This window comes from Actinoplanes sp. NPDC026623 (assembly GCF_040638275.1).
Taxonomy (GTDB): Bacteria; Actinomycetota; Actinomycetes; order Mycobacteriales; family Micromonosporaceae; genus Actinoplanes.
Genome location: NZ_JBEZXZ010000066.1, coordinates 1 through 40,981, shown reverse-complemented (window position 1 = coordinate 40,981; position 40,981 = coordinate 1). Strand labels below are relative to the sequence as shown.

The 40,981-nt window shown below is 72.3% G+C and carries 34 protein-coding genes and 1 pseudogene; 19 read left to right on the top strand and 16 right to left on the bottom strand.

The window, feature by feature from the left end; genetic code table 11:
* Positions 1-185: 185 nt before the first annotated feature.
* A complete protein-coding gene (locus AB0F10_RS20820; protein WP_360627245.1) occupies positions 186-674 on the bottom strand; it encodes a hypothetical protein in 489 nt (162 codons plus the stop codon).
* Between the two features lie 254 nt (positions 675-928).
* Here AB0F10_RS20820 and AB0F10_RS20815 point away from each other — a divergent pair, with 254 nt between their 5' ends.
* The 6 genes from AB0F10_RS20815 to manD are packed head-to-tail and all read left to right on the top strand — an operon-like array spanning position 929 to position 7,175.
* Positions 929-1,918, top strand: coding sequence for a LacI family DNA-binding transcriptional regulator (locus AB0F10_RS20815; RefSeq protein WP_360627242.1), 990 nt, complete (start codon positions 929-931; stop codon positions 1,916-1,918).
* 27 nt (positions 1,919-1,945) lie between these two features.
* Entirely contained in the window at positions 1,946-3,160 is a 1,215-nt protein-coding gene (locus AB0F10_RS20810; protein WP_360627239.1) for an extracellular solute-binding protein, read from the top strand.
* Positions 3,157-4,230, top strand: coding sequence for an ABC transporter ATP-binding protein (locus AB0F10_RS20805; RefSeq protein ID WP_360627236.1), 1,074 nt, complete (start codon positions 3,157-3,159; stop codon positions 4,228-4,230). Before AB0F10_RS20810 ends, AB0F10_RS20805 begins: the two co-directional genes overlap by 4 nt.
* Positions 4,227-5,126, top strand: a complete 900-nt coding sequence (locus tag AB0F10_RS20800) for a sugar ABC transporter permease (protein ID WP_360627233.1) — start codon at positions 4,227-4,229, stop codon at positions 5,124-5,126. Before AB0F10_RS20805 ends, AB0F10_RS20800 begins: the two co-directional genes overlap by 4 nt.
* Positions 5,126-5,965, top strand: a complete 840-nt coding sequence (locus AB0F10_RS20795) for an ABC transporter permease subunit (RefSeq protein ID WP_360627227.1) — start codon at positions 5,126-5,128, stop codon at positions 5,963-5,965. The genes AB0F10_RS20800 and AB0F10_RS20795 overlap by 1 nt, the downstream gene beginning before the upstream one ends.
* 1 nt (position 5,966) lies before the next feature.
* Positions 5,967-7,175, top strand: coding sequence for a D-mannonate dehydratase ManD (manD, locus tag AB0F10_RS20790; protein ID WP_360627224.1), 1,209 nt, complete (start codon positions 5,967-5,969; stop codon positions 7,173-7,175).
* Positions 7,176-7,227: 52 nt separating this feature from the next.
* Here the strand turns inward: manD and AB0F10_RS20785 are convergent, their stop codons facing one another.
* The 4 genes from AB0F10_RS20785 to AB0F10_RS20770 form a co-directional block, all read right to left on the bottom strand.
* Complete coding sequence (locus AB0F10_RS20785) at positions 7,228-7,791, bottom strand: histidine phosphatase family protein (RefSeq protein WP_360627221.1); 564 nt, start codon at positions 7,789-7,791, stop codon at positions 7,228-7,230.
* A 36-nt stretch (positions 7,792-7,827) separates the two neighbouring features.
* On the bottom strand, positions 7,828-8,439 hold the full coding sequence (locus AB0F10_RS20780; RefSeq protein ID WP_360627218.1) for an FMN reductase: 612 nt from the start codon (positions 8,437-8,439) through the stop codon (positions 7,828-7,830).
* Complete coding sequence (locus AB0F10_RS20775) at positions 8,436-9,542, bottom strand: LLM class flavin-dependent oxidoreductase (RefSeq protein ID WP_360627215.1); 1,107 nt, start codon at positions 9,540-9,542, stop codon at positions 8,436-8,438. Before AB0F10_RS20775 ends, AB0F10_RS20780 begins: the two co-directional genes overlap by 4 nt.
* Before the next feature lie 109 nt (positions 9,543-9,651).
* Complete coding sequence (locus tag AB0F10_RS20770; protein WP_360627212.1) at positions 9,652-11,487, bottom strand: glycoside hydrolase family 76 protein; 1,836 nt, start codon at positions 11,485-11,487, stop codon at positions 9,652-9,654.
* Between the two features lie 202 nt (positions 11,488-11,689).
* On the opposite strand from AB0F10_RS20770, the gene AB0F10_RS20765 reads away from it, so the two are divergent.
* Together AB0F10_RS20765 and AB0F10_RS20760 are read left to right on the top strand one after the other, a co-directional pair.
* Positions 11,690-12,319 carry a lamin tail domain-containing protein gene (locus tag AB0F10_RS20765; RefSeq protein ID WP_360627209.1) on the top strand — a complete coding sequence of 210 codons (630 nt, stop codon included), beginning with the start codon at positions 11,690-11,692 and terminating at the stop codon, positions 12,317-12,319.
* A gap of 131 nt (positions 12,320-12,450) precedes the next feature.
* Positions 12,451-12,870 carry a hypothetical protein gene (locus AB0F10_RS20760; protein ID WP_360627206.1) on the top strand — a complete coding sequence of 140 codons (420 nt, stop codon included), beginning with the start codon at positions 12,451-12,453 and terminating at the stop codon, positions 12,868-12,870.
* A gap of 64 nt (positions 12,871-12,934) precedes the next feature.
* Here the strand turns inward: AB0F10_RS20760 and AB0F10_RS20755 are convergent, their stop codons facing one another.
* On the bottom strand, positions 12,935-14,287 hold the full coding sequence (locus AB0F10_RS20755; protein WP_360627203.1) for a carbohydrate-binding protein: 1,353 nt from the start codon (positions 14,285-14,287) through the stop codon (positions 12,935-12,937).
* 362 nt (positions 14,288-14,649) lie between these two features.
* On the opposite strand from AB0F10_RS20755, the gene AB0F10_RS20750 reads away from it, so the two are divergent.
* From AB0F10_RS20750 to AB0F10_RS20735, 4 genes are read left to right on the top strand one after another with little or no spacing between them, the layout of a single operon-like run.
* On the top strand, positions 14,650-15,441 hold the full coding sequence (locus AB0F10_RS20750; protein ID WP_360627200.1) for an SCO2525 family SAM-dependent methyltransferase: 792 nt from the start codon (positions 14,650-14,652) through the stop codon (positions 15,439-15,441).
* A 14-nt stretch (positions 15,442-15,455) separates the two neighbouring features.
* Positions 15,456-17,303: an SCO2524 family protein gene (locus AB0F10_RS20745; RefSeq protein ID WP_360627197.1), complete on the top strand. Its 1,848-nt coding sequence runs from the start codon at positions 15,456-15,458 to the stop codon at positions 17,301-17,303.
* Positions 17,304-17,305: 2 nt separating this feature from the next.
* Positions 17,306-18,223 carry an SCO2523 family variant P-loop protein gene (locus AB0F10_RS20740; RefSeq protein ID WP_360627194.1) on the top strand — a complete coding sequence of 306 codons (918 nt, stop codon included), beginning with the start codon at positions 17,306-17,308 and terminating at the stop codon, positions 18,221-18,223.
* Positions 18,220-19,176: an SCO2522 family protein gene (locus AB0F10_RS20735; RefSeq protein WP_360627191.1), complete on the top strand. Its 957-nt coding sequence runs from the start codon at positions 18,220-18,222 to the stop codon at positions 19,174-19,176. Before AB0F10_RS20740 ends, AB0F10_RS20735 begins: the two co-directional genes overlap by 4 nt.
* Here the strand turns inward: AB0F10_RS20735 and AB0F10_RS20730 are convergent.
* On the bottom strand, positions 19,161-20,135 hold the full coding sequence (locus AB0F10_RS20730; RefSeq protein WP_360627188.1) for a DUF6879 family protein: 975 nt from the start codon (positions 20,133-20,135) through the stop codon (positions 19,161-19,163). The two genes, AB0F10_RS20735 and AB0F10_RS20730, sit on opposite strands and share 16 nt — an antisense overlap.
* On the bottom strand, positions 20,132-21,070 hold the full coding sequence (locus AB0F10_RS20725) for an SCO2521 family protein (protein WP_360627185.1): 939 nt from the start codon (positions 21,068-21,070) through the stop codon (positions 20,132-20,134). The genes AB0F10_RS20730 and AB0F10_RS20725 overlap by 4 nt, the downstream gene beginning before the upstream one ends.
* Positions 21,071-21,357: 287 nt before the next feature.
* Here AB0F10_RS20725 and AB0F10_RS20720 point away from each other — a divergent pair, with 287 nt between their 5' ends.
* On the top strand, positions 21,358-22,311 hold the full coding sequence (locus AB0F10_RS20720; RefSeq protein WP_360627182.1) for an FAD-dependent oxidoreductase: 954 nt from the start codon (positions 21,358-21,360) through the stop codon (positions 22,309-22,311).
* Here the strand turns inward: AB0F10_RS20720 and AB0F10_RS20715 are convergent.
* The 3 genes from AB0F10_RS20715 to AB0F10_RS20705 all read right to left on the bottom strand — a co-directional run bounded on the left by AB0F10_RS20715 (position 22,308) and on the right by AB0F10_RS20705 (position 25,553).
* Positions 22,308-23,408, bottom strand: coding sequence for a winged helix DNA-binding domain-containing protein (locus AB0F10_RS20715; protein WP_360627179.1), 1,101 nt, complete (start codon positions 23,406-23,408; stop codon positions 22,308-22,310). The genes AB0F10_RS20720 and AB0F10_RS20715 overlap by 4 nt on opposite strands.
* Positions 23,409-23,467: 59 nt before the next feature.
* Complete coding sequence (gene pgi, locus AB0F10_RS20710) at positions 23,468-25,099, bottom strand: glucose-6-phosphate isomerase (protein ID WP_360627176.1); 1,632 nt, start codon at positions 25,097-25,099, stop codon at positions 23,468-23,470.
* Positions 25,100-25,181: 82 nt separating this feature from the next.
* Entirely contained in the window at positions 25,182-25,553 is a 372-nt protein-coding gene (locus tag AB0F10_RS20705) for a DoxX family protein (protein ID WP_360627173.1), read from the bottom strand.
* 101 nt (positions 25,554-25,654) lie between these two features.
* Between AB0F10_RS20705 and AB0F10_RS20700 the strand changes: the two genes are divergently transcribed.
* Complete coding sequence (locus tag AB0F10_RS20700; RefSeq protein ID WP_360627170.1) at positions 25,655-26,119, top strand: MarR family transcriptional regulator; 465 nt, start codon at positions 25,655-25,657, stop codon at positions 26,117-26,119.
* Between the two features lie 33 nt (positions 26,120-26,152).
* On the opposite strand, the gene AB0F10_RS20695 is transcribed toward AB0F10_RS20700, so the two are convergent.
* Complete coding sequence (locus AB0F10_RS20695) at positions 26,153-27,811, bottom strand: FAD-binding dehydrogenase (protein WP_360627167.1); 1,659 nt, start codon at positions 27,809-27,811, stop codon at positions 26,153-26,155.
* A gap of 84 nt (positions 27,812-27,895) precedes the next feature.
* On the opposite strand from AB0F10_RS20695, the gene AB0F10_RS20690 reads away from it, so the two are divergent.
* The gene (locus AB0F10_RS20690) at positions 27,896-29,059 is read left to right on the top strand and encodes a helix-turn-helix domain-containing protein (RefSeq protein WP_360627164.1); all 1,164 of its coding nucleotides are present in this window, start codon (positions 27,896-27,898) and stop codon (positions 29,057-29,059) included.
* A gap of 5 nt (positions 29,060-29,064) precedes the next feature.
* Here AB0F10_RS20690 and AB0F10_RS20685 read toward each other — a convergent pair.
* The 3 genes and pseudogenes from AB0F10_RS20685 to AB0F10_RS20675 form a co-directional block, all read right to left on the bottom strand.
* Positions 29,065-29,829 (bottom strand): annotated as a pseudogene (locus AB0F10_RS20685) (L,D-transpeptidase); the annotation flags it as partial.
* A gap of 245 nt (positions 29,830-30,074) precedes the next feature.
* On the bottom strand, positions 30,075-30,773 hold the full coding sequence (locus tag AB0F10_RS20680; RefSeq protein ID WP_360627161.1) for a DUF1775 domain-containing protein: 699 nt from the start codon (positions 30,771-30,773) through the stop codon (positions 30,075-30,077).
* A gap of 85 nt (positions 30,774-30,858) precedes the next feature.
* Positions 30,859-32,766: a glycoside hydrolase family 30 beta sandwich domain-containing protein gene (locus tag AB0F10_RS20675; protein WP_360627158.1), complete on the bottom strand. Its 1,908-nt coding sequence runs from the start codon at positions 32,764-32,766 to the stop codon at positions 30,859-30,861.
* Positions 32,767-32,872: 106 nt separating this feature from the next.
* Between AB0F10_RS20675 and AB0F10_RS20670 the strand changes: the two genes are divergently transcribed.
* The 3 genes from AB0F10_RS20670 to AB0F10_RS20660 all read left to right on the top strand — a co-directional run bounded on the left by AB0F10_RS20670 (position 32,873) and on the right by AB0F10_RS20660 (position 38,073).
* Entirely contained in the window at positions 32,873-33,919 is a 1,047-nt protein-coding gene (locus AB0F10_RS20670; protein ID WP_360627155.1) for a substrate-binding domain-containing protein, read from the top strand.
* A complete protein-coding gene (locus tag AB0F10_RS20665) occupies positions 33,916-34,962 on the top strand; it encodes a Gfo/Idh/MocA family oxidoreductase (protein WP_360627152.1) in 1,047 nt (348 codons plus the stop codon). Before AB0F10_RS20670 ends, AB0F10_RS20665 begins: the two co-directional genes overlap by 4 nt.
* A 90-nt stretch (positions 34,963-35,052) precedes the next feature.
* Positions 35,053-38,073, top strand: a complete 3,021-nt coding sequence (locus AB0F10_RS20660) for an EAL domain-containing protein (protein WP_360627149.1) — start codon at positions 35,053-35,055, stop codon at positions 38,071-38,073.
* Positions 38,074-38,104: 31 nt separating this feature from the next.
* Here AB0F10_RS20660 and AB0F10_RS20655 read toward each other — a convergent pair whose 3' ends face one another.
* Complete coding sequence (locus AB0F10_RS20655) at positions 38,105-40,060, bottom strand: translation factor GTPase family protein (RefSeq protein WP_360627146.1); 1,956 nt, start codon at positions 40,058-40,060, stop codon at positions 38,105-38,107.
* Between the two features lie 171 nt (positions 40,061-40,231).
* Here AB0F10_RS20655 and AB0F10_RS20650 point away from each other — a divergent pair, with 171 nt between their 5' ends.
* A complete protein-coding gene (locus tag AB0F10_RS20650) occupies positions 40,232-40,918 on the top strand; it encodes a GNAT family N-acetyltransferase (protein WP_360627143.1) in 687 nt (228 codons plus the stop codon).
* The last annotated feature ends 63 nt before the right edge of the window (positions 40,919-40,981 follow it).

Sequence of the window (40,981 nt, the reverse complement as noted above, 5' to 3'; positions counted from 1 at the left end):
GCCGGCGACCGCCGACCCGGCGTTCCGCAAGGCCGCCGAGGCCTGCCGCGCGCTGGCGCCGACGACGAGCGCGGCGCCTGTCGGCTGATTTCAGCCGCGGCGGAAACCCAGGCAGGTTCGTGGCAGGAGCCTCGCGCCCCGGCCCGCTCAGGGACTCCGTTGGCGAATCCGCAACAGAGTCCCGCTCAGGGCCGGGGCTGCCGGTTCTGCACGTTGTTCCAGGGGTCGGCGCCCTGGTCGTTGCGGCCTTCGGCCTGCTGCCGGCGCCGGCAGGCGACCAGGTGGCCGGCGAGCAGCGCCGGCGGACCGCCCCGGACGCAGGCGTCGGCGCCGGCGGTCAGCACCCCGGTGACCAGGTCGACCGCGGCCGCGTCGTCGACGAGCGCGACGATCGGGATCCGGGCGGGCAGCGCGGCACGCGCGGCGCCGACATCCTGCACGGTGGCGCCGCTGACGAGCACGATCTGTGCGTCGCGTGCGCCGTCCAGGCTGCCGGGGTGGCGCACCAGCCAGCCGGGCGGCAGGTGCCGGGACAGCCCGGCGACCCGGCCCTGATATCCGAGCACGGCGACGACCGGGTTGCAGCGGGGCGAGTTCAGGTCCGGCAGCGGCACGGTCGTGGAGTTCGGGATGAATGTACGATTCGTCTCGTTGAGGTTCAGCTCCAGCAGCATTGCGCGTCCCCCAGGTCCTCGCTCGTCGGCTACCTACCCACCCACCCACCCTCCACCGCCAGCCTGGGTTGCCGATGTACGCCGGCTGTGTGTCTGTTGTCAGTCCTGGGCGCACTGGTGCCGTTGCGCAAACGATTTCAGGCGCATCCTGAAACGTCACGGCCAATGGACCGTCATCTATTGACAACTATCCGCAATGGATTTCACACTCTCCGCAGCGTGCCGAGTCCCTTCTGGACGTCGCGGAGGCATCGATGGCGATAACGATCAAGGATGTGGCCCGGGCGGCCGGGGTGTCGCCGTCCACCGTGTGCCGCGCCCTCTCGACGCCGAACCTGGTCCGCGACGAGACGTGCGAGCGGGTCCGGCGCTCGGCGGCCGAGCTCGGCTACTCCCCCAACCGCGCGGCCCGCGGGCTGATCACCGGGCGCACCGCCAACCTCGGGCTCATCGTGCCGGATCTCGGGAACCCGTTCTTCCCCGGCGTCGTCAAGGGCATCCAGGCGCGGGCCCGCGAGGCCGACTACGCCCTGTTCCTCGCCGACACCGACGAGGATCCGGCCGCCGAGACCCAGCTGGTCCGGACGCTCGCCAAGCAGGTCGACGGCCTCGTGCTGTGCTCGCCCCGGATGAGCGAGCAGGAGTTGCGCGGCTTCGCGGCGCAGACACCCCTGGTCATGCTGAACCGCCGGGTCGGGCGCCTGCCGGCGATCACCTTCGCCAACGTCAACGGCATGCGGCAGGCCGTCACCCACCTGACCGCCCTCGGCCACCGGCGGATCGCGTACGTCGCCGGGCCGCGCACCTCGTGGTCCAACCGCGAACGCGTACGCGGGCTGCGGGCCGCCACCGCCGCGGCCGGCGCCGCGCTCGTCGAGATCGGCCCGGTCCTGCCCCAGTTCGACGGCGGGGTGGCCGCCGCCGACCCGGTGCTCGCCGCCGGCGTCACCGCCGTCATCGCCTACAACGACGTCATCGCGCTGGGCCTGCTCAGCCGCTTCAACGCGCGCGGGATCGCCGTGCCCGCCGAGATCAGCGTGATCGGCTTCGACGACATACCGATGGCGGCGATGGTGCACCCGTCGCTCACCACCGTCGGACTGCCCATGGAGAGCTGCGGCCGGGCCGGCGTCGATCTCCTGCTCGGCCTGCTGCAGGACCCGGCCCGGTTCGGCACCACCCGCCGGGAGCTGGGCACGCAGTTGATGGTCCGGGACTCCACCACAGCGCCGCCGAACGCCTGAAACTCACCTCCCCGAGAAAGGCCGGCCATGCCAGAAATCGCTCGCAGACGCATCGCCACCGCCGCGACCGCGGCCCTGCTGCTGCTCACCGCGTGCAGCGCCCCCGACTCCGGCGGATCCGCACAGGACACCGACGGCGAGGTTCCCGCCAAGCCCGGCAAGGCGGTGACCCTGAACATCCTCGACGTCGCCGGCAACCTGCAGCTCACCCAGCCCATGATCGACGACTTCGTCAGCAGGAACCCCGGCGTGATCAGCAAGGTGACGTACTCGAAGTCGCCGGCGCCCGAACTGGTCGGCAAGGTCAAGGCGCAGCAGAACGCCGGCCGGGTCGACATCGACCTCGTGCTGACCGGCGTCGACGGGCTCTCCGCCGGCATCGAGCAGGGCCTCTGGAACCCGCTGATGACCAGGTACGGCGACCGGCTCCCCGCCGTACGGGATTATCTGCCCGGGGCCGCGGCCATGCAGAAGCTGGCCGGGGACTCCGGGGTGACCGTCACCTACTATCCGTCCGGGCCGCTGATCGAGTTCCTGCCCGCGAAGGTGCCGAACCCGCCGCGGACCGCGGCCGAACTGCTCGCCTACGCCAAGGCGAACCCCGGAGCGGTGCAGTACGCCCGGCCGTCGAACTCCGGGCCCGGCCGCACCCTCCTGATGGGCCTGCCCTACCTGCTCGGCGACGCCGACCCCCGGGATCCGACCGGCGGCTGGACCAAGACCTGGGCCTACCTCGCCGAACTGAACAAGTACGTCACGCTGTACCCGTCCAGCACGGGCGAGACGATGAAGAACCTGGCCAACGGCTCGGCGAAGATCATCGCCTCGACCACCGGCTGGGACATCAACCCGCGGGTCCTCGGCACCGTGCCGAAGGAGGCGGCGATCGGCACCCTCCAGGGCTTCCACTGGGTGACCGACGCGCACTACGCCGTCGTGCCCAAGGGGGTGTCGACCGACAAGCAGGCGGCGATCCTGCTGCTGCTCGCCCACATGCTCACCAAGGAACAGCAGGCCAAGGCCTACGACAAGGGCTACTTCTACCCGGGACCGGCGATCAAGGGCGTCGACCTGTCGATGGCGCCGGCGGAGAGCCAGGCCGCCATCGGGGAGTTCGGCCGGCCCGAGTACACCGCCCTGATCGCCGGCAACCCGCTCGAGGTGCCGCTCGGCTCGAAGGAACTCGTCGCCGCCTTCGACCGGTGGGACCGTGAGATCGGCGGCGCGAAGGTGTCCAAGTGAGACCTGGGCACTTCGACACGCTGCGCCTGGACGGGGTCAGCCGCAGCTTCGGCGGCCACGAGGCGCTCGCCGGGCTGGACCTGACGATCAAGCGGGGCGAGTTCATCGCCCTGCTCGGCCCGTCGGGCTGCGGCAAGTCGACGGCGCTGAACTGCCTGGCCGGGCTGCTGCCGCTGACCCGCGGCAGCATCTGGCAGGACGACGCGCGGCTCGACGTGCTGCCGCCGGAGCGGCGCGGCTTCGGCATGGTGTTCCAGAACTACGCGCTCTTCCCGCACCTGTCGGTCCGCCGCAACGTCGCCTTCGGCCTGCAGATGCGCCGGGTGCCGCGCGCGGAGATCCACCGCCGGGTGGACGAGGCGCTGCGGCTCGTGCACCTGGAGGACCAGGCCGGGAAGCTGCCCGGCCAGCTCTCCGGCGGCCAGCAGCAGCGGGTCGCGATCGCCCGGGCGGTCGTGCTCGAGCCGTCGCTGGTGCTGATGGACGAGCCGCTGTCCAACCTCGACGCGAAGCTGCGGCTGGAGATGCGCACCGAGATCCGCCGGCTGCACCAGTCGCTCGGGCTGACCACCGTCTACGTCACCCACGACCAGGAGGAGGCGCTGTCGCTCGCCGACCGCCTGGTGGTGCTGCGCGCCGGCCGGGTGCAGCAGATCGGCACGCCGGAGCAGTTGCACACCGAGCCGGCCAACTGGCACGTCGCCGACTTCATGGGCTACCGCAACCTGGTGCCGCTGCGGGCCGGGCCGCGCCGCGGCGCCGGCATCGTCGTGGAGATCGAGGGCCGCGAACTCGTCGGCACCCCGGTGGACGATCCCGCGCCGGGCAGCAAGGTGATGGCCGGGATCCGCCCGGAGGACCTGCGGATCGGCCCGGCCGACGCGACGGGGGTGCCGGCCGTGGTCGAGGTGGTCGAATACCAGGGCCGCGAGGTGGCCGTCGAGGCGCGCACCGACGGCGGCATCCCGCTCAACCTGCGCGCGGCCGACCGGCCGGCGGTCGGCGACCGGATCACCGTCACCGTCGAGCCGGCCCGGCTGCTGGTCTTCCCCGCCGGCGGTGAACGATGACCGCCGTCGCCGGCACCGGCCGGCCGGCGCTGCGGCACCGGCTGGCCGAGCGCGGCCTCGACCGGCAGCTGCTCCTGCTGATCCCGGCGGCGCTGTTCGTGGTCACCCTCTTCATCTACCCCTTCCTGTACGGGCTGGGCCTGTCGTTCCAGCCGGTCAAGGGCGGGGCGCTGGGCGCGTACCGGGAGTTCTTCACCGACGCGTACCTGCGGGACACCATCGCCACGACGCTGCGGCTGGCGTTGCCGGCGGCGCTGCTCAACGTGCTCGCCTCGGTGCCGATCGCGTACCGGATGCGCGGGCGGTTCCGCGGCCGCCGGCTGCTGACCACCGTGCTGGTCGTGCCGATCACCCTCGGCACCGTGCTGACCGCGCAGGGCCTGCTGAACTTTCTCGGCCCGACCGGCTGGTTCAACCGGACCCTGCTGAGCGCGGGCCTCGTCGACGCGCCGGTGCGCCTCACCAACAACTACTGGGGCGTCTTCTTCTCGCTGATCATCACCGGCTTCCCGTTCGCGTTCCTGCTGGTGCTGTCCTACCTGTCGGGCATCGACCCCAGCCTGGAGCGGGCCGCGGCGACCCTCGGCGCCGGCGCGTGGCAGCGCTTCCGGCGGATCACGCTGCCGCTGCTGGCGCCCGGCCTGGCCACCACCTTCTGCCTGACGTTCGTGCTGGCGTTCAGCGTGTTCCCGTCGGCCGTGCTGGTCGGCGACCCGTCCGGCACCACCCGGGTGATGTCGATCGCCGCGTACGACGCCGCGTACATCCGCTACGACTATCCCCTGGCCGCCGCGGTCGCGGTGCTGATGGGCCTGGTGGAGCTGCTGGTCATCGCGGCGGTGCTCGGGTGGCGCGCGCTGCTCTACACCGGATCGACGGCGGGGGGCAAGGGCTGATGGCCGCCCGGCGCAGGATCGTGGCCACCCCGGCGGCGTGGCTGATCTGGAGCGCGGTGATCGCGTTCTTCGTCTGCCTGGCCGGCGTCATCGGCTCGGTGGTGGTGAGCTCGTTCGGCACCCAGTGGTTCGACACCTGGCTGCCCGCCGGCTGGACCACCCGGTGGTACGGCCAGTCCTGGCAGGAGTTCACCCTGCTTCCGGTGCTGATCGTGACGCTCGAGGTGTCGGCGCTGGTGGTCGGCCTCTCCCTGCTGATCGGCGTGCCGGCCGCGTACGTGCTGGCCCGGCGCGCCTTCCCGGGCCGCCGGCTGCTCTATCTGCTGTTCCTGCTGCCCATCCTCATGCCGCCGATCACCTACGGCATCCCGCTGGCCACGGTGCTCTACAAGTACGGCTTCGCCGGCCACCTCTCCGGGGTGGTGCTGGCGAACCTGGTGCCGTCGGTGCCGTTCGTGATCCTGACCATGACGCCGTTCATCGAGCAGATCGATCCGGCGGTCGAGCGGGCGGCGCGGATGTGCGGCGCCGGCACCCGGCAGGTCTTCGTCCGGATCCTGGCGCCGCTGCTGGTGCCCGGCATCCTGGCCGCCTCGATCCTGGTGCTGGTCCGCACCGTCGGCATGTTCGAGCTGACCTTCCTCACCGCGGGCCCGGACTCGCAGACGCTTGTCGTCGCCCTCTACTACTCGATGTCGGCCGCCGGGATCCGCGCGCAGCAGTCCATCGACGCGATGGCCGTGATCTACACGTCGATGATGCTGGTGCTGCTCGTGCTGGCGCTGCGCTTCGTCAATCCGACCCAGCTGGTCGCCCGGGTCCGCGAGGACGGGGACTGAGGTGCGGATCACCGGAGCCCGGGTGATCGTGACCTGCCCGGGCCGCAACTTCGTCACCCTGAAGATCGTCACCGACGAGGGCCTCACCGGGGTCGGCGACGCCACCCTCAACGGGCGGGAGCAGGCGGTCGCCGCGTACCTCGAGCAGCACGTCGTGCCCGTGCTGCTCGGCCGCGACCCGGCCCGGATCGAGGACACCTGGCAGGCGCTCTACAAGGGCGCGTACTGGCGGCGCGGGCCGGTGACGATGAGCGCGATCGCGGCCGTCGACACCGCGCTGTGGGACATCAAGGGCAAGGTTGCGGGTCTGCCGGTCTACCAGCTGCTCGGCGGCCGGTCCCGCGACGGCGTGACGGTGTACGGCCACGCCGCCGCCGAGACCGTCGACGACGCGCTGACCGACGTGGCCCGCCTCGTCGACGCCGGCTACCGCGCCGTACGCGTGCAGACCGGCGTGCCCGGCCTCGGCACCACGTACGGGGTGAGCGCCGACCCGCGCACCTACGAGCCCGCCGGATCGGCGCTGCCCGCCGAGGCGGTGTGGTCGACGCCGCGCTACCTGGCGCACGTGCCGGCGGTCTTCGCCCGGGTCCGCGCCGAGTTCGGCCCCGACCTGCGCCTGCTGCACGACGCGCACCACCGGCTGACCCCGATCGAGGCCGCCGCGCTGGGCCGCGACCTCGAGCCGTACCGGCTGACCTGGCTGGAGGATCCGGTCCCGGCGGAGCTGCAGGAGGGTTACCGGCTGATCCGGCAGCACACCACCACGCCGCTGGCCGTCGGCGAGGTCTTCAACAGCATCTGGGACTGCCGGCGGCTGATCACCGAGCAGCTGATCGACTACATCCGCACCAGCGTCGTGCACGCCGGCGGGATCAGCCACCTGCGCCGCATCTTCGACCTGGCGAACCTCTACCACGTCCGCAGCGGTTCGCACGGCGCGACCGACCTGTCGCCGGTGTGCCTGGCCGCCGCGCTGCACGTCGACCTCAGCATCCCGAACTTCGGCCTGCAGGAGTACATGCCGCACAGCGCCGAGACCGACGCGGTGTTCCCGCACGGATACCGCTTCGCCGGCGGCTACCTGCATCCGGCGGAGGAGCCCGGCCTGGGCGTGGACATCGACGAGGACCTCGCCGCGCGGTACCCGTACCGGCCGGCGTCGCTGCCGGTGAACCGCCTCGAGGACGGCACGCTGCACAGCTGGTGAGGGTTCTGACCCGGCCGCCGGGGACGCCGGCCGGACGATCGGCAGGACACCCCTAGGCGTTCCAGGCGTCGATGACCTGGTTGCCGTGCTCGAAGCCGAGCGTGGACAGCGTCGCGGTGCCGAGCTTGAGCAGGCCGCCGCCGCTGGCGGGCAGGCCGATCCAGCGCGCGCCGGTCACCCGCAGCGAGTGACCGTGCGCGATCAGGGCGACGTCGCCGTCGTCCAGGAACGACCGGGCCCGCCCGAGCACCCGGTCCACCCGGGCGGCGACGTCCGGCGGCGACTCGCCGCCGGGCGCGCCGTCGGTCCACAGGGACCAGCCGGGGCGGGTCTCGTGGATGACGGCGGTGGTGATGCCCTCGTACTCGCCGTAGTTCCACTCGGCGAGGTCCTCGGTGGTCTCCGTGACGGTGAGCCCGGCCAGCTCGGCGGTGCGCAGCGCCCGCCGCCGCGGGCTGGAGATCACGGCCGCGAACCGCCGGCCCGCGAGCCGCTCGCCCGCGGCCCGCGCCTGCCGCTCGCCGTCCCCGGTCAGCTCCAGATCCGTGTACGAGGTGTGGCGCCCGGCCGCACTCCACTCGGTCTGCCCGTGCCGGATGAGCACGATCTCCCCCATGACGGCCCCCTTCGGCTCCCGTGTATTTCTACCGCGTCAGCCGGCCAACAGGTCCTCGAACGACGTGGTGAGCACGAACGGATCCGCGACCGTCGCGGGCTCGCGGCGGTCGACCTCGCGGGCCAGCTCGCCGGCGGCCCGCCGGATCCGGCCGCGCAGCTGACCCTCGGACTCGTCGCCGCCCCAGTCCTGGGTGGCCGCGAAGACCGAGGTCGGCACGGTGACCGCCCGCAGGTAGGCGAACATCGGCCGGATGGCGTGCTCGAGCGCGAGCGAATGCCGGGTCGTGCCGCCGGTCGCCGCGATCAGCACCGGCTTGTCGGCCAGGACGTCCTTGCCCAGGACGTCGAAGAACGACTTGAACAGCCCGCTGTAGGACGCGTTGAAGACCGGGGTCACCGCGATGAGCGCGTCGGCGGCCTCGACGGCGTCGATCGCGTCCTTGAGCGCGGCCGGCGGGAAGCCGGTCAGCATGTGGTTCATCAGGTCGTGCGCGAGGTCGCGCAGCTCGATCACCCGGACGCTCAGCCGCACGCCGAGGCCCTCGGCCGCGCCCACCGCCGCCGCGGACAACCGGTCCGCGAGCAGGCGGGTGGACGAGGGCTCGCTCAGGCCCGCCGAGACGACCACGAGGTTGCGCTGCCTCATGCCTGCACCGCCTCCTGCTGCTGTTCCGCCTGCTTCGCCGCGGCGAGCAGGGACGCGTGGGTCGGCGCCTCGGGGACGTGCGCGGGCCTCAGCGCCGCGAACTCACGCCGCAGCACCGGGACGACCTCCTCGCCGAGCAGGTCGAGCTGCTCGAGCACCGTCTTCAGCGGCAGGCCGGCGTGGTCCAGCAGGAACAGCTGCCGCTGGTAGTCGCCGACGTAGTCGCGGAAGCCCAGGGTGCGGTCGATGACCTGCTGGGGGCTGCCGACGGTCAGCGGGGTCTCCCGGGTGAAGTCCTCCAGCGAGGGGCCGTGCCCGTACACGGGCGCGTTGTCGAAGTAGGGGCGGAACTCGTTCACCGCGTCCTGCGAGTTCCTGCGCATGAAGACCTGCCCGCCGAGGCCGACGATCGCCTGGTCCGCGCCGCCGTGGCCGTAGTGCGCGTAGCGCTCGCGGTACAGGGCGACCATCCGCTGGGTGTGCGAGGCCGGCCAGAAGATGTGGTTGGCGAAGTAGCCGTCGCCGTAGAACGCGGCCTGCTCGGCGATCTCCGGGCTGCGGATCGAGCCGTGCCAGACGAACGGCGGGATCCCGTCGAGCGGGCGCGGCGTCGAGGTGAACGACTGCAGCGGCGTGCGGTACTTGCCGCTCCAGTCGACGGTGTGCTCGCGCCACAGCCGGTGCAGCAGCGCGTAGTTCTCGACCGCGAGGGGGATGCCGGCGCGGATGTCCTTGCCGAACCACGGGTAGACCGGGCCGGTGTTGCCCCGGCCCATCATCAGGTCGACCCGCCCGTCGGCGAGATGCTGCAGCATCGCGTAGTCCTCGGCGATCTTGACCGGGTCGTTGGTCGTGATCAGCGTGGTGGACGTCGAGAGCAGCAGCCGCTCGGTCTGCGCGGCGATGTAGCCGAGCATCGTGGTGGGCGACGACGGCACGAACGGCTCGTTGTGGTGCTCGCCCATCGCGAAGACGTCGAGGCCGACCTCCTCCGCCTTCCTGGCGATCGCCACCATCGACTTGATTCGCGTCTGCTCGGTCGGCGCCCGCCCGTTCGTGGGGTCGGGCGTGACGTCGCCGACGGTGAAGATCCCGAACTGCATGACCGCTCCTGAGCTTCGGCCGGGCCCGTCGTCCCGGACTGACCCGCACAACGTCTTTGACGCGTCAACTATTTCATAGTCAGAGAGTTGCCGTGAAGCGAGGCCTGGGTCACAGCGCGGCGACCAGCGCGCCCAGCCCGGACGCCTGGGTGCGCCAGTCCCGGGCGTTCGGGTAGCCCGCCGGCGACAGCCCGTTCCACCGCTGCCCGATCCGGTTGAGCGGGTCCCGGTCCGCGGCCCAGATGCTGTCCGCCTGGGTACGGGCATAGCCGCGGTAGCCGGCCGCGCCCGTGGCGTCCGCGAGATCGCCCAGGTACCGCATGAAGACGCCCTTGAACTGCTTGCCGTTGTCGTCGCACGTCGTCGTCGGCGAGTCGCAGGACTCGGTGAGAAGGCCGCCCTTGGTGAGCACCGGGCTCGCCATCGCGGCGTCCGCCAGCCGCCGCGACGCGGCGAGCACCGAGGCGTCGCCGGTGGCCCGCCACACCTCGAGCGAGGCGCCGATCGCCAGCCCCTGGTTGTAGGTGTGCACGGTCTGCCCGTTGTTAGCGCAGCCGCCGGTGAGCCCGTCGTTGACCAGCCCCGACCCGTTGATCATGCCGCTGTTCGCGAACCAGTTCCACCCGGTCGTCGCCCGGCCCAGCCAGGTCGTGTCCCCCGGGATCCGGTTGTGCAGCGCCGCCGCGAGCCGCACGTACAGCCCGGCCGTCACCGCGTTCTTGTAGGTGCGCTCCCGGTCCCACCACACGCCCCCGCCACAGGTGGAGGTGTCCCAGAAGCCGTGCACGTAGTTCGCGATCGTCACCGCCTCGGCCCGGAACTTCGGATCCCCGGTCAGGTCGTACGCCTGCACCCAGGCGATGCCCCACCAGGCGGCATCGTCGATCGCCCGGCTGATGAAGTGCCCCTCGATCGGGTCACCGCTCCTCACCCCGGCCGGGAACGCAACCCTGTTGACCTCGAACGTCCGGTCCACGATCCACCGGTAGTCGGTCCGCCCGCTCCTGCGCATCCAGTCCATCAGCGTCGTGACGGCGACCGCGGAGTTCCACCAGCTCGACAACCACCACGCCGCGTCCGGCTGATACGCCCACATGAGCGCGTCCGCCGCCGCACCCGCCCGGTCGTTCGCGGGCCGGGCCCAGGCCGTACAGCTTCCGCCGGGGCCGGTGACCGCCCGGCCGCAGGCACGCAGCGCGCCGCCGTACAGCAGGATCCTGGGTTCCCGTGCCGCGAAGAGCGCGGTGCGCGCGGAGCCGGCGCCCGCCGGGGTGCCGGTCCGCCCGAGCGACGACCCGCCCGGCCAGCTCGCGCCCTCGTCCCACGACCGGTCGAGCCACACCTCGTCCCCGGCGGCCCCGCCGGCGATCGTCGCCCAGGCCATCCCCCGGCCGTCGACGTGCAGGGCGATGGTCCGGCCGCTCAACGTGGTCGGCGCGACCGGCCGGGTGTCGCCGGAGTTGGCGGTCTCGCCGTCGCAGCCGGCGTCGCAGGCCTTCAGCGGCACCCAGTCGGTGCACTGGATGCCCGCGGCGTCGCCGCACGCCCGGAGCATGCCGCGCCGATGATGGGCGGGGTCCGCGAGGTTGTACATCAGCGTGCGGGTGCCGGCCCAGGTGCCGGGGATGCTCGCCTTGCCGAGCAGCCCGTCCCAGCTCGACCCGCCGTCGAAGGTCCGGTCCAGCCAGACCGAATCCCCGGCGGTGCCGAGATCGATGCTGCCCCAGGCCATGGCGTCGGCCTCGGAGTAGTGCAGGGAGATCCGCCGCCCGTTCTGAATCCGGTCCGGCACCGGGAACGTGTCCTGCCGCGCGGTCGACGGATTCCTGGTGTCACAGGAGACGGCACAGACGGTCGCGGCGAGGGGGACCGGCGCGGCCCCCGCCGGCTGGGCCTGCTGACCGGCCAGGACGAGGGCGACGATGGTGAGGACGGCTCGCTTCATACGGGTGCTCCGCTTCTCTCCCCACATATTGACAACCGTCGACATATTTCGACAAGGCTTGTTAACAGATCGATCGGGGTGCGCTCGACCGCCGACGAACGGCGTGCACTCGTGGCCGCCCGGGCCGTTCCCCAATTCACCGCCCATGGACGAACATCACCCGGACGCCCCGCCCGAGTCCCGGGAGGCTCTCTTGCCCCGCATGTCCAGGCCCGCCCGCAAGGTATGGCGGTGGCTCGCCGTCGGTACCGCCGTCACCGCGACCGCCGCAGCCGGGATGGGTGTCGCCTCCGCGGCGACCGCACCGGCACCGACGGTCCAGCTGACGAAGGTCTACTACAACTCGCCCGGCAGCGACACCCGCACCACCACCAGCCTCAATGCCGAATACATTCGGCTCACCAACCAGAGCCGGGCCACGATCAACCTCAAGGGCTGGACGGTCCGCGACGCCACCGGCCACACCTACACGTTCGGTTCCTACAACCTCGGCGCCGGCAAGCGGGTGTACGTGCACACCGGCAAGGGCACCAACGGCCGGCCCGACGCCCAGCACCTCTACTGGCGGTCCGGGAACTACATCTGGAACAACACCGGCGACACCGCCACCCTGCGCAACAGCGCGGGCAAGACGGCGCACACCTGCAAGTGGGGCAGCAAGGGCGCGTACACGTACTGCGGGGTGACCGAGAAGCCCGCCCCGACAACGCCGACCCCGCCGCGGCCCACACAGCCGACGACGAAACCTCCCACGACAGCGCCGACGACAGCCCCGACGACACCCCCTGTGACCACATGGCCGCCGGACCCGACGCCCCCGGCGATCGGCTGACGGTACGGTTGGGCTCCGAATTCGAATCCGACATCGCCCTGATGTAGTGCTGAGGACCGGCAGGGATTCACATCGCCGCCGAGCCGCGCGGGTGCCGGCTCCTCCCCCACGGCGAGGCTTGAGGAAACGACATGACCGATCGCGCCGTCCTCGTCGACATCGACGGCACTCTCGCGTTGCGCACCGGGAGCCGGTCGCCGTTCGACTGGTCCCGGGTCGGCGAGGACGAACCCAACCCGCCCGTCATCGAGCTCGTCCAGCTCGTCCACCGGGCGGGCCTGCACAAGCTGATCCTCATGTCCGGACGCGACGAGGTGTGCCGCCGGCAGACCGAGATGTGGCTCGACGCTCAGGCCGTCCCGTTCGACGAGCTGCACATGCGCGCGGCCGGGGACAACCGCAAGGACTTCATCGTCAAGAAGGAGCTGTACCGCCGGCACGTCAGGCCCCGGTTCGAGGTCGCGTTCGTCCTCGACGACCGGCAGCAGGTCGTGCGCATGTGGCGCGGCCTCGGCCTGCCCGTCTTCCAGGTCGCCGAGGGGAACTTCTGATCCGCACGACGAACGGCCCGCGACCACCTGGGGATTGGGGTGGGCGCGGGCCGTCGTGTCCGGCTCAGCGGCCCTGGAGGCCCTTGACGTTCTCGCCGAAGGTCCAGTTGCGCGAGCCGTCCCAGTTGGCCGACCAGGTCATCAGGCCCTTGATGCCGGGGACGCTGTTGTAGGCCTGGCTGACCAGCGACGGCGTCATGTACCCGCCGCCGGCGCCGGACTGCGCGGGCAGGCCCGGAACCTGCTTGTCGTACGGGACCCGGATGGTGGTGCCCTGGATGGTCAGGCCGTTGTTGAGGCACTGGGTCTGCACGGTGAAGCCCTGCACCGTGCCGGCCGAGTAGGAGTCGCCGGAGCAGCCGTACATCGAGCCGTTGTAGTACTGCATGTTGAGCCACCACAGCCGGCCGTTGTCGGCGTACTTCTTGATGATCGGCAGGTAGGAGCCCCAGATCGAGCCGTAGGTGACGCTGCCGCCGGTGACGTACGCGGTCTCGGGCGCCATGGTGAGGCCGAAGTTGGACGGCATCGCCGCGAGCACGCCGTCGATGATGCGAATCAGGTTCGCCTGCGACGCCGACAGCGTGGTGATGCTGCCGCTGCCGGTCAGCCCGGTCTCGATGTCGATGTCGATGCCGTCGAAGTTGTACGCCTTGAGGATCGGCACGATCGTCGCCACGAACCGGTCGGCGACGGCGCTGGAGCTCAGGTCGATGCCGGCCGCCGCGCCGCCGATGGACATCAACAGGGTGGCGCCGTTCGCCTTGGCGGAGCACATCTCGGCGGGCGTCGAGACCTTCACGCTCGCGTCCATGCCGTTCTCCCACAGGACCGTGCCGTCCGAGCGGATGACCGGGAACGCCGCGTTGATGACGTTGTAGCCGTGCTGCTTCAGCCGGCTGTCGTTGATCGGCACCCAGCCGAAGCCGGGGTGCACGCCGTTGCTCGAGCCGTCCCAGTTCTCCCAGTACCCGACGAGGACCTTGCCGGACGGCCGCGACTTCACGGCGCAGGTGTTACCGCCGGGCGGGGTGGTGGGCGGCGTCGTCGGCGGGGTCGTGGGCGGCGTGGTGGGTGGGGTCGTGGGCGGCGTGGTCGGCGGGGTGGTCGGCGGGGTCGTGCCGCCCGTGCAGGCGCCGAGGTCGCGCCAGAGCGACGGGGTCGCGGCCGGGTTCCAGCCCGCGCCCGCGTACGCCGTATGAGTGACCAGAGCGGAGTAGAGCCTGCCGCCGTAGGTCACCTGGGTCCCGACGGTGTAGGTGTTGCCCTCGGCCCAGGCCGGCGCCGAGCAGGCGACGGCGGCGCTCAGCGGCACACCGGACACCGCGGCCATGCCGTCCGGCGCGGCGATCACGGCGGTCGCCACGGTCATCGCGGCACCCGCCAGCAGCGCTAATACGGTACGTCGTCTTCTCATGGCCACTCCCTGACGCATCGATGACCGGCTCGGTCCCCCACATCTTCACGTTCGTGAACTTAAATATCAAGGGTTGTTAACAGATCGAGGGTCATCGGGTGTCCATTGACGTCCGCGCGCGGAATGTGATCCCCTACCTTCCCCTTCCGTGCCAACGGACTTTCCCCTATACGGGGGACCAGGTTGGCCCGGCTGCGCGACAATACAAAAGAATGCCTGGCAAAGTGTGCCTGCGCGGCGCCGGTCGGACCGGCGCCGCAGGATGTCGTTGTTTGCAGGGCGCATTGCGGGGAGAAGCCAGCCCCTAAACTGGAGGAAGTGGCCGTTTCGGGCGCGCCTTCCCAAACCGCCGGAGGAAGTCCTTGACCCGACCCGATCAGCGTCTCGACTCCGCGGTGGACTGCGCGCCGCGGGTGGGTAACGCCGACTATGACTGGGACGCCTTCGACTCGGCGGATTACTTCGCGCACAACTACGGCACGCTGCGCGCCGACGACGAGCGGATCATCGAGATCGTCGCCGACTTCTTCCAGTCCCGGTCCTATCCCCAGAAGTGGAACGCGCGCGCGATCGACGTCGGCGCCGGCGCCAATCTCTACCCCGCGCTCGCCATGCTCCCGTTCGCCGCCGAGGTGATCCTCTACGAGCGCGCGTTCAGCAACCGGCAGTGGCTCGAGAACCAGATCGACGCGCCCTTTCCGTCGTGGTGGCAGTTCTGGTCGCACATGACCGCCGGCCGCGGGGCATATCAGCCGATCAAGGATCCGTTCGATCTGCTCAGCCGGCAGGCGAAGGTCGTCAAGGGCAACATCTTCAGCCTGCGGCCCGGCCAGTTCGACATGGCCACCATGTTCTTCGTCGCGGAGTCCATCACCACCCGCAGCGACGAGTTCGTCCGCGCCGCCCAGTGCTTTGTGAACTCGCTGGTGCCCCGGGGCGCCTTCGCGGCGGCGTTCATGCGCAACTCCTCCGGCTACCGGGTCGGCGACCGCAGCTTCCCGGCGTGCTCCGTGGACGAACAGGACGTCCTGCAGGCACTCGCCCCGGTGGCCACGGATGTCAGAATTCAGACAGTGGAGAGCAAGGACCTGCGTGAGGGTTACTGCGGGATGATTGTGGCCACCGGTCACAAAAGGAGACCCACGGACGGGTAGGTGACGGCTCACCGATGCAGATCCAGCCACGTCAACAGCTCCTCGATGTCTGGCGGACGACCGCCCGTCTCTCCTATGTCGACGGTTCGTGGCGGTTCGGCGGCCGCGACGGCACCAACTCGATCAGCGACGCCGAACAGCTGCTCTGCCTGATGGCACCGGCGGCCGAGATCCCGCTCTTCCGGCTGGACAACCCCGACGCCGCCAACCGCGACGTGCTCGACGCGCTCGACGCGCTCGGCGACGACATCCAGGTGCCGCAGCGACTGCTGGAGGCCCTGACCTCCTATATCAAGCGCTACACCGGGCCGGACGGCACGCCGAGCTTCGCCGGCGGCACCTACTTCCGCCCGGACCTCGAGGACGAGGAGATCAAGACCGCGCAGCAGGAGCTGGACGTGGTCGACTCGTTCTCCATCTCCGTCACGCTGATGCTCACCGTCGTCGGCTTCACCAAGGTCTTCCGGCAGGTCGTCACCCGGCCGAAGCTGCTGCAGCAGGTCAACGAGCTCGAGGAGCGGGCCAACCAGCGGCTCACCGCCGCGATGGTCGGCCTGCTGCGCAGCTTCTCCGTCAACGTCTTCTCCGCCGACGAGCCCTACGGCAAGGAGCTCGTCCGGACGGTCAACCAGGAGCGCCGCCCGTCCCGGCAGGTCGTCGAAGAGCTCCGCGAGGCGCTGCGCGAGATCAACGCCCGGCTTCGCGACGACGTCACCATCGGTTCCGGTGCCGCCGAGGGCAGCGAGCTCGACCTGCCGAACCGGCTCTTCGAATGCGGCTGGAGCTGGGGGCTGGTCACCGACGCCCCCGAGATCGAGACGACCGCCGACGTCGGCCTGCAACGCGAGGGCGTGGCCCAGAACGCCCCCTACCTCTACTTCACCACCGTGGCGCTCGAGGCCATTCAGGCGCTGTCGTCCGAGCGCACCCGGCTGCTCGGCCTGCTCGACGAGGCTCAGCTCAAGCTCTCGCAGGCGCTGCAGCTGCGCTTCGAGCTGACCCGTTCCTACTGGGCGACCGTTGCCACCTTCGGCTCCGGCCGGTGGCCGCTGGAGGATTTGCCCTGGCGCACCACCGACGGCGTGGAGTTCGACTACTTCAGCCTGCTGGTCAGTGGCATGGTGGTGCAGAACATGGTGGCGGTCCGGGCGTCCAACGCGGACCTGACCCGGGTGGCCGGCGTGCTGGACGAGCTGGCCAACCGCAGCCGCATCACGCGACGCTCCACGGAGCACGAGACGGCGCACAACGTGCACCATCCCGGCCTGCGCTTCCCGCTCGAGGGCACCGAGACCGTCGGCGGGCCGAGGCTGTCCTGGACGGTCGCGGACATCTCGCCGCTGCTGCTCAAGCGCACCCTCAACCTGGCCAGCCTGCTGTCGGACGGCACCTCCCGCAGCCGGCTGCTGGACCTCTCCGACGACCTGTGGAAGCACCTCGAGAAGCGCGTGATCGCCGACGGCGCCCCGAACGGCATCTGGGACCAGCCGGCGGGCGCCTTCCCGCAGGTCGACATGAAGTACTCCGAACCCTCCTGGTATTACACGAAGCGGGTCGTCGACTGCCTCGTCACCGCCGCCCGGGTGATCAACGAGCCGCCGCTGCGCAGCGAGCTGCTCGCTCAGGTCGCCGCCGAGCTGCTGAACGAGGCGGCACACCTCTACGACCGGGAACGCCTCAACGGCTCCACCTACAGCGGCCAGACGCTGCGCGAGGAGCTCAAGCAGATCGGCGTGGAGCTCGAGCGGGCCCGGACGGTGCGCCGGGAGCGTCCCGGTGTCGCCGTCGCCGTGACCGAGGACGTGCTGCGCAGGCTCGACCGCCTGTCCGCGGCCCGCCGGGCCGACATCGGACTCAGCTAGCCATGATCGTCTTTGCGACCTCCGACAAGGGTGGCACCGGGCGGTCCGTCACCAGCAGCAACGTGGCCTACCGCCACGCGCTGCAGGGCGGCGACTGCTGCTACCTCGACTTCGACTTCGGCTCACCGACCTCCGGCGCGATCTTCGACCTGCCGGACGCCTACGCCGGGGTGCCGGAGGGCGGCCTGCACAGCTATCTGGCGGACGGCGACCCCGAGCCGCTCCGCATCGACATCTGGGCCGAGTCGGAGCGCGACGTGCTGCGCGGCCGGCCGCCGGGCGCCGGGCGGCTGGCGTTGTTCCCCGGCGACCGGGGCGGCGGCGAGTTCCGGTCGGCACCCGACATCGTCGACCGCTGCGTCAACCTGCTGCTCCGCGCCGACGAGGAGTTCAACCTCGTGATCGTGGACCTGAGCGCCGGCCGCTCCTACGCCACCGAGATCGTGCTCGCCGCGACCGCCACGACCGCGCTGCGCGGCGTGGTGGCGCGCTGGCTGGTGTTCCACCGCTGGACCCGGCAGCACATCGTCGCGGCGAGCGGCCTCGTCTACGGCCGGCACGGCATCCTGGAGACCGCGGCCGAGCTCGGCCATGACCCGGCGACGGTCCGGGACACCATCCGCTTCGTGCGCACCGCGGTGCTGGACCCGGCCTCGCCCGGGCAGGCCGGCCTGCGCCCCGAGCAGCTCGCCTGGCTCGACGTCTGCAACAAGCGCCTGCAGGAGCTGGCGAGCCGGGAGCGGGTCGGGCGCACCAGCGTGCTGGCCCAGATCCCCCTCGATCCGGTGCTGCAGTGGCAGGAGCAGTTGCTGTCCAACGACGACGTGTGGCTGCACCGCACCGCCAACCAGCGCACGGTCGACGCGTTCGACGAGCTCGCCAAGAGGATCGTGGACGATTCCGCCTGGATCGGGTTGTGAGCGTCTACTCCGGGGTGTTCACGGAGGAGAGCGCCACGCCGGTGGTGCGGCGGGTGGCCCTGTCCCACCTCTCGATCGAGCTCGGCCACCTTTACATGGACGACTTCCGAGCCGGCGAGCAACGGCTGCGCGACCACTTCCGGCGGGTGCTGCCCTGGGTGCGGACGGCGGAGCAGGCGTGCGCCGACGAGGTGCACCGGGGCCGGCCGAGGGTGAGCACCTGCTTCCTCGTCGACGACTACTTCACCCGGTTCGGCTCGCCCGCCGAGGTCGTCGGCGCGCTGGTCCGCGCCGCCGGCGAGTCCGGCCTCACGATCGACTACGTGGCCCGGGAGTCGGGGTGCGCGGCGGCCGACGGCATCGACCTGGCGACCCTGGTGCGCCAGCACCTGGTGGCCGAGCCGCCGGAGGGTGACAACGGTGGCCGGCCCGCGACGGCGGTCAGCGGCTGGCTGAGCAACGGCGAACGCGCCGAGACCGCCCCGGCGGCGGCGATGGCGGCTCCGCGCCCCTGGCAGCCGCCGCGGCAGAGCGCCGTGCAGAACCACTCGATCTTCGTGGACATCGAGTTGTGGAACGGCCCCACCGGCGAGGTGCTGTGGTCGTGCCCGTTCCTCGCGGCGATCTGGCAGCTGCAACGCCTCGGCCTGATCCGGCACCTCGGTGAGCCGGTCGCCGAGCCACGGCCCGGCACCGCGGAGGAGCTTGCCGACGACTGGGACCGGATGCCCGCGGTGGTTCAGCTCAATCCCCGGGCCGCGCCCTTCCGCGCCTACCGGACCTTCTCCGCGCTCGACGCGCGTTTCCTGCCGATCGAGCTGGCCGTGCGCACCATCCTGGGCCAGGTCGCGGTCGACGCCACCGTCAGCGCGCAGGTCCGCGAGCGGGCCGAGGGCGACGGGATCACCCTGCCGGACGAGGTGGTCGACCGGATCCGCTACGCGTTCCTGTAGCGCAGCGGCGGCTCGTGCGTGTCGTCGATGCCCCGGGAGACCTCCCACAGCTCGCGGAAGAGCCGCGCGCACTCCTTGACCCGCGAGTCGGTCAGCACCAGGCGGGTCTCGGCGATCTGGGCGTGCTTCGGATCGGCGGTGGTCGGATTCGTCTCGTACGCCAGGGTGTCGTCGAAGACGATCATGTCGCGCACCTGAACCTGCAGCGGTGGCGGCACGGCGGCCCGGTCGAGCAGCCGGACGTCGATGCTCATCCGGCGCTGTTCCTCGCAGGCCTGCCGGACCGCCGGGTCGCCGGCCATCTCGGGCGAGTCGAGCACGAAGATGCGCCGGACCCGTTTGCCGTTGCCGGCGGCCCGGCGCTGCGCGTCGAGGTAGCGCTGGCCGATCTCGCTGTGCCACAGGCCGTGGTCGACGGCCGAGAGGCTGATCGCGTCGATGCTGCTGGTGGCGTTGCGGGTCAGGCCGAGCAGCCAGTCGCGGTCCTCGCCGTAATAGGTGACCGTGCCGCCCTCGGCGAGCTGCTTCAGGAACTCCGACGTTTCTTTGATCTTGGCCTGGACGAAGTGGTAGACGATCGGCGGCGACGTCGGCGAGATCTGGGTCGAGTTGCGCACCAGCTGGGTGACCAGGTCGGTCTGCAGCGCCGACGCCTCGATCAGCCCGAACAGCTCGGTGGCCTCGCTGATCTCGGAGAAGACGTCGCCGACCATCGTCTTCATCTCGGCCATGCCGTCCTTCTCGAGCTTCTCCACCGCCGCCAGCCGCTTCTCGAAGTCGATCAGGAATCGCAGGATCAGGGCGATGCCGCCGATCAGGATGGACAGCGTGATCTGCACGGACTGCGGCTGGTCGAGGGCGTTGGTGATGAGGAAGGTGAGCCCGCCGGTGACGACCGCGAGCAGCGCCTTGCGAGTGACGCTCGTCTGGTCGGGCGAGCGGGCGGCGAGGGGCATCATCTGTTGCCCACCGCTGCCAGCGCCGCCACCGCCCCCACCGACAGCTGGTCCCGGATCCGGTGCACGAGGGTGTCCCACTGCCGGCTGAAGCCCGGGCGGCGTTCGAGCACGTCCCACACGTCCGCGGTGAGCTCGTCGCCGCGAGCGCCCGGCATCCAGAGATGCAGCAGGTAGTCGATGGCGGGCAGCAGCCGCTCCAGGGCCTGCTGCCGGGGCATGGCACCGATGGCGCTCTTGCCGATGATCTCCAGCAGCGCGCTCAGCAGCCAGTCGTGCATCGCCACGTCCTCACACACGGCGGCCAGCTCGGCCGCCGGGACGCCGCGGACGGTCAGCCGCAGCACCCGCAGGTCGCCGGCGCCGACGGAGAAACCGACCCGGGACACGCCCGCGTCCGGCTCCTCGACGCTGGCCACCCAGCGCAGCCGGGTGCGCGGCGATCGGAGCCGCACCGTTCCCCCGGCGGCCACCGAGCGCTGCACCCGGTCCGCCGCCCGGCCGGCCATCGCGCCGAGGTCCAGCGCCGATCCGGGCCGCTCCGGCGCCGCCAGGGCGGCCGCCGTCTCCTCCCAGCGGGTCCGGCCGAGCGTCTCGATGACGCCCGGACGGGTCAGATAGTGCGACCACGGCCGCCGGACCCCGCCGTCGCCGCGGACGAAGGCGGCGTACGCGGATCCCTGAACGACGTGGCCGCCGGTGATCGCGACCCGTTGCAGCGCGGTGCCGACGCCCCGCACCTGGCGCGCGGGCCCGGCGGCGCCCAGTCCACAGTCGACGCCTATGGGCATCTCGGGCGAGCGCACGTAGGCGATCGGCCGCTCCGAGACCAGGACCTGCTCGCCGACCACCAGGTCGACGAGGCGCCTGGCCTGGTCGGACGTCACCGGGTCCGGTCCACGCAGGAGTCCGGTGTGCACCTCACCGGCGATCAGCATCGGCCCCCCATGCGCGGCGGTGCGAACTGGGGCCGGGCGAACGGCACGCAAGGGTCAGCGGTGACCGATGACTCCCCAGCGGCGCGGCCCCGTGCCGCGCGTGTCGCCAGCCTGTCGATTGCACCGCATCCGACACGGGAATGCAACACGCTGAGTATTCGAGAACGGACGCACCGTTGCTAGCATTCCTGCGGGACTCCGACAAGCCGCGAGTGCCATTGTCCGCAGCCGTCGTACATTTACGTCCTTCTACGTGATTACGGCAGGCGCGCGGTTAGCGTCAAAAGATGACCTCTGCCCGACCCGATGTCCTGCTCATCGGCGCCGGCGTATCAGGCCTGACCACGGCCGTCCGGCTCGCCGAGGAGGGAATGCGCGTCCGGGTACGGGCGCGCGCCAGACCCGAGCTGACCACCTCGGCCGCCGCCGGCGCGATCTGGGATCCCATCTACGCCAGCCATCGGCTGGTGCCCCGGTGGAGCGCCCGCGCCTACGACGTGTTCCGCGACATGGTGCTGGCGGGCCGCCCGGAGGTGCGGCTGGTGCACGGCATCGAGGCCTCCCGGACCCCGATACCCTCGCCGGGCTGGGCGCACGACCTGCCCGGCTTCCGCGAATGCGACCCCGGCGAGCTGCCGGCCGGATTCGTCAGCGGCTGGCACTACACCGCGCCGATCATCGCCATGCCGCCCTACCTGGCCTACCTGGAGCGACGGCTGGTCGCGGCCGGCGGAACGCTGGAGATCGCCGAGGTGCGTTCGCTGCGCGAGACGCCGGCGCCCGTCGTGGTCAACTGCAGCGGGATCGGCGCCCGGGAGCTGGTGCCCGACCCCGAGGTGGAGCCCATCCGCGGGCAACTGGTGGCCGTCCGCAACCCCGGCGTCACCGACTTCTTCGCCGAGCACACCGCCGAACTCGACGAGATGACCTACCTGCTGCCGCAGGGCGAGATCCTGCTGCTCGGCGGCAGCGCCGAGAAGGGGCAGTTCGATCCGCAACCCGATCTCACCGTGGCCAAGGGCATCATCGAGCGCTGCGCCGGCATCGTGCCCGCGATCGCCACCGCGCCGGTGCTCGGGCACCGCACCGGGATCCGCCCCAACCGTCCCGAGATCCGCCTCGAGCACGAGGACCTGGGCGGCCAGCAGGTGGTGCACAACTACGGGCACAGCGGCGCCGGGGTCAGCCTCTCCTGGGGCTGCGCCGACAGCGTGCTCGAGCTCGTCCGGGCCGTGATCTAGGCGGCCTGCGGCCAGCGGATCTGCGGCGGCAGGCCGACGAACCTCGCATAGGGCTGCAGCGCCGCCTCCACCTGGGCGCGCTCGGCCGGCTTGAGGGGCACCAGCGGGAACACGTCGATGGTCACCGCCTTTTTGCCGAGGGTGCGCTTCCAGGTGCCGGCCACCCGGCCGCCGCGCACGATCGTGGACTGGAACACCCCGTTGCCGCCCGGCACGACCGCGTCGAAGTGGCCCTCGTCGAGCATCATCGCGCGGTCCTTGTAGCCCAGCATGTATTCGTCGAAGCCGGGCAGCGCGGCCCATTCCGAGGCGGGACCCGCCGGGTCGGACTCCAGCAGGGACCGCTCGGCGATCATCTCGGCGCCGTCGACCCCGACCGTGGTCAGGGCGTCGCCGGCCGCCGCGATGCCCGCCTTGACGTCGGTCATCGTCAGGCCCGTCCAGCGGGCGAGGTCGGCCCTGGTGGCCGGGCCGTGGCTGCGGAAGAAGCGCAGCGCGATGATGCCGAGAGCCTCCTCGCGCGACGGCCGGTTGGGGTCGGGCACCCACTCGTCGAGCAGGACGAACGTCTGCTCCTTGCCGACGTGCGGCGCGATGCAGGTGACGCCGCGCTGGCTCGCATACCACAGAAGGTGGTAGCCCATCTGGCCGGTGAGGGTGACGCCCGCGTCGGCGAGGGCCGTCAGGCACTCGGCGCGGGTGAGCCTGGCGCCCTTGAGGGCGGTGGCGAGCGCCTCGACGCCGCGCTCGGCGACCTGCTCGGAGAGGCCGAGGCTCGCGCGGCGTTTCGCCGCTCCGGCCAGCATGCGCACGCCCATGACGTCGAGCATCCAGTGCGCGTCGGCGGGCGGGACCAGGTGCACGGTGCCGCGCATCGGCCAGGTGCGGATCGCCTCACGGCGCTCGAGCGCGGCGGTCACGTCGCCGACGTCGAAGGCGGGCAGCCGCACGCCCAGCGACCAGAGGCCGCTCGCCATGTCCTGCGCCTGCATCGCGCCGAACCACTGCACCACGCCGGCCACCGAGCCGGGGCCGTCGCCGGTCAGCAGCAGGCTGCGCATCCGCAGGGCGAGGGCCTGCGCGGTAGTCAACTCCACGGTCGCAGCCTATGCCGGACCACCGACAGAAACGGGTGGCCCGGCACAGGCGCGCCGGGTCAGCGGCCGCGCTGGGCGCGGTAGCGCGCGATCAGGTTGCCGGTCGACGAGTCGACCGGGGAGGCCGGCGCCTGCGCCCCGGTCAGCAGCGGTGCGAGCTGGTTGGCCATGACCTTGCCGAGCTCGACTCCCCACTGGTCGAACGGGTTGATCTCCCAGATCACGCCCTGGGTGAACGTGATGTGCTCGTACAGGGCGATGAGCTGGCCCAGGACGCCGGGGGTGAGCTTCTCGGACAGGATCGTGGTGGTCGGGTGGTTGCCCGGCATCACCTTGTGCGGCACGATCGCGGCCGCAACGCCCTCGGCCTCGATCTGCTCGGCCGTGCGGCCGAAGGCGAGCGCGCCGGTCTGCGCGAAGAAGTTCGACATGAACAGGTCGTGCATCTCGGCGGTGTCGTGGTTGGGCACGCTGAAGCCGATGAAGTCCGCCGGGATCAGCTTCGTGCCCTGGTGGATCAGCTGGTAGAAGGCGTGCTGGCCGTTGGTGCCCGGCTCGCCCCAGAAGATCTCGCCGGTCTGGTAGTCGACGGCCTCGCCGTCGAGGCGCACGTGCTTGCCGTTGCTCTCCATGGTGAGCTGCTGCAGGTAGGCGGCGAAGCGGTGCAGATACTGCGAGTACGGCAGCACCGCGTGCGACTGCGCCCCGAGGAACGTGTCGTACCAGACGTTCAGCAGGCCCATCAGCACCGGGACGTTCTGCTCCAGCGGCGCGGTGCGGTAGTGCTCGTCGACGGCGTGGTAGCCGGCCAGCAGCTCGGCGAACCGCTGCCGGCCGATCGCCAGCATCACCGTGAGGCCGACCGCGGACGGCAGCGAGTAGCGGCCGCCGACCCAGTCCCAGAAGCCGAACATGTTGTCGGTGTCGATGCCGAAGTCGGACACCCGCTGCGCGTTCGTGCTGACCGCGACGAAGTGCCTCGCCACCGCGGACGCGTCGCCGCCGAGCCCGGCCAGCAGCCAGTTGCGCGCCTCGGTCGCGTTGGTCAGCGTCTCCTGGGTGCCGAACGTCTTCGAGACGATCACGAACAGCGTCGACGCCGGGTCGAGGTCGTGGGTCTTCTCGTGCAGGTCCGTCGGGTCGATGTTGGAGATGAAGCGGCACTCCAGGCCCGCGTCCGCGTATGCCTTGAGCGCCTCGTAGGCCATCACCGGCCCGAGGTCGGACCCGCCGATGCCGATGTTGACGACGGTCCTGATGCGCTCGCCGGTGGCGCCACGCCAGTCGCCGGAGCGGACCCGGTCGGTGAAGTCGCCCATCCGGTCGAGGACCTCGTGCACATCGTGGACGACGTCCTGGCCGTCGACCACCAGCGCGGCGTCGCGGGGCAGCCGCAGCGCCGTGTGCAGCACCGCGCGGTCCTCGGTGACGTTGATGTGCTCGCCCGAGAACATCGCCTCGATGCGCTCGCGCAGCCGCGCCTTCTCGGCGAGGGCGAACAGGGCGGCGAGCACCTCGTCGGTGACCAGGTTCTTGCTGTAGTCCACGTAGAGATCCGCCACCTCGGCGGTGAGCCGCTCGCCGCGCCGTGGATCGCTGTCGAACAGATCACGCAGGTGCACGCCCGAGAACTTCTCGGCGTGCCCCTGCACGGCCTGCCATTCGGCGCTTTCGGAAACGTGTTCGCTCATTGCCTTGACTCCCGCCTGGACCTGAAATCTCGCGTTCATCGTGGCACGGATCGGATTCGCCCGCCGCGAACTGGGTCCCTCCTCAGAACGCGTACGGCCCGAAGCGGCCCCACGCCACGAACAGTGCCAGCAGCAACAGCACGACGCTCGGCGCGATCTCCTTCTCGCCACGCCGGAGGTGGACCACGATCGCGCCGATCATCATCAGCGCCAGGCCGGTGGCGGCCAGCGGCACCAGGATCGGGGCGATGTCGAGCAGCGCGGGCAGGATCAGGCCGATCGCGCCGAGCACCTCGAGGGCGCCGATGGTCCGCATCGCACCCGCCGAGAAGTCCTCGACGTAGCCCATGCCCGCCGCGATCAGCTGCTCCCGGCTCCGGGCGATCTTCATGCCGCCGGCCATGAGGAAGCCGGCGGCCAGCACGATCGCCGCGATCCAGAGTGCGATGTTCATTCCGGTGACCCTCCGTTGAGTTGAACGTTCTAGCGAAAGGTAGGCCCCCGGCGTTGAATGGTCAACCGTTGTGACGTGAACGTTCAGGCTAGAATCGGCCCGTGGGTGACGAGGTGACCTGGCTCGACGAGAAGCAGCTTCAGTCCTGGATGCGCTTCGCGGCGCTGCTGGTGGTCCTGCCCGGCGAGCTCGACGGCGAGATGCAGCGCAAGGCCGGCATGACCCAGTTCGAGTACGCGGTGCTGGCCGGGCTCTCGGAGGCGCCGGAGCGCACGATGCGGATCAGCACGCTCGCCCAGTTCGCGCAGGGCTCGCTCTCCCGGATCTCGCACCTGATCAAGCGGCTGGAGGCGCGCGGCTGGGTCCGCCGCGAGCTGGACCGCGCCGACGGCCGCTACACCAACGCGATACTCACCGACGCGGGCCACGCCAAGGTCGTCGCGACCGCGCCCGGCCACGTCGATGACGTCCGGCGCCTGGTCGTGGACGTGCTGACGCCCGCGCAGCTCCGTCAGCTCGGGGAGATCAGCGACCGCATCCTGCGCGGCCTGGGCGGCGCCTGCTGAGCGCGCCACCCCTGCCGTACGCAGGCGAGGGCCTCACCCAAGGGCCGCGGCGGCGGCCCGGCCGGCCACCCGGCCGGAGAAGAGGCAGCCGCCGAGGAAGGTGCCCTCCAGCGAGTTGTAGCCGTGCATGCCGCCGCCGCCGAACCCGGCCGCCTCGCCGGCCGCGTAGACGCCGGGAAGCGGCTCGCCGGCGGGCGTGAGCACCCGGGCGGAGAGGTCGGTGTGCAGGCCGCCGAGGGTCTTGCGGGTGAGGATGTTCAGGCGCACGGCGATCAGCGGGCCCGCGGCGGGGTCGAGCAGGCGGTGCGGCGTGGCGACCCGGATCAGCTTGTCGCCCCGGTAGCGGCGCGCCCCGTTGATGGCCGTGACCTGGGCGTCCTTGCTGAACGGATGCGCCATCTCGCGGTCGCGGGCCTCGATCGTCCGGCGTACCTGGTCGAGGTCGAGGGCCGGACCGTCCTCCTGCGCGGCCAGCTTGTTCATGCCGGCAACCAGCGCGGCCAGGTCGGGCGCCACGACGAAGTCCTCGCCGTTGCGCTTGAAGGCCTCCACCGGCGGCGTGGCGCCCGCCCGGACCCGGCCCAGCACCTGGCGGATGCTCTTGTTCGTCAGGTCCGGGTTCTGCTCGGAGCCCGACAGCGCGAACTCCTTCTCGATGATCTTCTGGGTGAGCACGAACCAGCTGTAGTCGTACCCCGTGGCCATCAGGTGCTTGAGCGTTCCCAGGGTGTCGAAGCCGGGGAAGAGCGGCGCCGGCAGGCGCCGGCCGGTGGCGTCCAGCCAGAGCGACGACGGGCCGGGCAGGATCCGGATGCCGTGACCGGGCCAGATCGGGTCCCAGTTGCGCAGGCCCTCGGTGTAGTGCCACATCCGGTCCGGGTTGATGATCTGCGCGCCGGCCGCCTCGGTGATGCCGAGCATCCGGCCGTCGACGTGCGCGGGCACGCCGGAGACCATCCGCTTCGGCGGTGCGCCCAGCCGCGCCGGCCAGGCGGCGCGGACCAGGTCGTGGTCGCCGCCGATGCCGCCCGAGGTGACGATCACCGCCTGCGCCGCGTACGCGAAGTCGCCGGTCTCCTCCCGCGAGCTGGACTCGCCGCGGCGGACGCCGCTTTTCGCCAGCAGGCGCCCCCGCACGCCGGTGACCACGCCGCCGGTCTTGACCAGGCCGTCGACGCGGTGCCGGAAGCCGAAGGTCACCAGGCCGTCGGCGGCCGCGGCCCGGACCCGCCGCTCGAACGGCTCGACCAGGCCGGGGCCGGTGCCCCAGGTCAGGTGGAAGCGCGGCACGGAGTTGCCGTGCCCGTCCGCCGCGCCGCCGCCGCGCTCGGCCCAGCCGACCACCGGGAACAGCCGGTGTCCCATGGCGCGCAGCCAGGCGCGCTTCTCGCCGGCGGCGAAGTTCACGTAGGCCTCGGCCCACTGCCGCGGCCAGTGGTCCTCGTCCCGGTCGAAGCCGGCGCTGCCGAGCCAGTCCTGCCAGGCGAGCTCGAGGTTGTCGCGCACGCCCATCCGGCGCTGCTCCGGCGAGTCGACCAGGAAGAGCCCGCCGAACGACCAGAAGGCCTGACCGCCGAGGCTCTGCTCCGGCTCCTGATCGAGCAGCAGCACCTTTCGTCCCGCGTCGGCCAACTCGGCTGTCGCCGCCAGCCCGGCCAGTCCCGCGCCCACGACGATCACATCTGCGTCCATGACCCCAAGATAGGTACGCCCATGCCAACATGGTGGTCCCATGGCGCAGATTCTCGCCGTCGATTTATCACCGAGGTGACAAACGTGTCCTTCTCCGTGCTGGAGCCCCGCCTCGCCTCGCTGCCGGCCGACGTCGGCGGGCAGGTTCGCGCCGTCCGCGGCGAGCTGGGCGACCGGGTGCTGCGGACCATCCGGGCGGCCATGGGCGCGCAGGGCCGGCCGCTGAGCGGCGGCCAGGGGCGGGGGCTCACGCTCGGGGTGCAGACCGCGGTCGACGCGTTCGTGGGCGCGGTGGCCGAGCCCGGCGGCGACCTGGCGCCGACCCGGGAGGTGTTCGTCCGGCTCGGCCGCACCGAATACCGCGAGGGGCACACCGTCGACGCCCTGCGCTCGATCCTCATGCTCGGCGGGCGCGACATCTGGGCGTACCTGGTCGACCGGGACCTGCCGCCGGACGTGCTCTACGTGCTCGCGTCGGCGCTGTTCGGCTTCACCGACATGCTGGCCGGGGCCGCGGCCGAGGGATACCTGGACGAGCAGCGCCGCCACGCCCGGGACTGGGACACCACCCGCCGCCGGCTGATCACGCTGCTGGTGCAGCCGGACCCGCCCGGCGCGGCCGCGATCCGGGCCGCCGCCGACGCCGCGCGCTGGCCGCTGCCGGAGTCGGTCGCGGTGGTCAGCGTCGAGGGCACGGACGGCGAGCACGTGGCCCGGCTCGCCGGCAGCGGCGCCATCGCCACGGTCATCGACGACGCCACCCGGATGGTCGTGCCGGAGCCGGAGACGCCGGGACGGCTCGCGCACCTGGCCTCGGTGCTGGCCGGGCGGCGATCGGCGATCGGGCCGGCGGTGGACCTGGCCGCGGCCCGGCTGTCGTTCCGGCTGTCGCGGCGGGCGCTGCTGCTGCAGCAGGACGGCGTGCTGCCCGCCGCGGCGCCGCTGCGCTGCGACGAGCACCTGGTCACCCTGATCACCGCCTGGGAGCCGGGGCTCGGCGACCGGCTCGCGGCCCGCCACCTCGCGCCGCTGGACGCGGCGGAGCACGACGTGCTCGGCCCGACGCTGCTGGCCTGGCTGCGGGCCCAGGGGCAGGTCATCCCGGCCGCCGCGGCGCTGCACGCGCACCCGCAGACCGTGCGGTACCGGATGCGCAAGATCCGGCGCCTGTTCGGCGCCGCCCTCGACGACCCGGACGCGCGGCTGGCGCTGCAACTCGCCCTGCGGCACCGCCTGGGCGCCGGGTAGCGAAGTCAGGGCAGCGCGCTGCCCGCGGCGAAGTCCGCGTAGCTGACGTTCCAGTCCGTCCAGCCGTTGCCGTTGCGCAATCTGCGGGCGGTGCCGCGGATCGTGACCGGGTCACCCGGCAGGGTCCGCTCGAACAGCCAGCGCCCCGCCCGCAGCGACACGTTGACGCAGCCGTGCGAGACGTTCGCCCGGCCCTGCACGCCCTCCGACCACGGCGCCGCGTGGATGAACTCGCCGCCCCAGGTGAGGCGCTGCGCGTACTCGATCTTCGTGCGGTAGCCGGCCCCGCCCAGCTCGTCGTAGGTGTCGAAGACGGCGTGCCGGCGCTTGTCGATCACGATCATCGTGCCGCTGGACGACGGGGTGCTGCGCTTGCCGAGACTCACCGGGATCGTCTTGACGACCTGGCCGTCGCGCTCGACGGTCAGCGTCTTGGTCCGGTTGTCGACGGTCATCACCAGCGCCCGGCCGATGGTGACGTCGACGGTGAGGTCGTTGCCGCCGTACCAGTCGCCGCCCAGCGGGAGATCCGCGAGGTCGGCGCGGTAGCTGATCGCGGTGTGCGCCCGCCAGTAGCGCTCCGGCCGGAAGTGCACCTCGGCCGGGCCGATCCAGCTCCACGACCCGGGCTGGGCGGGCGCGGAGCGCACGGACAGGCGCCGCTCGACCGCGGCGCGCCGGTCCGCGGGCACGGCCCGGTCGAAGCGCAGGATCAGCGGCATCGCCACGCCGGCGACCTGCCCGTCACCGAGGAAGCTGGACACCCGGACGAACCGCGCGGACGCCGGCGGCCGGGCCGGCCTGCCCTCGGCCGCCGGGGTCGAGGGCGGCGGCCGCCGGGGTGAGGGTGCCGGCCCGCCGGCCGACGCGGCCGAGCCGTGACCGCAGGCGGCGGTGAGTGAGACCGCGGCCAGTGCCGCGCCGGTGGCGAGGAGCGCCTTCATGAGCGGTGATCATGGCGCCCCGGACGGCCCGGAGCCGCGACGGCTCGTGCCGGATCCGGCGAATTCCCTCTTTAGGGTGTGCCGGACTCCTTGCGGCGGCGCCGGTACTGGAACCCGAAGGCGATGCCACCGACGAGAACGATGGCGAGGACGACCCAGATCCACCAGAGCCACGCGGCGGACGCCGACTCGGTGGGCTCCGTCGGCGCGGGCTGGAACGCCTGCGGCGCCGACGACGGCGACCCGGAGGTCACCGGCGCGGCGGAGGAGGGCTCCGCGGCCGGGCCCGTCGGGCCGGGCTGGAGGGTGAGCAGCGGTGCCGGGTTCTCCGGCTCGGCCGCGCCCGCCTCCTGGATCTCGATCCAGCGGGAGACCTCGCCGTCCGCGTAGGTCTCCAGGGTCTTGAACGACAGCCGGGTCTCGCCGTCCGGCAGCTTCGCGACCTTGACGCTCCACTCGGCGTCCTTGTGCGGGGCGAGCGGCGTGCCGCCGACCGTGAAGCCGTCGCTGGTCGTCGCGAACTGCCAGCCCGCCGGCGTCTTGACCGGGGCGACGTCGGCCGGCGCGATGCCCTCGGGCAGCACCACCCGCTCGCTCGCGATGCCGGACGGGTTCTCGGCCTCGCCGTGGAAGACCAGGGTCACGTCCGTCGCGCCGGCCTTGGTCTTGTCCGCGCTGACTTCGACGTGGGCGGCCGCGGGTGCGGCGAGCGCCAGGACGCCCAGCGCGGCGAGGGCGCTGATCGTCGTCAACCGGGACCTGTTACGCACGCCGCGAACCACCTTTGCACAGAGGAGATAATTCCCCCCACGATCGCCCATCGGCGCGGGAAAGTTCCCGCGACATGCCGGGGGGTCACCGATAGACGCGGAGATCGGCGATGCTCCACCAGCTCGGGCTGCTGCCGGTCGACGTGACGCGCAGGTAACGGGCCCGGGTGGGCGGCAGGTCGACATTGGTCAGCTGGCCGGCGCCGACGCCCCGGGCGAGCAGGCGCCAGCCGGCGCCGTCGGTGCCGGCGGACAGCGCCCACCCGCGGGCGTAGTCGCCGGTGTTGCCCCCGCTGTCGATCGCCACCCGGCGCATCCGCTGGATCCGGCCGAGGTCGACCTGCAGGAACTGGCCCGGTTCCTGCGGCGCGCCGCTGGACCCGCGGGTGGCGCCGTCGCCGTCGACGGCGGCCGCCGGGGTCTCGCCCACCGGCGAGGCGGTGGCCGTGGCGCCCTCGAGCGGCACCGGGTCCAGGTCGCCGGCGAGGCCGCTCGGCCAGGTGAAGGTGGCCAGGGCGCCGCCCGGGAGGGTGTACTCGAACGAGTGTCCGCCGACGGCCACCGCGAAGGTGCGCGGGTCGTCGTTCTCGTTGTGCACGATCAGGGCGGTGGAGCCGTCCGGGTTGCGGAACGCCACGTCCATGATCTGGCCGTTCCAGCCGGTGGTGCCGAACGAGGTGCTGGCGACGCGGTACGCGCCCGGCCGCACGAACTTCGCCAGGTGCCCGATCGTGAAGTACTCGGCGTCGCGGGTGACCGAGCCGTCGGCCTGCAGGGTCAGCAGCCCGGTGCAGGTGCCGCAGCCGCCCAGGTGCGGGCCGCCGGTGCTGTCCAGGGCGATGTTCCAGTTCACCACGGACTTCGCCCAGTTGCGGGTGGTGCCGATGGCCAGGGTCCGCGCGTGCCAGGTCAGCGTGCCCCGGAAGATCTGCTCGGGGGTGTCGTTCGGGCCGTGCGAGCCGGAGCACTCGGTGAACCAGATGCCCTTGTCCGGGTACGCCTCGTGCAGCGCGGTCTGCGCGCTCGGGTCGCCCGAGTAGCAGTGGTACGCGGTGCCGGCGAGCCACCTGCCCGCCGGCGAGTCGAGCAGCCGGTACGGGTAGTCGGTCTCCGGGTCCTCGCCCGGCGGGGTGGTGGCGACGTCGCCCGGGTGCGTGGCCCAGTTGTGGTCGTAGCCGAGGATCCTGGTGCGCGGGCTGGCCCGGCGCAGCATCGGGCCGAGCGCCTCGATGACCTTCGCCGCCTGCCCGACCGGCACCGCGGCGCCCGGGTAGCCGCCGTCGTGGCGGTTCTGCGGCTCGTTCTGCACCGTCAGGTAGTCGATCGGGACCCCGGCACGCGCGTACGCCTGGACGTATCTGACCAGGTAGCGGGCGTACGCGTCGTAGATCCTCGGGTCGTCCAGCAGGTGGCCGCCGATCAGCGAGCCGCTCGTCTTCATCCACGCCGGCGGGCTCCACGGCGTACCCATGATCGTGAGTTGGGGGTTGAGCTGCCGGGCCCGGCGCAGCAGCGGCAGGATCTGGGCCCGGTCGTGCTCGATGCTGAAGTGCCGCAGCGCGAAGTCGGTCTCCCCGGCCGGCACGTCGTCGTAGCTGTAGTGCGCGGGCGTCGCGGTGAAGTCGGAGGAGCCGATCGGCTGGCGCAGGAAGCTGACGCCGATGCCCTCGCGCGGGTCGAACAGCGATCGCATCGCCCGCTCGCGCGCCGCGGGGCCGAGCCGGTGGAGCACGCTCGCCGCCGAGTCGGTCAGTGACGCGCCGAAGCCGTCCATGCGCTGGTAGCGGGTGCCGGGATCGACGGTGATGGTGGTCTCGGGACTGCCGCCGCGCGCGAACGTCACCGGGGCCCGCTCGTGCAGTTGCTCGGCCCGGTCCACGGTCGTCACCCAGACCCGGGCCCGCGGCGCGCGGCCACCGTGCGCCTGCGCGGGTGCCGTCGTCAGGATCAGGAGGGCGGCGCCGACCGCCGCACCGAACGCTCGCCGCCTCATGCCGCTCCCTGCCCTCCGCCGTGTAACAAGTTTCTCTTACATCGACAGGAAACAATCAGGAAACGCCGCTGTCAAGACGCTGAGCACGCCGGTACGCTTCTCATTCATGAAACAAGGCGATGTAACAAACCCCGGGCGCAACACCGTCCGGGACGTCGCCGCGGCGGCGGGCGTGTCGATCGCCACCGTCTCGCGCGTCCTCAACGGCCGCGGCAACGTCGCACCCGAGACCCGCGAGCTGGTGGAGAGCACCGTGGCCCGGCTGAACGGCCCCGGACCCAGACCCCGCGGCCCGGCCCGGCCGATCGCCGGCTCGGTCTTCGTGCGCTGCCCGTACGTGCTGACGGACTACTTCGGCGTGATCGTGTCCTCGATCGCCGAGACCCTCCTGCTGTACGGGCGCCCGCTCGTGCTCGACGCCGGGGAGTCGGCACAGCGCTCCCCCGTCCTGCCCAGGCTGCCCGGCCGCTCGGGGCTGGCCGGCGCGGTGCTGATCCTGCCGCCGGAACCCGCGGCGGACATCGAGGCACTGCGCACCCACCGCTTCCCGTTCGTCGTCGTCGACCCCCGGCTGCCCCCGCCGCGCGACGTCGTCGCCGTGTCCGCGGCGCACGCCGCCGGGGCGCGCAGCCTCACCGCACACCTCACCGGGCTCGGCCACCGGCGGATCGGGGTGGTGGCGGGCCCGCGCGAGTGGCTGGCCAGCGACGCCCGGCTGGCCGGGCACAACGCCGCCCTCGCCGACGCCGGGGTGCTGAGCGCACCCGGCCTGATCCGGCACGTCGAGCCGACCGTCGAGTGGGGCCGGCGGGCCGGCGGCGAGCTGCTCGACCTGCCCGAACGCCCCACCGCGCTGGTCGGCTTCAACGACAAGGCCGCGGTCGGCGCGCTGCAGGCGGCCGGCGCCCGGGGCCTGCGGGTGCCGCACGACGTCTCGATCGCGGGCTTCGACGACATCGACCTGAGCCGGGCCACCAGCCCGATGCTCACCACCGTGCGCCAGCCGCTCGCCGAGCTCGGCCGGATGGCGGTGTCCCTGCTGGCCCGCCTGCTCGAACGGCACGAGCTCGAGGCGCTGCACGTGGAGCTCGCCACCGAACTGGTGGTGCGGGACTCCACCGGACCGGTCCCCGCGGATAGGGTGCCCGGGTGACCTCGTTCGCGGTGGTGGGCGCCGGATGGCGGGCCGAGATGTTCTGGCGGATAGCGGCCGGCCTGGACGGCCTCACGTGTGCGGGCGCGGTGGTGCGCCGCCCACGCGGCCTGCCGGTGCCGGAGTTCGGCTCGCTGGCGCAGTGCGTGGCCGAGGCCGCGCCGGACTTCGTGGTGACCGCCGTGCCGTGGCAGGCCGGCCCCGCGCTGATCGTCGAGGCCGTCGAGCGCGGCCTGCCGGTGCTGGCCGAGACTCCCCCCGCGCCGGACGTCGCCGGGCTGCGGGAGCTGTGGGCCGCCGTCGGCGACTCCGGGCTGGTCCAGGTGGCCGAGCAGTATCTGCTGATGCCCTCGCACGCCGCCCGGCTCGCGGCCGTGCGCGCCGGCCTCATCGGCGCGCCCACCCAGGTGCAGGTCTCCTCGACACACCAGTACCACGCGGTCTCGCTGATCCGCGGGATCCTCGGGGCCGGGCGGGGCCCGGTGAGCGTGCGCGCGACCCGCACCACCGCGCCGCTGGTCGACCCGCTGACCCGCGACGGCTGGACCGACGACCCCGAGCCGAAGCCCGCGACCACCACCATCGCCACCCTCGACTTCGGCGCCGGGCACTCCGGGCTCTACGACTTCACCGACAACCAGTGGCACAACCAGCTGCGCCTGCGCCGCCTGCTGGTCCGCGGCAGCCACGGCGAACTGCGCGACGACGAGGTGGTCCGGCTGCCCGCGCCGCGCACGGTCGTGCGTACGCCGCTGGTGCGCCGCCAGACCGGCTACGACCTGGACCTCGACGGCTTCGACACCGACACGATCACGTTCGGCGGCGAGGTGCTCTACCGCAACCCGTACCCGGGGCGCCGGTGGAGCGACGAGGAGATCGCCATCGCGACGCTGCTCGACGCCACCGCCGCCTGGGTCCGCGGCGACGCCCCGGCGCCGTACCCGCTGGCCGACGGCGCGCAGGACCACCTGCTGGCGCTCGCCGTCGAACAGGCCGCCGACACCGACCGCACCGTCACCACCGGCAGCGAGGCCTGGGCGTAATCCGGTTGCGAAGCTTCGCCCCCGTTCAGCGGGGGTGACGGGCCGCCGAAGGGTGATGAGTCAGGCCATCACCTTCCGATCGGAGCCCGTATGACCACGCGACTCGCTCGCGCGTGCTTCACGGCGTGGATGGCCGTGCTGACCGCGATCAACTTCGCCTGGCCGCAGGGCCACGCGCTGATCTGGAGCCTGATCGGGCTCTCCGGCGCCGCGGCGGTCGTGGTGGGCGTCCGGGCCAACCGGCCCGCCCGCAATCTGCCCTGGTACCTGCTCGCCGCCGCCCTGATGATCTTCGTGACCGCCGACGTCTTCGCCTACCTGCGGGACACGATGGGCGCGTCCACCCCGCTTCCGGGCCTGTCCGACCTGCTCTACCTGGTGGTCTACCCGCTGCTCGCGGCCGCACTGACGATCTTCATCCGGGCCCGCTCGGGCGGCGCGAACAGGGTCGCCCTGCTCGACGCGCTCGTGCCGACGGTCGGCCTCGGGCTGCTCTCGTGGATCTACCTCATCGCGCCGTACACCCAGGTGAACGACCTGTCGCTGCACGAGAAGGCGGTCGCCATCGGGTACCCGCTCGGCGACACCCTGGCCCTCGCGCTGATGCTGCGCCTGCTGATCGTCCCCGGCCGCAAGCCGCTCGCGGTGCGCCTGCTGTGCGTGAGCGTCGTCGGCGTGCTGGTCTCCGACGTCCTCTACGGCATGGCCCGCCTCGACGGCGTGTGGTCGTTCGGCGGACCCTCCGAACTCGGCTGGATCGTCTTCTACGGCGCCGCCGGCTACGCCGCGCTGCACCCGTCGATGACCCAGCTCACCGACGACGCCCCGCACGGCGAGGGCACCGTCGGGGCCGGCGGGCGCCGCCTGCTCCTCATGACCCTCGCCGCGATGGTCGCCCCGGCCGTCCTGCTCGCGCAGCACCTCGGCGGCGGCGTCACCAACGCGCCCGTCATCGCGGCCGGCTCGGCGCTGATGTTCCTGCTGGTGATGGGCCGCGTGCACGGGCTGCTCGCCGACCAGCGCCAGACCAACCTGCGCGAGAGCGCCCTGCGCCGCGCCAACGCCAGGCTCTCGGCCGCGACGACCGAGGACGACATCGTGACCGCGATCCGGACCGCGATCGGCGAGCTGATGCCGGCGGGCCGCCGATACCGGCTGATCGTCGACGAGCCCGTGCCGGTCGATCACCCGGCGGCGACCGGCCGGGACGTCAGCCTGGTGCCCGCGCCCGTGCCGGGCTTCGGCCACGCCCTGCGCGCCGAGATGATCCTGCCCGGCAGCCCGCCGATGCTCGGCTCGATGCACCTGGCCGCGCCGGCCCCGGCCCTGCGTACCGTGCTGCCCGCGGTACAGATGCTGTTCGACCAGGTCAGCATGGTGGTCGAGCGGATCGGCATGGCCGGCGAGATCAGCCGGCGCGACGGCGAGACCTACTTCCGGACCCTGATCCAGAGCGCGTCCGACGTCATCCTGATCATCGACGACGACGACCTGATCCGGTACGCGAGCCCGTCCGCCACCACCGTCTTCGGCTGGACCGGGCTGCCCGGCCGGCCGCTGGCCGGACTGATCGCCGACACCCACCTCCCGGCCCTGACCGACGCGCTGGCCCGGGCCCGCGCGGGACACGGCGAGTCCGAGGCCGTGGACCTCACCGCGGTCTGCGCCGACCGGCGGCTGCGCCAGGTCGAATGCGCCGGCCGCGACCTGCGCGACGACCCGACGGTCGCCGGCCTGGTGCTGACCGTCCGGGACGTCACCGAGCGCCGCAGCCTGGAGAACGACCTGGCACACCAGGCCTTCCACGACGGGCTCACCGGGCTCGCCAACCGGGTGCTGTTCCGCGACCGCCTCGAACAGTCGTTCGTCCGCTCCGAGCAGGGCTGCGGCAAGGTCGGCGTGCTCTTCGTCGACCTCGACGACTTCAAGGAGGTCAACGACACCCTCGGGCACGCGGTCGGCGACCAGTTGCTGGTCGCCATCGGCCAGCGGATCACCCGGGCCATCGGCGCGTCGAACACGGCCGCGCGGATGGGCGGCGACGAGTTCGCCATCCTCATCGAGGACGCCACCGACCCGGCCGAGGCCGAGCAGGTCGCCGAGCGCATCGTCGTCGCGCTGTCCGAGCCGGTCGAGGTGAGCGACGGCCTCGGCGGCACCCACCTGCTCAGCGGCGCGGCCAGCGTCGGCGTCGCGACCAGCCACGACGCGACCAGCCCGACCGAACTGCTGCGCCACGCCGACCTCGCCCTCTACCTTGCCAAGGGCGTCGGCAAGGCGACCTGGCGGCGCTACCGCAACGAACTGCACGCGGAGATGGTCGCGCGGCTCGCGCTGCGCACCTCGCTCCTCGAGGCGATCGACGCCGAGCAGTTCGTGCTGCAGTACCAGCCGATCGTCGACGTGCGTACCCAGGCCGTGGTCGGCGTCGAGTCGCTGGTGCGCTGGCAGCACCCCGAGCGCGGCCTGCTCAGCCCGGCACACTTCATCGAACTCGCGGAGGAGAGCGGCGCCGTCGTCCCGCTCGGCGCGTGGGTGCTGTGCGAGGCGCTGCGGCAGTTCGCCTCGTGGCGCGCCGAGGACCCGGACATCGCGCTGCGCTACGTCAGCGTCAACGTCTCCGCCCGGCAGTTCCGCCAGCCCGGCTTCGTCGACCAGGTCCGCCAGGCCATCGACGACGCCGGCGCCCGGCCCGAATGGCTGCTGCTGGAGATCACCGAGAGCCTGGTGCTGCGCGACGCCGAGCAGGTCTGGGCCGACCTGAGGGCGCTGCGCGCGCTCGGCGTGCGGATCGCCATCGACGACTTCGGCACCGGCTACTCGTCGCTGAGCTACCTGCGGCAGATGCCGGTCGACGTACTGAAGATCGACAAGTCCTTCATCGACGACATCCTGGCCAGCAAGCAGCAGCGCGCCCTGGTCGACGCGATCGTCACGCTGGCGCACAACCTCGACCTGACGGTGGTGGCCGAGGGCATCGAGAAGGCCGCACAGCACGAGATGCTCGAGCTGATGGGCTGCCCGTACGGGCAGGGCTACCTCTTCTCCGAGCCCCTCTGGCCGGCACAGATCCCGGCGCTGCTCGGCCGCCCGGTGGCGGTCGCCGCCTGACGACCGGCACCGGGCCTGCCCGCGCGCCGGGTCAGGTCGCCGTTGCCGGCAGGCGGGAGCTGAGGAAGCGCAGGTACTCCTCGTAGTTCAGTGGATCGCCGTCGAGCCGGGGCCGCCGTTCGGCGGTTTCGCGGAGCGGACGGTCCGGGCCCGGGCGGCTCCAGAGCGCGCCCTCGCCGTGGGTCAGGCCGGGCAGCGCGGCGGCGAGGGCGGGGCCCAGCCGGACCGGCAGGTTGCCCGTGACCGTCCAGGCGCCGGCGGAGCTCATGACCGAGTCCGTGACATCGGCGCCGACGCCGGCCAGCATGCCGAGGACCGCGCTGAGGGTGGCCGCCGGCACCTCCAGCTCGAACGTCGAGCAGGGCTCGCACACCCGGGTGCCCGCCGCCCGCAGGGCGCGCAGGAGGACCACGGGCGCCAGGCCGCGGAAGTCCGCCGCCGACGAGATCGGCGACCTGTATCCGGTACGGGTGACCGTCACCGTGCAGTCGATGACCTCCCAGCCGTACAGGCCCTGCTCGACGGTCCTGCGCACGGCCTCCTCGGTCGCCCGGTGGAACGCCTGCGGGACGGCGCCCGGCTGCACGTCGCGGACGTACCGCAGGCCCGAGCCGGGCGGGCCCGGCTCGACGCGCAGCCCGATTGTCGCCCAGAAGTCGTTGGGGCGGCGGGGGTCGAAGGCGACCACGTGCTCGCCGACGCCGGTGACCCGTTCGAAGTAGACGCCCCGGATCTCGCCGAAGACCGCCGCCACCCCGAAGTCGCGCTCGAGGCGGTCGGCGAGCACCTCGCGCTGTACCGCCCCGTACAGCAGCACCGAGGTGCCGCCGCCCGGCACCACCCGGGTCCGGATCAGGGGGTCCTCGTCCGCCAGGATGCTCAGCGCCGCGTGCAGCCGCGCCTGCTCCCCCAGCCGCGCGGGCCGGACCAGCGACTCGATGCCGGGCGGGGAGAACTGCGGCGCCACCTCGGCGGCCGCGCCGAGCCGGTCGCCGACCCGGATGCCGGGCAGGCCGTGCACCCGGCCGATGCTGCCGGCGCTGAGCTCCCCGCGCCCGCCGCCGACCACCTCGACGCCCGCGACCCGGCCCCGCACCTCCTCGGTGCCGCCGGGCGCCGGGCGCCGGAAGACGACGCGCTGCCGCTCGCGCAGCGAGCCCGCGAAGAGCCGCAGGTAGGCGACCTTCTCGCCGCCGGTGCCGCGCTCGATGGCGAAGACCAGCCCGCTGGTCTCGTCGCCGGTGACGTCCCGCGGGCGCAGCAGCGAGACGATGCCGCCGGTCAGGTCGTCGGTGCCCTCGCCGGTCGTCGCCGAGCCGAAGAACACCGGATGCACCTGCCCGGCGGCGGTCTGCGCGGCGAGCAGGTTGCGCACCTGCCCGGGCGGCGGCTCGTCGCCGTCGACCAGCCGGGCCAGCAGCGCGTCGTCGTGGTCGGCGAGTGTCTCCGCCGCCTGCGGCTCCCATCGGCGGGGCACGGTGCGGGCCGCGGCGGTGCCCGCGTCGCGGACCGCGTTCATCGCCACGACGCCGATGCCGAGTTTCGCCCGGACGTCGGCGAGCAGCGGGTCCGTCCGGGCACCCATCCGGTCGATCTTGTTGACGAAGATCAGGGTGGGGATGCGCAGCCGGCGCAGGGAGCGCAGGAGCACCCGGGTCTGCGCCTGGACCCCCTCGACGGCGGAGAGCACCAGCACCGCGCCGTCGAGCACGGCCAGCGCCCGCTCCACCTCGGCGATGAAGTCGGGGTGCCCGGGGGTGTCGATCAGGTTGACCCGCAGGTCACCCACGGTCAGCGACGCCACCGCGGAACGGATGGTGATGCCCCGCTCGCGTTCGAGCGCGCCGCTGTCGGTGGCGGTGTCGCCCGCGTCGACGCTGCCGAGCTCGGCGACGGCGCCGTGCGCGAAGAGCAGGCGCTCGGTGAGGCTGGTCTTACCCGCGTCGACGTGCGCCAGGATGCCGAGATTGAGAGTGCGAACAGTCAAGGGAGTCCTCGGAGATCAGGGAACGGATGGTCGGCCTGAACACGTCGAGGTCTCGCATGTCCGTCCTTTTCCCTGGTCCGAGTGGGTCTGCGCCACCATACGGCGGGGTGCGCGGGCCCGCCACCGAATAACCGTTTCGTTCGGCGCCCGCGGCCCTGCAAGAATCCCGGCGTGCAGATTCTGGACAACCCCGCGTGGGCCGCGCTCACGGGCCCGCAGGCGGCCTTCGCCGACCGGTACGGCCGCGGCGCCCGCTTCCTCCCCGACGTCAGCATGTTCGCCGCGCTGGAGGACCCCACCGACCCGGACGCCTGGCACGACCTCGGCACGCTGGCCGGGCCCGGCGGCGAGGTGCTGGTGGCGGCGCCCGAGCAGACCCCGCCGCCCGGCTGGACCTGGACCGGCGGCGCGTCCGGCGTGCAGCTCGTCGCGTCCGGCGTTTCGGCGGCGCCGGACCCGGAGGCGGTGGTGCTGACCGACGCCGACCTGCCGGAGATCCTCGACCTGGTCGAGCGCACCCGCCCCGGCCCGTTCCGCAAGCGGACCGCCGACCTCGGCACCTACCTCGGCATCCGCCGCGACGGCGCGCTGATCGCGATAGCCGGCGAGCGGATGCGGCTGCCCGGATACACCGAGATCTCCGCGGTCTGCACCGATCCGGCCTTCCGCGGCGCGGGCCTGGCCTCGCGGCTGATCCGGGCCCTCTGCTTCGGCATCCAGGAGGGCGGCGCGGTGCCCTTCCTGCATGCGGCCCTGGACAACACCAACGCGATCCGCCTCTACGAGCAGCTGGGCTTCGTGCGAAGCGGCGCCATGAAGTTCGCCGCCTACCGCATTCCCGGCGCCGCCGAGGCCTAGGGCGCATCTGGCGGATCATGGCGTCGCCGAGCCGAGGTCCAGGTTTCGCGTCGCAAGTGGGGT

Excerpts from the sequence above, each read along its gene's own strand:
- AB0F10_RS20820 (WP_360627245.1), bottom strand. The coding sequence starts at position 674 with ATGCTGCTGGAGCTGAACCTCAACGAGACGAATCGTACATTCATCCCG.
- AB0F10_RS20815 (WP_360627242.1), top strand. The coding sequence starts at position 929 with ATGGCGATAACGATCAAGGATGTGGCCCGGGCGGCCGGGGTGTCGCCG.
- AB0F10_RS20810 (WP_360627239.1), top strand. The coding sequence starts at position 1,946 with ATGCCAGAAATCGCTCGCAGACGCATCGCCACCGCCGCGACCGCGGCC.
- AB0F10_RS20800 (WP_360627233.1), top strand. The coding sequence starts at position 4,227 with ATGACCGCCGTCGCCGGCACCGGCCGGCCGGCGCTGCGGCACCGGCTG.
- AB0F10_RS20795 (WP_360627227.1), top strand. The coding sequence starts at position 5,126 with ATGGCCGCCCGGCGCAGGATCGTGGCCACCCCGGCGGCGTGGCTGATC.
- AB0F10_RS20785 (WP_360627221.1), bottom strand. The coding sequence starts at position 7,791 with ATGGGGGAGATCGTGCTCATCCGGCACGGGCAGACCGAGTGGAGTGCG.
- AB0F10_RS20780 (WP_360627218.1), bottom strand. The coding sequence starts at position 8,439 with ATGAGGCAGCGCAACCTCGTGGTCGTCTCGGCGGGCCTGAGCGAGCCC.
- AB0F10_RS20775 (WP_360627215.1), bottom strand. The coding sequence starts at position 9,542 with ATGCAGTTCGGGATCTTCACCGTCGGCGACGTCACGCCCGACCCCACG.
- AB0F10_RS20770 (WP_360627212.1), bottom strand. The coding sequence starts at position 11,487 with ATGAAGCGAGCCGTCCTCACCATCGTCGCCCTCGTCCTGGCCGGTCAG.
- AB0F10_RS20765 (WP_360627209.1), top strand. The coding sequence starts at position 11,690 with ATGTCCAGGCCCGCCCGCAAGGTATGGCGGTGGCTCGCCGTCGGTACC.
- AB0F10_RS20760 (WP_360627206.1), top strand. The coding sequence starts at position 12,451 with ATGACCGATCGCGCCGTCCTCGTCGACATCGACGGCACTCTCGCGTTG.
- AB0F10_RS20755 (WP_360627203.1), bottom strand. The coding sequence starts at position 14,287 with ATGAGAAGACGACGTACCGTATTAGCGCTGCTGGCGGGTGCCGCGATG.
- AB0F10_RS20745 (WP_360627197.1), top strand. The coding sequence starts at position 15,456 with ATGCAGATCCAGCCACGTCAACAGCTCCTCGATGTCTGGCGGACGACC.
- AB0F10_RS20740 (WP_360627194.1), top strand. The coding sequence starts at position 17,306 with ATGATCGTCTTTGCGACCTCCGACAAGGGTGGCACCGGGCGGTCCGTC.
- AB0F10_RS20730 (WP_360627188.1), bottom strand. The coding sequence starts at position 20,135 with ATGATGCCCCTCGCCGCCCGCTCGCCCGACCAGACGAGCGTCACTCGC.
- AB0F10_RS20725 (WP_360627185.1), bottom strand. The coding sequence starts at position 21,070 with ATGCTGATCGCCGGTGAGGTGCACACCGGACTCCTGCGTGGACCGGAC.
- AB0F10_RS20720 (WP_360627182.1), top strand. The coding sequence starts at position 21,358 with ATGACCTCTGCCCGACCCGATGTCCTGCTCATCGGCGCCGGCGTATCA.
- pgi (WP_360627176.1), bottom strand. The coding sequence starts at position 25,099 with ATGAGCGAACACGTTTCCGAAAGCGCCGAATGGCAGGCCGTGCAGGGG.
- AB0F10_RS20705 (WP_360627173.1), bottom strand. The coding sequence starts at position 25,553 with ATGAACATCGCACTCTGGATCGCGGCGATCGTGCTGGCCGCCGGCTTC.
- AB0F10_RS20695 (WP_360627167.1), bottom strand. The coding sequence starts at position 27,811 with ATGGACGCAGATGTGATCGTCGTGGGCGCGGGACTGGCCGGGCTGGCG.
- AB0F10_RS20675 (WP_360627158.1), bottom strand. The coding sequence starts at position 32,766 with ATGAGGCGGCGAGCGTTCGGTGCGGCGGTCGGCGCCGCCCTCCTGATC.
- AB0F10_RS20670 (WP_360627155.1), top strand. The coding sequence starts at position 32,873 with ATGAAACAAGGCGATGTAACAAACCCCGGGCGCAACACCGTCCGGGAC.
- AB0F10_RS20660 (WP_360627149.1), top strand. The coding sequence starts at position 35,053 with ATGACCACGCGACTCGCTCGCGCGTGCTTCACGGCGTGGATGGCCGTG.